The organism is Aquibium sp. ELW1220, assembly GCF_030398385.1.
In the GTDB taxonomy this organism is placed as follows: domain Bacteria; phylum Pseudomonadota; class Alphaproteobacteria; order Rhizobiales; family Rhizobiaceae; genus Aquibium.
On record NZ_JAOAOQ010000040.1, the window covers coordinates 1 to 50,942 of the forward strand.

A 50,942-nucleotide genomic window follows, 5' to 3' on the forward strand; every position below is an offset into this window, starting at 1 on the left:
CCCCCTCCGCCCGGAAATCTGCCCCGGTTACGCAGGAATGTCGCCAAGGCCCGGAAACCCAGTCTTGTTCTTATTGAGACGCTAACATGGAACATCTTGCACGGGCAACGCGTGTCCTGCGCGCGGCAGGGCTATACACTGCTGCGGCATTCCCCCGGCGTCAGGCTTTGCCCATGTCCTCGACCAGCATGTCCGCAAACAGCCGGCAGGGCGGCGACAGGGAGCGGCCCTTCTTCACCACCAGCGCGATCGACCGCGACACGGACGGCTCGACCAGCGGAATGATGGCCAGTTCCGAGCGCGCCTCCATCTCGGCCAACGCGGCGGGGAGGATGGTGACGCCGAGACCGCTCGCCGCCATCCAGGCCGCGGTTGCGAGGAAGCCGACCTCGTGGCGGACCGCCGGTTCGACGCCGTTCTTGAGCAGGGTCTGGTCGATCAGCTGGCGGACGCCGTATCCGGGCCGGAACACGATGAGCGTCTCCGAAGCCAGTTCGTCCCAGCGTACGCTGGCGCGCCGGGCGAAGGGATGGTCGCGGGCGCAGACGAGGTCGATGCGATCCTCGCGGACGATGCGGCTGGTGAACTCGCTGCCGTCGGGCGGCGGCGTGCCGAGGCCGAAATCCACCCGCTCCGCCTCGATGTGCTGCAGGAACTGGTTCGGCGCGCAGTCGATGATGAGCAGGCCGACATTGGCGTAGCGGCGCGCGAAACGCCGCGCCGTCTTCGGCAGGAAGGCCGCCGCGGTCGCGGGCGTCGCGGCGATGCGCACGCGTCCGCGCCCGCCCTCGCTCAGGTCGCGGAAGTTGATCGACAGCGTCTGGACGTCCTGCAGGATGCGCTCGACGACGCCGAAGGCATCCTCGGCGGCCGGCGTGGGCACCAGCGAGCGCGTGGTGCGGTCGAAAAGCCGCGCACCGAGCGTCTCCTCCGCCTGCCGGATCAGGACGCTGACCGCCGACTGGGTCACGCCCAGTTCCTCGGCGGCGGCCGCGAGCTTGCCGCGCCGGTACACCGCCGCGAAGGCCCGGAGCTGCTTCAGGGTGAGCTGGCTCTCGATACTCACTTGAACTCGCTTCATGAATGGTTTCGAATTTTTCGTTTCTATTCACAATCGACTTCCGGTTCAATGCTTCCCCAGGGAGAGCACCGCGGCCGAGATGCAGCGGACAACGAACGGGAGGATTGCAATGAACTGGCGTCATTACGCAGGACTGGCCATGGCCGCCATGATGGGCCTGGGCGTCGCCACGGCCGAGGCGGCCGACCGCTACACGCTCGGCACCAACCCGCAGGGGACGATCTACTACACGATCGGCGGCGGCATCGCCGCGGCCCTCCAGGACAAGCTCGGCAAGCAGGTCACGGTACAGCCCTATACGGGCTCCTCGGTCTACCTGCCGCTGATTGCGGCCGGCGAAGTCTCCATGGGCCTGAACTCCAGCCTCGACCTCGGCGAGGCGCGCTCCGGCGCGTTCGGCGAACAGGCGAAGAACCTGCGCGTGCTGGCACGGCTGTGGCCGCTCAACGTGGCGCTCGTCGCCCGCAACGATTCCGGCGTCAAGACGGTCGCCGACCTCAAGGGCAAGCGCGTCGTGACCGATCTCAGCGCGCTGAAGGCGATGAGCCAGCTCTCAAAGACCATCCTCGAGCTCGGCGGCCTTGCGGTTTCCGACGTCGAGGCCGAGACCGTCGCAGGGCTTGGACCCGGCATGGAACGCCTCACCGAGAACGACCTCGACGCAACGCTGATCGCCGTCGGAATTCCGCTGACCCAGCAGGCGCATGCCTCGATCCCAGGCGGCATCCGCTACGTCAGCATCGAGGGCGAGAACGCCACGACCGAGAAGGCCGACGCCGCCTTCCAGGGCACCTACCTCACCACGCTGAAGCCCAGTCCGCGCCTGCCGGAAGTGACCGAGCCGGTCACGGTCGCGTCCTTCGACGTCTTCCTGACCGTCGGGGCCGACATGGCCGACGCGGATGCGACCGCGATCCTGGAAGCCCTCCACGAGAGCCTGCCGCAGCTGAAGACCGATTATCCGGCACTCGGCGGGGCGTCGCAGGAAAAGTTCTCGGCACCGTCCAACACCGTCCCCTATCATCCCGCGGCGGTGGCCTTCTTCAAGGGCAAGGACATGTGGAGCGAGGCGAACGTCGCTCGCGATGGCGCAATGACGGACTGACGGCCGCAAGGCCGCGCATCGCAAGGCAAAGAGCATGAACAGGCAGGACCTGGCGGTGCCGATCACCGTCATCGGCATCCTTTGGCTTCTGGATGTCCCGCGGCGGCTCGGCTTCGTCATCATCGCCGAGCAGTACCTGGCGCTGATGATCGGCCTTGCCACGCTGGCGGGCCTGCTTCTCGCCCCGCTGCGCGGACGGCTCCAGGTGCTGGACTGGATCGGTGCGGCGGCAGGGCTGGCATCCTGGCTTTGGCTTGCGATCAACTACGAGGACTGGCTGCTCGACGCCGTCAATCGCGGCCCGGAGAAGTGGATTCCGGCCGTGGTTGCCATCGGCTGCACGCTCGAGGCGACGCGCCGCCACTGCGGCATGGTTCTCGCTTCGCTCGCTGCCGGCTTCATCGTCTACGGCCTGTTCGGCACCCACCTGCCCGGCATCCTGTCGGCGGCCGACATCGCCTGGCGGCGCTTCATCCTCTATCTCTACTCCGACACCAACGGCATCCCCGGCCTGGTTCTCGGCGTCGGAGCGACACAGATCCTCGGCTTCATCGTCTTCGGCTCGGTACTCAACGCCGTCGGCGGCAGCCGCATCCTGACCGATCTCGCCATGGCGGCGATGGGCCACCGACGCGGTGGGCCGGCCAAGGTCGCCATCATCGCCTCCAGCCTCTTCGGCACGCTGTCGGGTTCGACGGTCGCAAACGTGATGAGCACCGGCGTCGTCACCATCCCGATGATGAAACGCTCGGGCTTTCCGGCCCGCTATGCCGCCGCGATCGAGGCCGTGGCCTCCAATGGCGGCCAGATCGCCCCGCCGGTGATGGGCGCCACCGCCTTCGTCATCGCCGAGTTCCTGCAGGTCTCCTACGCGACCGTGGTTCTGGCCGCGCTGCTTCCCGCCGTCGCCTATTACGTGATGCTCTACCTCCAGGTCGACCGCTATGCGGCCGTGCACGGGCTCGAAGGCGTCGACCGTTCGGAACTGCCGCCGATCGGACCGGTGCTGGTCAAATCCTGGCCGCTGCTGCTGCCGCTCGGCGTGCTGATGTATTTCCTCTTCGGCCTCGGCTATGCGCCCGGAAAGGCCGCGCTCTATTCGGCCTTCGCCTCCTACGCGCTCCATCTGGTGACCGCGCCGCGCGGCGCCCCACGCTTCGGCCTCATCCTCGGCGTGCTGCGCGATTCCAGTTCGACGCTGATCCCGGTGCTGCTCGTCTGCGCCGTGGCCGGCATCGTCATCGGCACGATCAACGTGTCGGGTCTCGGCTTCGGGCTGACGCTGGCGCTCGGCAAGGTGGCCGAACTGGGCGGCGTCCTGCCGCTGCTGGCCGTCACGGCGCTGATCGCCATCGTGCTCGGGGTCGGCATGCCGACGACGGGCGTCTATGTGGTCGTCTCGGTGCTGCTCGCTCCCGCGCTGGTGAAGGCCGGGATAAACCCGATGGCCGCGCACCTCTTCATCTTCTACTTCGGCCTCCTGTCGATGCTCACCCCGCCCGTCGCCATCGCGTCCTACGCGGCGGCGTCGCTTGCCGGGTCGGACATGTGGCAGACCGGGCTTGCGGGCATGCGGCTGGCGGTCGTGGCCTACCTGATCCCCTTCGTCTTCGCCTTCAACACCGCCCTGCTGCTCGACGGCAGCTGGCTGGCGATTGCGGTCTCCTGCCTGAGCGTCGGCGCGTCGGGCATCATCCTGGCGGAGGTTCTCGCCTGGCGCGGCGCCTATGGCGGCGGGTTGCGCCGGCTTGCCGCGGCTGCCGCAGCTGCCTTCATCGGCGCGAGCACGGCGCTCTTCGATCCCGCCGGACTGCCGGCGATCGGGATCACGATCGCAGCCCTCGCTCTCGTGTTCGCGCTGCGGCGCATGGCGGCCGGCGCAAATCCGGCCCTGCGCTCCGCAACCCCCTGATCCTCTTCACAACCAGCCGAAGGAAGTCGAGATGAACGAGCGCAATCCCAATCCGCCCTACAAGCGCATCGCCGCGGAAGAAGCATGGGCCTCGCCGGAGCTGATTCGGCTCTACCGCAAGGAGATCGAGGAAAAGACGATCGGCGATCCCGGCTTCCACAGCCTTTGGGGCTTCTTCTCGGGCGATTCGCCCAAGGCGAAGGACCACAGCCGGCGCATCCAGGACCTCGACGAGGAGCGCCTGAAGGACATGGACGATTCCGGCATCGACATCGCCGTCCTGTCGCTGACGTCGCCCGGCGTGCAGATCTTCGAGCCGTCGGAAGCCTCGGTGCTGGCGACGCGCTTCAACGACGAACTCGCCGAAGGCATCGCGCGCCATCCCGACCGCTATGTCGGCCTCGCCGCCTTCAGCCCGCTCGATCCGACGAACGCCGCCAAGGAAATCGAACGCGCCGTCACCAAGCTCGGGCTGCGCGGCGGCATCCTGAACTCGCATACGCTCGGCACCTATCTCGACGACGAGCAGTACTGGGAGATCTTCGAGGCGGCGGAGGCGCTGGGCGTGCCGATCTATCTCCACCCGCAGACCCCCCCGGCCGAGATGATCGAGCCCTTCCTGAAGCGCGGCCTCGACGCGGCCGTCTACGGTTTTGCCTGCGAGACCGGGCTGCACGCGCTGCGGCTGGTGGTGTCGGGCCTGTTCGATCGCTTCCCGAAACTGCAGATCGTCCTTGGCCATTGCGGCGAGGCGCTGCCCTACTGGCTGTCGCGCATCGACTACATGCACGGCCACATCTCGGTGTCGAAGCGCTATCCCAACGTCCATCCGCTGAAGCGCAAGGCGAGCGACTACCTGAGGGAGAACTTCTACTACACGAGCAGCGGCGTCAGCTGGGCGCCGCCCGTCATGTTCGTGCGCGAGGTGATCGGAGCCGACCGCATCATGTACGCGATGGACTACCCGTGGCAGTTCGTCCAGTCGGAGATCGGCCTCCTCGAACAGATGCCGATCGGCGAGGCGGGACTGAAGCAGTTCTTCGAAGGCAATGCCCGCAAGGTCTTCAGGATCGGCGCCTGACGGTCGCCTGCACGATAATCCGGCGGCTGCACGGCCGCCGGAGTCCGGCTGCAGTGGCTGCGGGAGCTGAAGCGCCCCTCACCTGCACACCACCTGCCTGAACACCGCCCTCACCCGCTTCGCCGTCTCGCGGATATGCGCTTCCAGCACGGAGATCTCCGGCAGGTCGGTGTTGGCGAGCAGCAGGTCGGCGAGGCCCGGGGGCATGTCCTTGCGGTCGATGTCGCCGGTCAGGCAGAGGCGCGCCACCTGCGTCAGCCCCATGAACAGCCGGTAGGCGGTGACGAGATCATCCCGCGCCTGCGGCTCGCAGAAGGCCGGCGAAAGCCGCCCCAGGGCTTCGGCGGTCGAGGTCGTCCGCGCCTCGCCCTCCAGGTCGCCGAGCAATCCGGCCGTCTGGGCGATGAACTCGAGGTCGATCAGCCCGCCCGGCATCAGCTTCAGGTCCCATCCGTCGCGCGGCGGCTTCTCGGTCTCGATGATGCCGCGCATCTCGCAGGCATCCTTCAGCAGCTTGCCGCGGTCGCGCGGCGCGGCCAGGATCGCGGCGACCTCTTCGGCCACAGACGCGGCAAGCCCTTCGTCGCCCGCCACCACGCGGGCGCGCGTCAGCGCCATGTGCTCCCAGCTCCAGGCATCCGCCTTCTGATACTTGCGGAAGGCCTCGACATGCGTCGCCACCGGCCCCTTGTTGCCGGACGGCCGCAGCCTGAGGTCGATCTCGTAGAGCACGCCTTCCGCCGTCGGCGCCGAGACGGCGGCGATCAGCCGCTGCGTCAGCCGGGCGTAGTACTGCGACGGCGCCAGCGGCTTGTCGCCATCGCTCTCCTCGGCGTCGGGCGCATGGTCGTAGAGCAGGATGACGTCGACGTCGGAGCCCGCCGTCAGCTCGCGACTGCCGAGCTTGCCCATGCCCAGGATCACCGCGCGGCCGCCCGGCACATGGCCGTGGCGGCGGGCGAATTCGGCCAGAACGGCGTCGAAGGCCGCGCCGATGGTCAGGTCGGCCAGATCCGAGAAGGCCTTGCCGGCGCGTCCGGCATCGATCGCACCCGTGAGCAGGCGGATACCGATCAGGAACTTCTGTTCGGCGGCGAAGATCCGCAGCCGGTCGAGCCGCTCCTCGTAGATCTCGGCGGCGCCGAGGAAGCTGTCGAGGCGCGCTGCCAGATAGGCCTTGTTCGGGAGTTCCGACATCCGCTGCGGATCGAGCAGCCCGTCGAAGACGTGCGGCCGGCGGGTGATAATGGAAGCCAGCCGGGGTGCCGCGCCCATGATGTTGGCCATCAGCTTCAACAGCCCAGGGTTGGACTGGAACAGCGAGAACAGCTGGATGCCGGCCGGCAGGCCCGCCAGGAACTCGTCGAAGCGGAGGATCGCCTCGTCGGCGCGGCGCGTGCGGCCGAAGGCGGCGAGCAGCGCCGGCGTCAGTTCGGTCAGCCGCTCGCGCGCCTCGGCGGAGCGCGTCGCGCGGTAACGTCCGAAGTGCCAGGTCCGGATGACGCGGCAGATGTCGCTCGGCCGCTCGAAGCCGAGGCCGGACAAGGTCTGCAGCGTGTCGGGATCGTCGACGTCGCCGGTAAAGACGAGATTGCCGACACCGGCCGACAGCTGCGGTGCGGTCTCGAACAGCGCCGCGTAGTGGCTTTCCACCTCCTTCAGCGACGCCCGGAACGCCTCTGCGAAGGCCTCGGCGGAGGCGAAGCCGCGCATGCGGGCGATCCGCTCCAGCCCTTCGTCGTCCTCGGGAAGGTCGTGCGCCTGTTCGTCGGCCACCATCTGGATGGCGTGCTCGACGTCGCGCAGGAACCAGTACTGCCGCGTCAGCGAGGCGCAGGCTTCCGTATCGATCCAGCCGCGTTCGGTCAGCCGCTCCAGCATCGCCACGGTCTCGCGGCCGCGCAGTTCGGGAAAGCGGCCGCCGGCGATCAGCTGCTGCGTCTGGACGAAGAACTCGATCTCGCGGATGCCGCCGCGGCCGAGCTTCACATTGTGGCCGCGCACCGCGATCTCGCCGTGGCCCTTGTGGGCGTGGATCTGCCGCTTGATCGAGTGCACGTCGGCGATGGCCGCATAGTCCATGTACTTGCGCCAGACGAAGGGCTGCAGTTCCTTCAGCACCGCCATCCCGGCGTCGAAATCGCCCGCCACCGGCCGCGCCTTGATCATCGCGGCACGCTCCCAGTTCTGGCCGCGGCCCTCGTAGTAGTTCAGCGCCGCCTCGACCGGGATCGCGAGCGGCGTCGAGCCGGGGTCCGGCCGCAGGCGCAGGTCCGTGCGGAACACGTAGCCGTGCTCGGTGCGGTCCGACAGGATGCGGATCAGCCGCCGCGCCAGCCGCGAGAACAGGTCGGTGGCGTCGAGCGGATCCTTGATCGCGCGCGCCTCGGCGTCGAAGAACAGGATCAGGTCGATGTCCGAGGAGAAGTTGAGCTCGCCGGCACCGAGCTTGCCCATGCCGAGCACGACAAAGCCGGAGCCCTCGCCGGGCCGGTCACGGTCGGGCAGCGCGAGCTTGCCCCGGTCGTGCGCCTCGCGCAGCAGGAAGTCGATCGCCGCACCCACCGCCGCGTCTGCCATCGCGCTCAGCCGCCGCACGCTCGTTGCCGCATCGGCGACGCCGGCCAGGTCCGCCAGCGCGATCAGCACGTGCGCCTCGGTCTTCAGCCGGCGCAGAGCGGCCATCAGCGACGTCTCGGTCACGCCGTCGAGCGCCCAGGCATTGCGGATATCCTCTATGACGGCCTCCACCCGGACGTCCCACGGCATGTCGAACAGCGGTTCGAGCATTTGCGGGCGGCGGCGAAGCGTGTCGCGGACATAGGTCGAGAGCGACAGGGCACCCGCAAGGAAGGCCGCGATCTGCGGATGCGTCTCCGGCAGGCCGGGGAGCCTTGCACAGCCTGCATCGGCCGCCAGGGCGAGGATATCCTGCAGCTCGGCGGCGGCGCGATCGGGATCGAGAGGTTCGATCGGTCGCGGCGCGCTGGCGAACCATTCGGCGGTCTGACGAGCGGTCACGCCCCGCCCCGCCGGACCGGAACCGTCATGATCACCTTCAGGCCCGGCGCTGCGTCACCCAGCGACAGGCTTCCCTGGTGGAAGCCCATCACCGCCTTGGCCAGGCTGAGCCCCAGGCCGGAGCCGGGCTGCGAGCGGCTCTGCTCCAGGCGCACGAAGCGCTCCGTCGCCCTGCCGCGATCCTCCGGCGCGATGCCGGGGCCATTGTCTGAAATCTCGATACGCACGTCTCCTCCCGCGCGGGTCGCCGTCACGCGCACGAGCGGCGTCTCGGCATGCCCCGCGCAGTACTTGATGGCGTTGTCGACTACGTTTGACAAGGCCTGTGCCAGGAGTTCGCGGTTGCCGTCGACGACGAGGTTGCCGTCGATCCGGGTCTCCAGCGCCACGCCGCTCTCCTCGGCCAGCGGCTCGTAGAGTTCCACCACGTCGGCCACCACCTGCGTCAGGTCCAGCGTCTCGGTCTGTTCGGCCGAATAGCCGGCCTCCAGCCGCGAGATCATCAGGATGGCGTTGAAGGTTCGGATCAGCTGGTCGGATTCCGCGATCGTGGCTTCCAGCGCCGCGCGATAGTCGCTCTCGCCGCGCGCCCTCGACAGGGTCGTCTCGGCGCGGCTGCGCAGGCGCGTCAGCGGCGTCTTCAGGTCGTGGGCGATGTTGTCGGAGACCTGTTTCAGGCCTTCGTTGAGCACCGCGATCCGCGCCAGCATGGTGTTGAGGTTCTCGGACAGGCGGTCGAACTCGTCGCTGGCGCCCGTCACCGGCAGCCGCCCCGTCAGGTCGCCGCCCATGATGCGCCGGCTGGCCTCCGAAACGCTGTCGATCCGACGCAGCGCGGTACGTCCCACGAAATACCAGATGAGAAACGCGCCGAGCCCCATCGTGCCGAGCGCCAGGATCAAGGCGCGCTGCACCACGCTGCGGAAGCGTTCGGGTTCGCCGAGATCGCGGCCGACCAGCATGATCAACTGATTCGGCAAGCGCAGCACCAGGGCCATGGCGGCGTGCGGCGGCTGCGCCCCGGGCGCAGGCGGACCTCCGTCTTCGGCAGGCGGCTGCAGCGGACCGCGTTCGCCGTAGCGCTTGTAGAAGAACGGGCGCGAGGTCCAGCCGACGGTTTCGAGGACGCCCGGCTCCAGGCTCTCGACATTGCCGGACAGGATGCGGCCGTTCGGATCGGCGATGAGGTAGAGGTTGGCGCCCGGCTGGCGCGCGCGCTGCTCGACCACGCGGACCAGAAAGGGCAGGCCCCCGCGTTCGTAGGCGCGAACGAGGCTCATCGATTCCTCGTTGATCGTCTCCTGCGTCTGGGTGACGAGGATGCGCACGGAGACGGAGGTCATGTAGACCACCAGGCCGATCGCGCAGACGCCGAAGAGCAGCAAATAGAGCGCCGACAGCCGCGCGGCCGTGGTCTTCATCAGCGCGGAGAGGCGCGCGGCCGCTCCGCGAATGACCGCCCCGACGGCCAAGTTCAGTCGGCCCTGAGCATGTAGCCGGCGCCACGGATCGTGTGCAGCAGCGGCTTGTCGAAGCCCTTCTCGATCTTGCCGCGCAGGCGCGACACGTGCACGTCGATGACGTTGGTCTGCGGGTCGAAGTGATAGTCCCAGACGTTTTCGAGCAGCATCGTGCGCGTCACCACCCGGCCGGCATGCCGCATCAGGTATTCGAGCAGCTTGAACTCGCGCGGCTGCAGCGGAATGTCGCGGCCGGCGCGACGCACGGTGTGCGACAGCCGGTCGAGTTCCAGGTCGCCGGCGCGGTACATCGTCTCGACATCCTTGCCGCCGGAACGCCGCTTCAGAACCTCGACGCGGGCGAGCAGTTCGCTGAAGGCATAGGGCTTGGTCAGGTAGTCGTCGCCGCCGGCCCTGAGCCCGGTCACCCGGTCGTCCACCTCGCCCAGCGCCGAGAGGATCAGCACCGGGGTTTCCGAACCGCGAGCCCGCAGGCCGGCGATCAGCGACAGTCCGTCGCGGCGCGGCAGCATGCGGTCGACGACCAGCACGTCGTAGTCGCCCTCGTCGGCCAGCGTGAAGCCGGTGTCGCCGTCCGCCGCGACATGCGCCGTGTGGCCAGCCTCGGCGAGCGCCTTCTGCAGATAGTCCGCCGCCTCCCGGTCGTCTTCGATCACAAGTATCTTCATGCCCGCCTTATACGCGATCTCGGGCTCCTGAACTGCCATGATGTCCATTTTTCGCCTCCTGTGGAGGAACGGCAGCGGGATGTCCCGCTGCCGCAGCGCGCGTTCCGAACGGAACCCGCCGTTCTCGATCGCGCCGATGGAGCGCGACGTGCGATCAGCCCTGCTGGACCGGCAGCGCGACGAAGCGGTTGGTATCGTCCCGCTTGATCTGGAACAGAACCGCCTTGCGACCCGACTTGGACGCGTCGCTGACGGCCTTTTCCACCGCCGCCGCATTCGTCACGGCCTGCGCGTTCACCGACGTGATCACGTCGCCGGCCTGGATGCCGCGATCGGCCGCATCGCTGCCCGCCAGTACGTCGGTCACGACCACGCCCTCACCGTCCTCGGACGGCGTCACGGTCAGGCCGAAGCCGTCGAGCACGCTGCCCTCCTCTTCGCTCTGGTCGAGCGAAGCCTGCTGCTCCATGCCGGGCATCTCGCCGAGCTTGACCGTGATGGTCCGCTCCGCACCGTCGCGCAGCACCGTCAGTTCGGCGGAGACGCCGGGCGCCATGCCGCCGATCATCCGGGCCAGTTCGCGCGGCGACTTGATGGCCTTGCCGTCGACCTTGACGATGATGTCGCCGGGCTCGACGCCTGCCTTCATTGCCGGGCTGTCGGTCTGCGGCTGCGACACCAGCGCACCATCGGTGCCTTCGATGCCGAGGGATTCGGCAATCTCGTCGGTCACCGGCTGGATCTGCACGCCGAGCCATGCGCGTTCGACCGTGCCGCTCGTGCGCAGCGACGAGATCACGTCCTTTGCGGTCGAAGCGGGGATGGCGAAGGCGATGCCGACATTGCCGCCGGACGGCGAGAAGATCGCGGTGTTGATGCCCACGACCTCGCCATTGAGGTTGAAGGCGGGGCCGCCCGAATTGCCGCGGTTCACGGCTGCGTCGATCTGGATGAAGTCGTCATAGGGGCCGGCGCCGATGTCGCGGCCGCGCGCCGAGATGATCCCGGCGGTGACGGTGCCGCCAAGGCCGAACGGATTGCCCACGGCCACCACCCAGTCGCCGACGCGCACCTTGGTATCGTCGGCGAAGGTCACGTAGGTGAAGGTGCGCTCCTCCTCGACCTTGAGCAGAGCCAGATCGGTCCGCGGGTCGGACCCCACCAGCGTGGCGTCGATCTCGGTGCCGTCATCCATCACGACGGTGAATTCGGAGCCGCCGTCGATGACGTGGTTGTTGGTGACGAGATAGCCGTCCTCGGAGATGAAGAAGCCGGAGCCCTGCGAGACGGGGCGTGCACGCTCCGGACGGCCGGGACGGTTGCGCTCGGCGCGCGGACCGTTCTCGAAGCCGCGGAATTCGCGGAAGAAGCGCTTCATCGGGTGATCGTCCGGCAGGTTCTCGAAGCCCTGGCCGAACATGCCGTCGGGACCGGCCGCGGCCGGCTGCATCTTCGCCTTCACGCGAACGGAAACGACGGCCGGCGAGACCTTTTCCACGACGTCGGCGAAGCCGGGCTGCTGTTGCGTCTCGATGCGGACGGCCTCCGCGAAAACGGGGGCGGTTCCGCTCGTCACGGCGCCGAGGCCGATCGCCGATGCGATCGCAACCGATGCGGCGGCGGCTGCGAAGCGCTTGCCGGCAGTCGACTTGGGGGAGAATGGAGAGTTCATCGTGTCCTGTCCTTTCGGGTTCGGATGTGTGTGAACATCCTCGGACAGGGATTTAGGCAATCGCACATTACACCGCCATTTCCGGCGCATGAAATGTTCGTAAGGTTTGATGCGAAATGTTTGGAGGCTGGACGGATACTGCACGCTTACGTACGGGAAGCGCCGACCGCTTCGCCGCCCATCGGCGAAGACACGGATGCCTGTCCGCGCGCTAGCGCCCCTTCACCACCGTCTTCACCTTCGAACTGCCTTCCAGGGTCCGGTGCACCGGGCACTTGCCGGCGATCTCCTCGATCTTGTCGGCGAGGTCGGCCGGCAGGTCGCCTTCGACCGAGATCACGCGTTCGAAACGGTCGATGCGCTTGGCCGAGCGGCGCTCCTCGTCGGTGCAGTCGGCGCAGTCCTTCGCGTGCACCTTGGCATGGCTGACGTCGACGCTGATGCGCCCGAGCGGGATCTTCTTGAAGTCGGCATACATGCGCAGCGTCATCGACGTGCATGCGCCGAGCGCGATCGAGAGGAAGTCGTAGGGAGAGGGTCCGGTGTCGAGCCCCCCTGCCGAGACAGGCTCGTCGGCGAACAGCCGGTGCGGGCCTGCCTGCACGGCGTTCTGGAACTTGCCCTCTCCGGTCTCGGTCACCCGCACGTGCTCGATGGCGGATTGGCCCTGCGGCGCGTCCGCTTCCAGGTAGCGCGAGGCCCAGCCGGCGATGACGGAAGCCGCGAAGGCGGCGTCCGCCTCGCGCGTCAGCAGATGGTCGGCCCCGTCGAGCGATACGAAGCTCTTCGGGTGGCGCGCGGCGATGAAGATTGCCGTCGCATTGTCGATGCTCACCGTCTCGTCGCGCGGCGAATGCAGGATCAGCAGCGGCTTGCGCATCGCCTTGATCCGCTCGGCGAGGCGAACGCCGCGCACGTCGTCGACGAACTGCCGGGCGATACGAAAACTGCGCCCGGCGAGCGTCACGTCGGCCTGCCCGTCGCGCTCGATCGTCGCGAGATCCGCATCGAAGTTCGCCAGCACGTGATCGGCGTCGGCCGGCGCGCCGATGGTCACCACGGCGCGCGCTTCCGGAATGTCGGCCGCCACCGCCAGCATGGCCGCGCCGCCCAGGGAATGGCCGATCAGGAGCGCGGGTGCGGCGTGGTTCTCCCGCAGCCAGTCGGCCGCCGCCAGCAGGTCGGCCACGTTGGAGGAGAAATTCGTCGAGGCGAACTCGCCTTCGCTCGAGCCGAGCCCGGTGAAGTCGAAGCGCAGCACGGCGATTCCGGCACGCGCGAGATCGGCCGCGATGCGGCGCACGGCGATCAGGTCCTTGGAGCATGTGAAGCAGTGGGCGAACAGCGCGAAAGCCCGCACCCGTCCGTTGGGCATGTCGAGGCGTGCGGCGAGGCTCGCCCCCGAATGGCCGGGAAAGCTGGCGCGGCTGGTCATGGGCTGCATGGATGGTCCTCTCCGTGGTCGATCCGGGAACGGAGCCTATCAGCCGGGGCGGTCGGCCTCTTCCAGAATCTTGCCGAGCCGCGCCTCCTCGTCGGCCGACAGCCGGTCGCCGGGTCCCGCCCTGCGGCGCCGGCGCGTCAGCAGGAAAACGGCGCCCGCGCCGATCACCACCAGCGGCGTGGCCCAGAGCGCGAGGTTGCGCAGGTTCATGCGCGGCTTCAGCAGCACGAACTCGCCGTAGCGCGAGACGACGAAGTCGATCACTTCCTCGTTGGTGTCGCCCGCCACCAGGCGCTCGCGCACCAGAACGCGCAGGTCGCGCGCCAGTTCGGCGTTCGAATCGTCGATGGACTGGTTCTGGCAGACGAGGCAGCGCAGATGGCTCGACAACTCGCGCGCCCGCTCCTCCAGCGCCGGGTCGTCCAGCACCTCGTCGGGCAGCACCGCGCGGGCGAAGCCGCCCGACATCGCCACCGCCAGCGCGACGAGGAAGGCCGCCAGCAGCGGGCGCAGGACGGCCGTCATGCCGTCGCCTCCGCCGCGGCGAGCCGCTTGCGCCGCTTGGCCGGCGCGCCGATGCGCAGGCGCCGGTCGAGAAGGGACAGGCTGCCGCCGACCATCATCACCACGCAGCCGAGCCAGATCAGCGTCACCAGCGGCTTCCACCAGATGCGCACGACGATGCCGCCCCCGTCGACCGCATCGCCCAGCGCCACATAGACCTGGCTGACGCCGCGTGTGGCGATGCCGGCTTCCGTCGTCGGCATCTGGCGGGCGGGGTAGAAGCGCTTCGCCGAGACGATCTCGGTCAGCGTGCGGCCGCTCGAATCCATGAGCAGGAACCGGCCCTGGTCCTCGGTATAGTTGGGTCCCCGATAGGGCTGCAGCCCCTCGAACCGGATCTCGTAGCCTGCCACCGGGACGCTTTCGCCCGGCTTCATGGTCAGGATGTGCTCGGTTTGCAGCGACATCACGCCGACCACGCCGAGCGTCGTCAGTCCGACGCCGAGATGCGCCAGCGCCGTGCCGTAGGCCGAGCGCGGCAGACCCGCGAAGCGCCGCAGCGCGATCCCCGGAGACACGCTGCCGAGGCCGGACTTGGTGGCGAGGTCGGTGATCGCGCCGAGCACCAGCCAGGTGCCGAGCCCGATGCCGAAGGCCGCCAGCACGGAGGCGCGGTCGACGAAGGAATAGGTCACCAGCATCACCAGCACCGCGCCGCCGAAGGCGAAGACCAGCCGCTGCGAGGCGGCCCACAGGTCCGCGCGCTTCCAGGCGAGCAGCGGCCCGAAGGGCACGGCCAGCAGCAGGGGCACCATCAGCGGCCCGAAGGTCAGGTTGAAGAACGGTTCGCCGACGGAGATCTTTTCCCCGGTGATCGATTCCAGCACCAGCGGATAGAGCGTGCCGACCAGCACCGTCGTCACCGCCGTCGACAGGAACAGGTTGTTCAGCACCAGCGCCCCCTCCCGCGAGATCGGGGCGAAGATGCCGCCCGGCGTCAGCGTCTGCGCCCGCCAGGCAAACAGCATCAGCGCACCGCCGATGAAGAAGACGAGGATCATCAGGATGAAGACGCCGCGCGCCGGATCGGTCGCGAAGGCGTGAACCGAGGTCAGCACGCCCGAGCGCACCAGGAACGTGCCGAGCAGCGACAGCGAGAAGGCCATGATGGCGAGCAAGAGGGTCCAGATCTTCAGGGCCGAGCGCCGTTCCATCACGATCGCCGAATGCAGCAGCGCCGTGCCGGCGAGCCAGGGCATGAAGGAGGCGTTCTCGACCGGATCCCAGAACCAGAAGCCGCCCCAGCCGAGTTCGTAATAGGCCCAGTAGGAGCCCATCGCGATGCCGCCGGTGAGGAAGATCCAGGCGGCCAGCGTCCAGGGCCGCACCCAGCGCGCCCAGGCCGCGTCGATGCGCCCCTCGATCAGCGCCGCTATGGCGAAGGAGAAGCAGACGGAGAAGCCGACATAGCCGAGATAGAGCAGCGGCGGATGGATCGCCAGGCCGACGTCCTGCAGGATCGGGTTGAGGTCCTGGCCCTCGATCGGGGCCGGGCTCACGCGCACGAACGGGTTCGACGTGGCGATGATGAACAGGAAGAAGGCCGATCCGATCAGGCCCTGGATCGCCAGCACGTTGGCCCGCAGCGTCGCGGGCAGGTTGCGTCCGAAGGAGGCCACCAGCGCGCCGAAGAAGGTCAGGATCAGCACCCACAGCAGCATCGAGCCTTCGTGGTTGCCCCAGGTGCCGGTGATCTTGTAGAGCATCGGCTTCTGCGAATGCGAGTTCTCGACCACGTTCAGCACCGAGAAGTCGGACAGCATGTAGGCCACCGTCAGCGCGGCGAACGAGATCGCCGTCATCGCGAAGCCGGTCACAGCCACCGGCCCGGCCGTTGCCATCAGCCGGGCGTCACCGGTCCGAGCCCCCACCAGCGGCAGCACGAACTGCACCAGCGACAGCGCGAAGGCCAGCACGAGCGCGAAATGTCCGGTCTCGACCATGGTCGGCAGTCCTCCCCTTCCGCGCTATTCCGGCTGCCAGACGCCCTGCGCCTTCAGGCTGTCGGCCACTTCCTTCGGCATGTAGGTCTCGTCGTGCTTGGCCAGCACGCTGTCGGCCACGAAGACGCCGTCGCCGCCTAGCGTACCTTCCGTCACCACGCCCTGTCCTTCCCGGAACAGGTCGGGCAGGATGCCATCATACACCACCTTCACCTTGCCGGCGCCATCTTCGACGCCGAAGGCGACGCGGGTGCCGGAGCCGCGTTCGACCGAGCCCTCCTCGACCAGCCCGCCGAGCCGTATGCGCTGGCCCGGCGCGATGCTCGCCGTGGTCAGGTCCGCCGGCATGTAGAAATACGACGATTTCTCGCCGAGCGCATAGAAGGTCAGGCCGGCGGCGGCACCCAGGAAGGTCAGCCCGCCGGCGATGATCGTCAGTCGCTTGCGCTTTCGCTTCATCATGGTTGATCCTCCCCGAGCCCGAGACCGGCGGCGAAGGCCGTCAGACCGCGGGCTTGTTCCGTGTCGGTGCCGAGCGCCGTCACCCCGCGGGCCAGCGCATCGCGTGCATCCGCCCTGCGGTCGAGCACGAGATAGGAGCGGACGAGCCGCTGCCACCCCTCGGCGTCCTGCGGGTTCTCCCTTAGCCGCTCGTCGAGCCGCTCGACCATGACCTGGATCATGTCGGCGCGCTCCGCGTCGGAAAGCTCGGCGGCCGCCTCCATGTCCTCGCTCGACGGGCCGGGAGCGGCTGATGCCGCGCGGCGCTCCGCTTCCGCCGTCGCCTGCGCCAGCGTCTGCTCGACCACGGGCCGCCACGGCGATTCCGCCGCCAGCGTGGACAGCAGCGCGCGCAGGTCCGTCGCCGCCGCAACGAGATCGCCCTCCTGGGCCTTGGCCGTCGCGAGGAAGAATTTCGGCCGCGGATCGGCCGGATCGAGCGCTGCGGCCCGCTCGAAGGCCGCCGCGGCATCGGTCGTCACCACGCCGCCGGAGCCGGCCATCAGCGCTTCGCCCAGGCCCGTCCAGCGCGGCGCGCTGTCGCCGAGCAGCCGGATGGCATTGCGGAAGGCGGTGGCCGCTTCGCCGGCACGGTCGAGCCTGAGATAGATCGGCGCCACCACGTCCCACCCCCGACCGTCCTCGGGATTGGCGCGCAGATGCGCTTCGGCGCGGGCGACGAGTTCGTCGATGGTGGACGAGGCGGGATCCTTGGCGAGCCTTTCGGCCAGCGGCTGGCCGGCCATGTCGGGCGAGCCGATCGCCGAATAGAGGCCCCAGCTCATCACCGGCACGGCCACGACCGCCGCCATGGCAAGCCCGCGCACCAGCGCGTTGTCGCGCGGAACATGTCCGCCGTTCTGGTCGTTCGTGTCGAGCTTGAGGATGCGTCGGCCGATCTCGGCGCGCGCCTGGGCCGCCTCCTCCTTGCCGATCAGGCCGCGCCCGGCGTCGCGCTCGATCTCGGCCAGCTGGTCGCGGTAGACCTCGATGTCGTGTTCGCGCGCGCCCGCCACCTCGCGGCGCGAGCCCGAGAGCGGCAGGATGATGGCGAGGCTCGCGATGACCGTGAGCAGCCCGAGGACGATCCAGAACACCATGCGACCTCACATAGCGATGGTTGGACCGCATTCCAATCGCCTCGCCGTGCGGCTATTTGGCGGCGCCTTTGCAGAAATCGACACGCTGGCACGATGCGCACGCCGCCGCACCGCTTCCGCCCCGTCAGGTGAGCGGCGTCCAGCTGCCGTTGGGGCTGCGGCAGGCGGTGCCGCGGGCGTCGTTCTCGTCCGCGCCGGAACCGACGGAATGGCTGTACTGGCGGCAATCCTGTGAACCGACGCGATACGGCTGGGCTGCGACCACGCGGCCGGTGACGCGGCCATCCTCGCTGCGCCAGGCGACCGGCGTGCCCGGCGCGGTGTATTCGAGCGCACGATACTCCGCCTCCAGCGCCTTGCGGCGGTCGCGGGAGCTGAGGTTGGCGCCCAGAGGCCCGCCGATCAGGCCCCCCTTCATGGCGGCGATTATCGAATCGGCCGTCGCGGGCCGTGACGCGGCCGATCCGGTGAGCGACGTCGTCGTGCAGCCGCCGAGACCGAGGCAGGCGAGTGCCACCACGAGCCGTCCAGTCGTCCTGCGCATTCGCTCTCCTGTCTCGCCTTCGGCCGAAGCGGCCGGATAGGGCTCTTGTATGTCGGAATTTTGGCCCGGGTGAAAGTGAGGCGGCGGGTACCGCGCATCGATCCTGAAGGAACATGAACGACAACTGCTCGGTTCCGTTCCGACCGACGTGCCTCACCGGCATTGTCGTCAGGAGGGGCGATGGATCTCACCCCGGCCCCGGCAGCCGTACCTCGGCCTTCAGCCCGCCGAGGTCGGATCGCGAAAGCTTCAGCTCGCCGCCATATTCGCGCACGAGATCGTTGACGATGGAAAGCCCGAGGCCCGTGCCGGGCTTGCTCTCGTCGAGTCGCTTGCCGCGCCGCAGCACGTCGCGCGCTTTGTCTTCGGGGATGCCCGGCCCGTCGTCCTCGATGGACAGAAGCACCGCGCCCGCCTCCTCGACGAGACCCACGCGGGCGCGGGTCTTCGCCCATTTCATCGCATTCTCGAGCAGGTTGCCGACGATCTCCTCGAAATCCTCGCGCTCGCCGGCGAAGATCACCTCGCGCCCAGGCTCGACGAAATCGAGTTCGATCGTCGCATCGACCTTGCGGAACACGCGCACCAGTCGCTGCAGCGCCTCGCGGGTCGGCGTCCGGTAGACGACGCTGTCGCGCTGGGCGGCGATGCGGGCGCGCTGGAGGTAGTGCTCCACCTGCTGCTGCATGGCCGAGGCCTGCTCGACGATCAGCGCCCCCTTGGCGCCGCCCATGGCGCGGCCTTCGTTCAGGAGCACCGCCACGGGCGTCTTCAGCGAATGCGCGAGGTTGCCCACCTGCGTGCGCGACCGTTCCACGATGCGCCGGTTGTTCTCGATCAGCGCGTTGGTCTCGTTGGCCAGCGGCTCGATCTCGGAAGGGAACTTGCCGTCGAGGCGGCTGGCCGTCCCCTCGCGCACCTGGGAAAGCGCGGTGCGCACCTTGTCCAGCGGCCGCAGGCCGAACAGGATCACCAGCGCGTTGACGGCGATCATCGAGACGCCGAAGACCGAGAGGTAGGAATAGAGCTGCCTCTCGAAGTCCGAGATCTGGAGTTCCAGTTCGCTGCGGTTGCCCATCACGCGAAAGCGGGCGATGCGGTTCTCGGCATCCAGGATGAAGTCGTTCTCCAGCACGTCGACCCGCTCGCCGGTCGGTCCCTGCGCCTGGTAGAGCCGCTGGAACTGGCTGTCGAAGGGAATCTCGGCCACGCCCGGCGCAGGTATCGCGGCCGTCATCGACGGCGAGCGGATCATCCCCGTCACGCCCGCCGACACCGGCTCCACCGCCCAGTACCAGCCGGAGCCGGGTTGCGCGAACTTCAGGTCGTAGAGGTCGGGCGCGCCGTTCAGGGCGCCGTCAGGCGAAATCCCGACGGTCGTCACCAGGCTGTAGAGATGCGCGGTCAGAAGATCGTGGAAGCCGCGTTCGGCCGCGTCGCGGTAAAGTGCGGAGATCAGCGTGGCGATCACCACCAGGGCTGCGACCGCCCACAGCGTCGAGAAGGTCACGACGCGAAACGACAGCGATCTCAGGCCGAACTTCACCCGATCTCTCCCACGGCCGGTGCGCGGGTCCGTTTCAAACCTGCTGCTCGCGGATGCGATAGCCCATGCCGCGCACGGTCTCGATCAGGTCGACGCCCATCTTCTTGCGCAGGCGCCCGACGAAGACCTCCACCGTGTTGGAATCGCGGTCGAAATCCTGGTCGTAGAGGTGTTCCACCAGTTCGGTGCGCGACACCACCTCACCCATGTGATGCATCAGGTAGGCGAGCAGGCGGAACTCGTGCGACGTCAGCTTCAGCGTTTGCCCGCCCACTTCGGCCTTCGAGGCCTTGGTGTCGAGCCTGAGCGGCCCGCAGACCAGTTCGGACGAGGCGTGGCCGGCGGCACGGCGGATCAGCGCGCGCAGGCGGGCGAGCACCTCCTCGATGTGGAAGGGTTTGGCGACGTAGTCGTCGGCGCCGGCATCGATGCCCGCCACCTTGTCGCTCCAGCGGTCGCGCGCCGTCAGCATCAGCACGGGCATCTTGCGCCCCGCCTCGCGCCATTTCTCCACGACCGTGATGCCGTCCATCTCCGGCAGGCCGATGTCCAGCACCACCGCGTCATAAGGCTCGGTGTCGCCGAGGAAGTGGCCTTCCTCACCGTCGAAGGCGCGGTCGACGACGTAGCCGGCCTCCGTCAGCGCCTCGACGATCTGGCGATTCAGGTTCTTGTCGTCCTCGACAACCAGTATGCGCATGATTCCTCTGCCCCGCGGTTCGTCCACGTCTCCTGTGCACGACCGGCGCCTACTTCACAGTGAATTAATTCGCAGGGACCTGCTTGCGCACGACGCGGGGCGGCTGCCCGCCCTTGGCGGGGACGGTGTAGACGATGACGCAGACGGTACGGCCGCCGCGATTTTCGGCGACGGCGCTGCGCACGGTGCCGCCTTCGCCGGCGGCAATCGAGCGGCCGATCGCGCCGCAGTCGGCGGCGGCCGTCTGCACCAGCGAGGGCGCAGCGAGCGGCGCCAGCGGCAGTTGCGCCTGGCCGGGCGTCGTCGCCGCCAGGAGCATGAGCGCGGGCACGAGGCGCCGCAGGGGAGCGAGGAAGGTTTTCATGCCGCCTTGATAGCCCGTCGCCTCTGAACGGGGCATGAATGGTCGGGTCCATTGCTTCGTTTCGGCGCCATCCTGCCCTCCCGCTCCAACCGCCTGCCCGCGGCTATTTGATCCTGCTCGTCGCGACGATCCGGCCCCACAGCGCAACGACGCCCGAAATGGCGGCCGCGACCTGCAGTATCGTATCCGTCACGGCCGAATTGTCGAGCCCGGCCATCGGCAGGCCGAAGACGCCGCCCATCGTGGTCGCGATCGTGACGATCGAGGCCCAGACGGTGCGCGAGAGATACCAGGGCTTCTGTTCGGTCATTGCACGTCTCCTGTCTTGGTTGGAAATCGATGGCGTCCGGATGCGCCGCCGCAGGGCGCGGCGGATCGAGCGCGCGAGCATTGTCATGGCAGGTCGACCGTGAGCGTGGCGGGCAGGCCCGCCGTGCCGCCCGGCCGCTTCCTCTGGCGCACGGACACGACCGCCGATCCGCCGCCGCCGAAATCGGCGGCGATCGCGGCTGCGTCGTAGGTCCAGGCGGGTGCGGTCGTCTCGGCCGAACGCTTCAATGCGCCGCCGGGCGTCCGTATCTCGACGAGATAGGCCTCCGCCTCCTCACCAAGCGGGATTTCGTCGGCGTCCCATCCGTCGGCGCCGATCCGGCCGCGACGGATCCAGGTCACCGCAAGGTCGCCGCCGGTTTCGAACGTCGCGCGCAGGTGCACGGGCGCCAGCGGCAGCGCCGCGCGCAGCCCGCCCGTGGCCGTCTCGACCGCAAAGACGTCGCTCTCCAGATCCGCGCCCGCCGGCCCGACACGCCAGTTGAGCGTGAGCCCGGCTTCCGCTGGCTTAAGCCCCGCCGTCGGCACGGCGCCGTCCAGCAGCACGAAGGGCGCGCCTTCCGCAGCGCCCGCCAGCATGGCGTCCTCGGTTCCGAGCTGCCCGCGCAGCAGGTCGCCCAGCCGCCAGATGTCCGGCGCGATCTCCTCGGCGGTGCGGAACTGCACCACCTCCCAGGCCCCGCTCTGCGACAGGATCGCCGCCGCGTTGCCGCCATTGAGCTGCTGCAGCGCCGATATGCTCTGCAGCGCGCCGCCCGAGAGCGAAACGCCGATCGTCGCGCCCCGGTCGAGCCGCCCCGGTACGCCTGGTCCCAGCGCTCCGGTCAGTTCGCCGAGCCTGGCCGCGTCCGGCAGCGCCGTGCGCTGCTCGAAGCCGGTGTATTCGGGCGACACCTGAACGACCTGGCTGCGCCAGGGCTTTGCCCAGGCGGCAATGCGCAGTTCCCGCCAGGGCTCGTCGATGCCCGATGTCAGCGGCAGGTCGATCAGGTACAGCGCGGGCGCGGCCAGCGCCGGCGCGGTCTCGTGGGTGGCATCGCCCAGCGTGGGTGCAATGCGGGCGGGCGCCAGGCGGTCCACCCGCACGGCCTTCACCTGGCGCACCAGCCCCTCGTCGATCTCGGTCACCACGAGATCGTCCGCGCCGAAGGCGGCCGGCAGCCGCACCAGCGCGCCCGGCCGCACGCGCCGCTCGCCGGCGGGCAGCGAAAACGCCATTTCCTCGCGCTCGCGCCAGTGCCGCTTCAGCCAGTCGGCCGCCAGTGCCTCCGCAACCGGCGGCTCCAGGCAGCCGGAAAAGCCCAGCCGCTCCTGCCCCGGATTGGCCGCCCCGTCGCGGCGGCGCCGGGCCGAACCGGCTTCGTGGTCGTTCAGGGGGTCGCGGAAGGCGACGATCACCTCTCCGGCCAGCGCGTGGTCCGGCGCGCGTACCGCCGTCACCGTGGCGCCCTCCTCCGGCTGCACCAGCGCCTCGAGCGCCAGCGCGGAACCTGATGCGGCACCTCGCCGGCGCGCGGTCACGCGGCCGTCCTCCATCCGCAGCGACAGCCCGAACAGGTCGGCGACGGGTTCGATCGCCGCGCGCGGCGAGGCCGGTTCGGAGATCACGTAGCCGCTCGCCCAGCCGGCCGCGCCGTCCGTCTCGCCCGCGCCCAGGCCGTGGTCTGCGAGGATCGCCGCGACGAGATCGCCGGACGACGGGTTGCCCAGCCGACCGTTCAGCCAGTGGCCGGCGAGCCAGTTGCCGCCGTCGCCCCAGACGTCGCCCGCCAGCGGAAAGGCCGGGAAGGGCCGCGCGTCCCAGGCCCAGAGATAGATCCGCTGCGGGTCGACCATGCGGCCGCCATAGACTGGCGAGAGCGGGTTCGCCTCCGGCGCGAACCCAGGCGCCTCCGGGCCCCAGAAGGAGAGGTGCGTCTCGATGAACCGTCGCTGCGCGAGGTCGTCGCGCCCGCCATGCGAGAAGTGCGGCAGCCCGCTTTCGCTCGATTTCGGATCGGAAAAGACATTCGGCTGGTTCGGCCCCTTGTCGATCGCCGGGCAACCCAGCTCCGTCAGCCAGATCGGCTTGCCGCGCGGCGTCCAGGCCGTCGGGCTTGCCGCCTCCACGCCTCCGGTCCGGTCGACATGGGCGTTCGCCCACCAGTTCCACAGGTCCTTGAAGCGGAACACCCACGGCTTGCCGTAGGCCCCGTCCGCGATCGGTGTGCGGATGCGCGCGCGGCGGTCCTCGTCGTGGGCATAGAACCAGTCGTAGCCTTCGCCGGCACGGAGCGCCGCCCGCAGCGCGGCCGGATCGTTCGGTCCCGCAGCACCGTCCGGATTCGAGCCGTCATGGTCGCCGTCGCGCCAGTCCGACAGCGGCATGTAGGCGTCGATGCCGACCGCGTCGATCGCCTCGTGCGCCCACAGCGGGTCGAGATGGAAAAAGACGCTGCCCGAACCGTCCTGCGGCTGGTGACCGAAATATTCGCTCCAGTCGGCGCCGTAGCTGAGCTTCGTTCCCGCCCCCAGCATCGCCCGCACGTCGGCGGCAAGGGCGCACAACGCCTCGACTGCCGGAAAGCTGTCGTCCGCACCGCGCACCGTCGTCAGGCCGCGCAGTTCCGAGCCGATCAGGAAGGCGTCGACGCCGCCGGCCAGCGCCGCGAGCTTCGCCTGATGCAGCACGAAACGGCGATAGCCCCAGTCGGCCCCGCCGCCGGAGAAGTGCACGTGCCCGCCCGAGATCGAGAAGTCCCCCGGCGCCGCCGCGCCGAAGAAGGCTTCCACCTGCGTGCGCGCCGCAGCCGTCGCGTCGACGCTGCCCGTCCGGCCGGCGGCCGGGTGACAGGTGATGCGGCCGCGCCACGGATAGGCCGCCTGCTCGGCCCCGCCGTGCGGGTCGGGCAGTCCGTTGCCGGCCGGCACATCCATCATCACGAAGGGATAGAGCGTGACCGAAAGTCCCCGCGCCTTCAGTTCGCCGATCGCCGCCACGATCGTGTCGTCCGACGGCGAACCGCCATAGGCCGCGCGCCCGCCGGCCTGCGACACCACCAGCGCCGCATCGCCCGTCACGTCGCCGACACGCCATCTGGCCGCGACGGCCGGCCCGTCCCGATCGGTCACCGCCGGCCGGATACGGCAGTCGCCCGCGCGCAGGTCGTCGCCGAACCAGGCCACCACCAGCGCCACGTGCTCGAGGTTCGGGCACAGCGCCTGCAATTCGTCGAGCGAGGCCGCAAGATCCGTCGCCGCGTGCAGCACGTGCCGGTTGACGATCGTACCCTCGCCCTTGCGGCGCTTGTGACGCACGGGGTCGGGCGCATAGCCGAACTCGGTCGAGCCGGGGATCAGCACCATCGCCGACACCTTGTCGCCCGTCCCGCCCACCGGGCGGATCACCTCGAACTGCAGCTGCGGCAGCCGGTTGCCGAAGGCGTCGAGCGGCAGCCGCTCGAACACCACATAGGCCGTGCCGCGATAGGCCGGCGCGTTGCCGGCGCCCTGCTTCGCCTCGATCAGCGGGTCCGGTGCCTGGTCCTCGGTGCCGCGATGCAGGCGCAACGTCACCTCGTCCAGGTCGAGTTCGCGCCCGTCGGCCCAGATCCGGCGGATGCCCGCAACCGGCCCCTCGCACAGCCCGAAGGCGGCGCTGGCATGGTAGGAATAGCTCGTCACCTTCGGCCCGCCTTTCGAGCCCTGCCGGCTGGTCTCCTTCACTTCCTCGAATCGCGTCGCCCAGATCAGCGTCGCGCCCAGCCGCGCCGTGCCGTAGAGCCTGGGCATCGGCGCGCCGTCCTCGGCCGTCAGCACCTGCGCGGAGCCAAGTCGCGGTCCCTCAATGCGGCGCGTACTGTCGATCAGCGCCCGGTCGATCAGATAGCCGCCGATGGCGCCGGCCGCCGTGCCGATCGCCGCTCCGGTCGCGCCGAGCAGGCCTCCGAGATAGGCGCCCGCCGCCTGCAGGATGATGGTCGCCACGGCTCATTCCTCCGGTCTTTCGGGAAAGGCGAAGGCGCCGGCGATGCGGCGGCGCCATTGCGGCACCAGCGGCGACACCGTCACCGCGTGGCCTTCGTAAGCGTGGACGAACCTTTCCGGCGCGACCAGGATTCCGGCATGCTTGGCCGCGTAGTGCGGCTTCCAGCGAAACACGAGCAGATCGCCCGGGACCATCTCGGCCACGGGTTTCTCGCTGCAGTGGCGCCGCGCCGCCGCGATCAGCGGATCGCCCTTGCCCGCCTCGCTCCAGTCGCGCGCATAGGCGCCGGGATCCTCCGGATAGCGGCCATGGACGGCGCGCCACACCCCGCGCACGAGGCCCAGGCAATCGCAGCCCACGCCCTTGCGCGTGCCCTGGTGGCGGTAGGGCGTACCGACCCAGGCGAGCGCCTCCGCCACGATGGCGTCGTTGATCGGTCGGGTCATGGCCTGCCTCAGGGCACCAGCGGCGCGCCATCGAACACCTGGCCCTCGGTCGCGTAGCCATAGGCCGCGTCGTTGCCGGGCAGGTGCGGAAAGCCGCGGAAGTTCAGGTGGTTGGAAAACTTCGCCTTGCAGGTGGAAAAACGCTTGTCGCAGCCCGCCAGGATCGTGAAGCCGTCGCCCGGCGAAGGCAGGCCCGCGCCGTCGCGCCACAGCACGAGTTCGGTCCCCGCGCCCGAGACCCGATGCGACAGCACCCGAACCGTCGAGCCAGCCACCGCGCCGCTCGTCGCCGTCAGCCGTCCCTCGGCGAACCAGCCGGCCGTGAACGCATCGAGGCCGGTCACGCGGATCGTGTCGGCCGAAACCGCGGCCGCGACGGCTCCCACCGCCTTCAGCGCCGGCTGGTCGAGGTCGACGCCGCAACGCTGGTCGCCCAGCTCGGCATCGCAGGCACGGCGGAACCAGCGCCCGCCGATCCGGTCCAGCGCCGCTTCCGGTCCGTCCAGTTCGGCCACGAAGCGGTTGTCGGCCCGCGTGATCCGCCCCACCGTCTGGGTGCGGATCGCTGCTGCCTGTTCGGGCGCGCGCCAGTTGACCAGCAGCGTCTCCACCGTCGCGCCGTCCCAGCGGCCGGCCGCGATGTCCTCCGCCGTGATCGTCGCCGCGCTGAGCGCGCCTTCGATCTCCACCGTGTCGGCTGCAAGCCCCAGCGTCTCGCGCGCCTCGCTCGCGGTGAACCCGCTCTGCGGTGCAAAGATCGTGGCGTCCGCCGTCAGCGGCCGGTCGTGGTCGGTGAAGCCTGCCACCGTGCCGTCGCGCCGCGTCACGCGCCAGCAATGGCACAAGCTCGTCGCCTCCCGCGCCAGATGCGCGGCCAGCATGTCAAAACCGTCGCTCATGGCAGGATCTCGATCAGCGGTATCGTGGGAATCTGGCCGGCGCGGAAGCCGGCGAGGCTCACCGTCAGCCGGTCGGTGTCGAAGCGCACCGGCACGTCGAAGACGAAGCCTGCGGTCACCGCCGCGCCGTCGGCCGGCAGATGGCCGGGCAGGAAGGTCACGCTGCCGGTCGCGTGATCGACGCTGAACTGCGTTTCGGCCAGCTGCTCGATCCCGCCGACCGCGACACGCACGCTTCCCGCAACCGGCTTTGCGATCGCGCGGCGGTAGGCATCCGCCCCCTCCCCATAGATCTTGGACAACTGGAACACCGCCGTCGTTCCGTCGCCCGTACCGAGCGTCTGGTCGGTCGACGCCGGCGTCTCGTGCGGACGGCACGACTTCATGTCGAAGGGGTCGCGGAAGCGGAAGCCGTGCAGCGAGCCGCGCCGCGCCTCGAAGAAGGCGACGACCTCGTGCACGTCTTCCAGCGATCGCAGTCCGGTGCCGGCGTCGTAGCTGCGCCGTGAACCGGCGAACCTGGCATTGCGGCGCTCGTGCCCGGAGGTCAGGAGCACGATCTCGTTGCGCCGCATCGGCCCGCCTGTCGCCCCGAAGGACACCGCGACCGGGAACAGCACCTCGTGGAAGGCCTCGAACGTGCTCATCGCCCACTCCCCGGTTTCATCACCGCCCGCTGCCTCACAGCGTCCGCGCCCCGCGCGCCACGGCCCGCGCGATCATCCCGGTGATCTGCGCCTCCGACTTTCGGAACGACGGCGCGTCGGGCGTCGAGACGTTGAAGACGACGCTCACCGGCGCGGCCCCGCCCCCCGCTGACACGCCCAGCCGTCCGTCCGGCCCGCGCGACAGCGGCATGATCGCCTCTGCACCCGCCTCGCCCATCAGCCCGATGTTGCGGCCGGCCGGAAAGAAGGTCGGCGTCGACACGATGCCGCCGTCGGCGAAGGGCGTCACCCGACCCGGCACGCCGCCTTTCTCGAAGGGCAGGAGCCCCGCCAGCCCGCCAAGGATTGACGAGACGGCCGATCCCGCCAGGTTGCTCAGCGGCTGCAGCCCCTGGCCCAGCGCCATGCCGGCGAGATTGAGCCCGATGCGGCGCAGCACGTCCTCCAGCGCCTTGCCCTGCACCACCGCGCTCGCCAGTCCCTGCGTCAGCTGCCGGCCGAAGCTGTCGGACAGCGACGACAGGTTGGCCAGGGCCTTGTCGACGGCGCTGGTGTCGATCTCGAACGAGACCTCCGGTCCCTCGGTCATGGTCGTTCCTCGCAATGGTCAGGAAAATCGGGAGCAGGGAAAAGTCAGGCCTGGCCGGGGCGGTCCGGGAAGCGCCGCATCAGCGCTGCGAGGTCGTCGCGCCCCGGTGCGCCTTGCGTCGTCCCTCCGAGCCCGAGCGCCGCCGCCGTTCGCGGGGCGTCATCGCCCAGAAGGCCTGCGGCGATAGCCGCATCGCGCCGAGCCCCGCCGCCATCGCCGCCTCCCAGGGGAAGGGCTCGGGCGCCGGGACGGCGGTGCGCGATGCGGCTAGCGAGGGTTTGCGCCGGCATCTCCGCCGATGGCGTCGCGACCGCGGCCACCGGGGGCGCCTTCGTCGCCGCCGGCCGGCTTCGCCACCCCGAAGGTCGCGGCGAGGAGGTCTGCGACGACGGCCGCAAAACCCGCCGCGCCGCCCGGCGTCGTCATGGCCAGCACGTCCTCGTCGGCCACGGCCGCACCTCCCCCGCGCAGGCCGGCGCCGATCACGCGCGCCATGTCGCGGGCCGACAGTCGGCCGGTGGCAAACCGCGCCACCAGCGCCGACAGGTCCTCGGCGGCGAATGCGCTTTCGAGTTCGGCCAGCGCGCCCAGCGTCAGGCACAGCCGCATCCGCGTCCCGTCCAGTTCGGCCGTGATCTCGCCGCGTCTCGCATTGGCGTGGGTCATGCGGCGAACCCCAGGCTGCCTGCCGATTCCAGCGCGATCTCGAAGGTCACCTCGCCGTCATGCGCGCCGGAATATTCGAGCGCGGTGATCTGGAACGGTCCTTCGACGGTGCCGAAATCCGGGATCACGAACTGCCAGGCGGCGATCTCGGAGCCGAAGAAGCGCGTGCGGATCGCCGCGTCCGACGCTGCATCCTTGAAGATGCCGGCGCCCGACACCGAGGCCCGCTGCACCCCCGACCCGGCCAGCAGCTCGCGCCAGCGCCCGGCCGAGTCCGCGTCGGTCACGTCCACCGTCTCGGCATTGAAGGCCAGCCGCTTCGATCGCAGCCCCGCCACGGTGACGAACCCGCCCGCGCCCGTCGTGTCGAGCTTCAGCAACAGATCCTTGCCCTTCTGCGCAACCATGCGCGGACTCCTTTCGTGGTGATGGTGGATGATGGGGGAAATGGCGGTAACCGAGGGGGCACGTCCCCTTCTCCCCGTCCCGCAGGGAGAAGGTCCCGGAAGGGGTATGAGGGGCTGCGGGGGGCTGCGCGGGGACCGATAGCAGTCGCCATCGGCACCAGTTCCCAAGGATGGCCCAAGCCCGTGGCCCGCCGCGCGTGGCGCAGCGGCGTCGGACCAGCCGACGCGCCGCAGCGGGCAGGCCGGATTCGATCTCGGTCGCAACTTCAGGTGCCGGCGGCTAACGGGATTGATCAGCGGCCGACGCCTGCGGACCGGGTGATCCGCGACCTGCCACCGCCGCGGCACCCGCGGCAGCCCCGTCGCCGGTTACGTCAGTGCCAGGACGCCGTCGCCCGCCATCGCGCCTTCCGCGGCGAGGAGCTTCCTGGACCGGGCCCGGATCCGTCTTGCCGGCGATCCGGCATAGACGCCCCAGGGGTCGAGGCTCCGGTTCACCAGGGACAGTGCGCCCACCGCGCTGCCGTCGCCGATGCTGCAACCTGGCAGCACCACGGATCCCGAACCGACGATCACGTGGCGGCCGATGCGGATGCAACCTGCCTTCGGCACGAGAAACCCGCGCGGCACCGTCGGGTTGGTCAGGCACGCGCCGGAATAGTCATCGGAGACCGAGTATATCCGGACGCCCTGAGACAATCCCGCGAAATCTTCCAGCACGACACCCGCACCGGCATAGATATCGGCATGCGAAGCGAGGTGAACGTAGCTTCCGATTCTGAGGCTTCCACCTGCCGCGCTCAGCACGCAAAATGCGTCGATGCGAACATTGGAGCCGAATTCGATCCTCTCGACGTCCACAAGAATAGCCTTCTCGTGTACGCGGACGTTTTCGCCGATGGATCGAATCCCGAGATCGAGTAGTTCTTCCCTCTGCAGGTACCCGCCACCATAGATCTTCATCACGTGCGCCCCTCCACACGTGATGAACATAGCGATCAACCTGAGGATGCGCAAGATACTTCAATGAAAAGCATATCGTGTTGCAATCAAGGGATGCGCGGAGAGCCAGCATCCCGTGCGATGACACAACCCGGCGTGGCGCCTGTCCTCCGTTCCATCATCGATGGAGGGCGGCCATCATCGGGCACGGAGCGTGCTCCCTGAACGTCACCTACCGGCTCGTCCACCCGCCATACCCATAGATTTCGTTCGGATCGTTCGCGGCACAGAATCGTGCGGTTCGATCGAATTCGGAAAGGTGATCCTGGATTCGTCCGGCTTCGGCCGTCACGAACAAGAGGGCCTGGGTCATCGACCAGTGCATCTCTTCCATTCCCAGCTGGGTGAAGTGTCTCCACACGTCACCTTTCGTCTCGCAGACGATCGTTCTGGACAGCCACGCTGCCGCCTTCTTCAGATGTGCGTTCTCTTCAGCCTCGGCAGAGCCGGCGACCATGCCGAACATTGCTCCAACGGCGACGGCGATCTGAAGATGCTTCATGTCTGCGTTCCCCTCTGATCGACGCATGCCGCTTGCGAAGCCGCCCACGCTGCGGCGCGCAACGGCAAGATAGAGTCACTGCGCGATGCGGACCACCCCTCACGCCCCCGGAATGCAAACCCCCTCATACCCCCGCCCCGTCGTCCGGCCCATCCGCGACGGGCGATCGGGCGGGCGGCAGGCGACGACGGTCAGGCCGCCGGGGTTGCTGGGCAGCGACGACAGCGAGGCATCGCCCGGATCGAAGGTCGCGCTCTCGCCGGGGCCGATCGTGAAGCTCTGCGCGCAGGGCGCGGGGTTCACCTCGCCCGGCATGCACAGGCCCACGGTGATCGGCTCGTTGCAGATGTTGGTGGCCGCGCGCGGTTGCACCTGCCCCTTCATGCCGCGCGTGCAATGGTCGACGTCGTCGCGCAGCGAGGTCCGCTGGTAGGTCCCCGTCAACCCGTCGATCAAAGGCGGAAACAGCGCGGCCACCGCCACGCCGATCAGCAGCCCGGCCCAGAGCGGCACGCGCTTCGGCCTGGCGGTACTGTTGGCCACGAACAGCACGGCGAATGCGGCCCAGGTCCCGAGAAACAACTGCCCCGACGTGACCACCGGCAGTGCGGGCAGTGCAGGCGTCGCCCGCCAGGCCTGCGCCAGATAGGCCAGCGCCGGCGTGACGAGATAGGCCCCCGCGACGCCGATCAGCAGCAGCCTGAAGAAAGACAGGCGCGGCTTGCCGGCCTGGAAGCGCAGCACGACGGCCGAGAGGGCCGTCGCGATGCCGATCAGGACGGCATTGGGAAGAAGCTCCGGCATGGCGCACCCTCGCTGACCGGGCACGATGCTGCACCCGGTCAAGACCTGCCACAGGATGGCGCCACGCTCAACACGAGGCTGCGACGCATGAGACCCGTTGAGCGCCCCGAGTGGCGTCGCGAAGTTTCGACCGCGAAAAGAAACGCGTCAGCGGACCGGTTTGCCTAAACCACCTCCACCAGCGCCCGGAACCGCGCCAGCCCGTGGTGCACGGCCAGGTCCTCGTCGTAGCGAACCTCGGTGAACTCGAGCCGCATCGACACGAGCGCATGGCCGTCGAGCGGCAGCGGCTGGTCGTCGAGCAGGGCGGCGATGCGCTCCAGGATCGCGAGCGTCTCGGCCTTGCCCTGCGCCTTCGACCAGACGTGCAGCGTGAACAACTGCTCGACGCCGCTCTCGGTGCCGGTGCTCCAGTCGTAGAGGCTGGTGCGGCCGAAGGTGACGTAGGGAAACGGCGTGTGCGCCGGAACACGGTCGAAGACGCGCGCTCCGCCTGTCAGCGCCGACAGTTCCGCATCCTGCGACAGCGCGGCGAAGACCGCCTTCTGCAGTTCAAGCGCCGTTCCGCCCATCGCTCCCTCCCTTGCGGCGACGGCGGCGCCTGCGCACCACCAGCCGCCGAACCGCTGCCTTGCGATCGCGCGGCTGCTGCAGGCCGGGGTCGAACGTCTCCAGGCGGTCATGCGCCAGCGCCATCAGCGTACGCGAAAGCCCTTCCATCGTCACGCGAAACCCGATCCTCATCGTCCCTCCTCCCGGACCCGGCAGACGAGGAATCGTCCCGTCTCGTCCGGATCGTGAACCGTCTCGATCGCAAGCACCCGGCCGCCGGCCGCAAACCGCATGCCGCTCCTCACGTCGGGGCGGGCGCGCAGCGTCACCACGTGCGTCACGGTCGGCAGCGCCTGGTCGGCGCCGAAGCGCGGCACCGCCGCCACCGGTTCCAGCGCCGCGTGCAGCGTCGCGATGGCCGTCCAGTTCGGCGTGAAGCCGCCTGCGCCATCGGGCTCGGGCGTCACTGCCTCCAGTGTCAGGAGCCGGCGCAGCCGTCCGGGGTCGATCCGCCGGGCGCGCATCACAGCCGCCTCGCCCGCCAGCCGTCGGTCAGCCGGCGGAACCCGTCGGGGACCGACACCGGGCGGTCGTCCGGCCCCCAGGCGGCACGGAACTCGTACCAGTGCGCCACCAGAAGCAGCATGGCGCGCTTGAGCAGGTCCGGCACGTCGGTCCCCGCCTCGCCGAAACCGGCGCGGAAGTCGATCTCGATGCCATTGAGCGGCGCACCCGGGGCCGGACGGGTCTCGACCCACAGCCGCGCCGGCCGCGACAGGCCGTCGAGCCGGTAACCGGACGGGTCCATCGCCGCCGCCTCGCCGTCGGCGCCGTGGAGCGTCACCGACAGCACCTGTTTCACCGGATGACGCGCGAGCGTCACGATTCCGCCCGCCGGCCAGGCGTCGAGCGCCAGCCGCCAGTCCTGGTCGATCATGGCGACGCCGGTCTGCATCTCCACCTCCTCGCGCGCCGCACGGATCAGACCGGAGAGCAGTTCGTCCTCGCTCTCGTGCGCAATCCGCAGATGCGCCTTGCAGTCGGCGAGCGTCAGCGGTTCCGCGCCGGGCGGAACGGTTCGAAAGAGCGCCATCGCGGCCACCTCTGGCTTGGTTGGGGAACGGAGCGGACGGCTCCGTCATGTCGCGGACCGTTCTCGCCGGAAACGAGGATGACGGCCCCCCGCACGGGTCTTGCCCGCGGCGGGGGGCCGCCTTCGCCGCCGGTGTGGAGGGAGCACCGACGGCGGATGGTCTCGGCGCCTCGCGGCGCCGCAGGCCTCACGCCACGCCGAACTTCAGCAGCTTGATCGCGTCGAAGTCCTGCACCCCGCCGCCGACCCGCTTGGTCGTGTAGAACAGCACGTAGGGCTTGGACGAGTAAGGGTCGCGCAGCACGCGCACGCCGGTGCGGTCCACCACCAGATAGCCGCGCGCGAAGTCGCCGAAGGCGATCGGCGTGGCGTCGGCGGCGATATCGGGCATGTCCTCGGCCTCGACGACCGGGAAGCCCATCAGCATGGCCTTGCCGCCCGGCTGGGCCGGCGGCTGCCAGAGGTAGTTGCCGTCGGCATCCTTCAGCTTGCGCAGCGTCGCCTGCGTCCGGCGGTTCATCACGAAGGCCGCGTTCTGGCGGTAGCCGGCCTTCAGCGCATAGACGAGGTCGACCAGGACGTCGGACGGATCGGATGCCGGCAGCGCACCGGACACGCCGGTCCCGATGGTACCGATCTTGGCCCATTCCCAACTCGCCTCGGCCACCTTCGGATAGTGCAGGAATCCCGTCGGCTTGTTGGTGCCGTCGCCGTTGACGAAGGCAGCGCCCTCCTGGACGGCGAAGGCGGTCTCGATCTCGGCGGAGATCCACTGGTCGAGGTCGACGGCCGCATCCTCCAGCAGCGCGGCGGTCGCGGCCGGCATGGCGTAGAGTTCGGCGGTCTGGAACTGCAGTTCCGAGAGCGTCCCGCTCGCCGTCTGCGGCCGCAACGCCGTCTCGGCCACCCAGCCCGTCGCCGGGCCGGCCACCGCGAAGGGCTTCTTCAGCACCGCGCCCGAGACCTGCCGCACCGAGGCGATGCCGCGGACGGGCGAGATCTGCGCCAGACGCCTGCCGATCGCCGCCTCCAGCTCGTCGGGCACCAGATAGCCGCCGTCCTGGCCGGAGCCGTAGGACATCGCCTTGGCCTCCAGGCCGCGCAGATGGCGGTCGTCGCCCGAGCGGACATAGGCCTCGAAGGCCGACGCATGGTCGGATTTCGTCGTCACTCCGTTCGCCAGGCCGAGGATCGGCCGGTTGAGGCGCAGGATCGCCTGGTCCATCGCGTGCTTGTGCTCGTCCAGCGAACGCGCGATGCGGTCGACCTTTTCCGACGTCACCACGTCGGGGCCGGCCTTGCGCTCCATTTCGGCAAGCCTCTGGTCGTTCGCCTCCTTGAAGGCCTCGAACGCCGTCCACACCTCGGAAAAGGCGGCGTTCAGCGCGCCGCCGCCCGGCACGGCCTTGTTTTCCAGTCCTTCATTCCACTGATCCATGGGTCGGTCTTCCCGTTTCTGCCTGAGTTTCAGTTGCGCGACGCGGCGAAGGCCGCGGCGCGGGTGGTTCCGTCCATCGCCGCGGGCGCAGGCCCGGGTCCCTGCAGTGCCGAAAGGCGCGCGCCCGTCAGCATCGGGAAGGTGACGATGGAGATTTCCCAGAGGTCAGCCTCCAGGATGTGCCTCAGCCGCGTGTGCGGATCGGTCCGGGCCCGGATGGTGCGGAAACCGATCGACAACCCGTCGACCGCTCCGTCGACGATCAGCGCGGCGAGCGTGCCGGCCGCGCCGACCGTCAGGCGGCCCTGGACGGCGAGGCCGCGCGCATCCTCGCGCAGGCTGGTCCACACCCCCACCGGCCGCGCCGGATCGTGCTGGAACAGCATGCGGATGCCGCCGGCGCCGCGTTTGGCCAGCGCCGCCGCGAAGGCTCCCGCCTCCACCACGTCGCGCGACAGGTCGGCCACGCCGAACAGGCTCGCATAGCCGGCAATCCGCAGGCCTTCGCCCGGTGGAGATGCCGCTGCCGGCCCGCGCGCGGCCACCGCCGCGTCGTCCGCGAACATGCGCTTGCGCGCGAAGGACATCGCCTCCGTCGTCATTGATCCTGCTCCCTTGGAAATCGTCGGCGAGGCGGCGCCCGCATTCTTCCGGCCGGCTTCGGGACGGCAGGGCGGAAGCGGTTCCGCGGCCAGCGTCGCGCGGCGCGCCGGGGCAAAACCCGCTCCGCAGGCCGATGCCGCTGCGTCACCTCCGAAAGTCCTGTGCGCGCCGCCGCCTCGGCGGCTTGCACAGCATTGTTGGCAAGGAAATGATATGATATCGATTGTTTGGTGTATCAGTGGCCCCGGCAACCGAGGCGAGAAAGCAATATCGAATGAGCTACCGTGACTGGTCTGCCGGGTGGCGTCACTCACGCATGAGCGGTGCTTCGTCCATCGGGACCGGAGCGATCGCCAGGCGTTTGCGTCTCGACGTCGAGCAGATCCGTCCGGCCCATGTCCGCATCGCCGCCGTCGGCATCAGCCTGCTGCTATGGGTCCTGCTGATCGGCCTGGTCGTCTGGCTCTGGTGAGCCGCGGCGCCGGACGGCCCGCCCCACCGCCCGGCCCGTGCATCCGCAGAGCCGCCGCGTGAATTCGCCGCCGGACAGCCGCCCGCACCGCGGGCCGCGTCACCTCAGCCGCCGTCGCGCACCCGGCTGCCGCGCCTGAACGCCCGCATCACGAAGCCCAGCGCCCACCAGGCGGTGAGGCTTGCCGCCGCCGCGCCGAGCAGCATGGTCTCAGCCGGCCCGATCGCCCCTGCGATGCCGAGTTCGGCGACGATCTTCAGCCCCGCCGCGCCGCCGAACACCAGCCCGCAGGCCGTGCCCACCGCAAAGCGGATCGCCGCTTCGCGCCGCCCGCGCGGCAGGATGTAGGCCAGCGAGATCGCGGAACCTGCAACAGCCCCCGCTCCCTTCGCAGCCCATATCCAGGCGGCCTCTGAAAACTCGGTCATGGACATGGTTCCGTTGCCCCTGGTTGACTGGGCGCGGCGCCCGAACGCCCCGCCCCTATTCCCTATCCACCACTCGCCATTCGCCATTCGCTATTCGCTACTCCCTCCCCCATACCCCACCGCCTCCCGCTTCTCGTCGTCGGTCAGGAACCCCGCCGCGCTCACGCGCTGCCACAGCGCCTCGCGTTCGGGGGCCAGCGCGCCGATGGCGTCGAGGTCGTACCAGAGCTTCAGCCGGCCCGACCGGTCGAGCAGGCGGGACAGGGCGGCAAGCGTGCGGCCGGCCATCGGCAGCACGGTCAGGCGGAAGAAGGAGCGGTTGGCTTCGGCGTAGTTGGCGTAGGTCGCATCGCCGGGGATGCCGAGCAGCATGGGCGGCACGCCGAGCGCCAGCGCGATGTCGCGGGCGGCGCCGTTGCGGGCCTCGGTGAAGTCCATGTCGCGCGGCGTCAGGCCCATCGCCTTCCAGTCCAGGCCGCCGTCGAGCAGCAGCGGACGGCCGGCGCGGGATGCGCCCGAATTCCGGTCCAGCTCGGTCTTCAGCCGGTCGAACTGCTCTTCGGTCAGGCTGCCGCCGTCCTTGGGCGCATAGATCAGGGCGCCGGACGGCCGGGCCGAATTGTCGAGCAGCGCCTTGTTCCAGCATGCGGCGGCGTTGTGGGTGTCGAGCGCGGCCATCGCCGCCTCCAGCGGCGGGAAGCCGCGATGCTCGTCGAGCGGATGGAACAGCGCCAGATGCAGCGCCGCTCCATCGGCGCCGAGCGGGATGCGGCGGCGGGTACCGGCGGCCTGGTAGTCCAGCGCCTGCGGCCAGCCGGCGCCGTCGCAGGCCACCGTCACCTGGTCCGGGCGCAGGAGATGCATCTCGGTCGATCCGTGCAGCCCCGAACTCATCTCGACATAGGCGTTGCCGGCAATCAGCAGATGGCCGTGCAGCGTCTCCAGGAACTCCGCGCCCGACTGGCGCGCGTTCGGCCGCGCCATCAGCGCCAGCGCCGGATGATCGGCGCGCTCCTGTCCGTCCTCGTAGGCCAGCAGCTGCAGGCCGGCCACGGCCTCCGCCACCAGCTTGACGGCCCGATGGGCGACGGGATTGCTCATGTAGCCCTCGCGGGCGAGGCCGGCATAGTCGCGCCGCGTCCAGCGCGCCTCGCCGGCCATGTGCAGCGCCACGAAGCCGGCCGTCTGCTTGTGCTCCGGAGCACCGGCGCGCGGGGTCGTTCGCGGGCGCGGCCACGGCCAGGTCAATCGCATGGAGGTCTCCATCCTGTCGGGTTGGTTCGGCTGCTTCAGATCGTCCGCACGCGGGGCTCGCCGCCGCCGCGCAGCATCAGCTCGCTGATCGCCCACACCAGCGCGTCGAGCCGGTCGGGCGAGCGGCCCGACGACAGCCCGTCCGGGCCGAAGTCGCACATCTCGTCCTCCAGCGCCGGAAAGCGCGCGGCGTGTCGGACGCGGCCCTGCTCGTAGAGAGCGGCCACGGGCTCTGCGCGCACCCATTTGCTGCGGCTCGCCCGCACGCTGCGCACCGGCACCGTCGCATCGACGCTGCGGATCACCGCCGCCACCATGTCACCGCCCTGGTTCACCTCGGCGACGATGCAGTCGGCCTCCAGCTGGTGGAACAGCGCCACGGCGCACGCAGCCCAGCCTTGCGGCGTCAGCCCCTGCACCGTCGCATCCGCCAGCACCAGCGCCAGGTCGGGCCTGGCCAGGCCCGCCGCCACGATGCCGCAGGCATCCGAACTGCGCCGCGAGCCGGCCGGAGGGTCCACCGCCACGACGATGCGCGACAGCGGGCGGCGGGCCAGGTCCGGCGCCAGCGCCGCTTCCACCCGCGCACGCGCCCACAAGGCATCGGAACGGTCCTCGATCAGCTCGCCCTGGAGTTCCTGCCGGCCGAGGCTCGTGCCGGCATAGCGCGCCTCGACGGCGGCGATGAAATCGGCAGCGAGGTTCCTGGCATTGTCGCGCGTGGTCATGCGCGTCAGCTCGAAGGCCGGGTCGGCCATCAGCCGGCGCACCAGCTCGACCGGCCTCGGCGTCGTGGTGATGAGCTGCAGCGGCCGCCGTCCCAGCCGCAGGCCGAACTGCAGCATGTCGAAGGTCGCGTCCATGTGCGTCCACTTGGCCAGTTCGTCGCACCAGGCGGCGGCGAATTGCGGGCCGCGCAGGCTGTCGGGATCCTCGGCCGAGAACATCTGCGCCACCGCGCCGGAGCGGTCCCACACCAGCCGCCTCCGCGATGCCTCGAAGCGGGGACGGTCCTGTCTTGCAATCGTGCGGATGCCGGACGGTCCCTCGATCATCACCTCGCGCACGTCCGACAGCGTCTCGCCCACCAGGGCGATCGAGCCATGCGTCTCATGCGCGTAGGGCGACAGGCCGCAGGCCACGCCGTGCACCCATTCGGCGCCCAGCCGCGTCTTGCCGGCGCCGCGGCCGCCGATCACCATCCAGCCGGCGCGCGCGTGCGGCAGAAGCCGCCACAGCGGATACTGCGCGTGCCTGGCCTGCCCGGCCCAGCTCTCGAGGTAGCGCCTAGGCGTCGTCCTGCGGGCGAAAACCGGCGGCGAGGAGCCGGCGAGCTTCGAGCGCAGCCAGGTGGACGATGCGCTCATTGACGTCGCGGACGTATCGGGCGAGATCTTCGTCACTCGTGGTCTCTTCTTCCTGCACCCGATCCAGCGCGCGGGCTTCCCAGCGTTCCAACATGCCGGCGAAGGCCGAGAGGCCGTCGATCTCCTTCTTGTCCAGGCCTGTGTCGCTGCATTCGGCGCGCTCGATCAGCGCCGCCATCTGGCTGATCACGAAGGCGCTTGCGCCGGCCAGCACGGACGCCGCGTCGACTGCATCGCGCGGCGGCCGGTCCGGACCCGCCGCGCCGGCCTGCCACGCCGACGTCACGGCGGCCGGCCCGTCCGGTCCCTGATCCGTCGGGGCAAATTCGATGCGTCCGACGGCGCCGTCGGTCCGATCCGCCCCCGCGTCGCAGGCCGCCGCGTCCGGCCCGGGCGGCACCGGTCCGGCGCGCTCGTGCTGCGCCTCTCTTGCGGCGCTGGCGGCGATGATCTGGCGCAGCAGCGCCTGCACCTGCGAAAGGCTCCAGTCGATGCACTGCCAGTCCTCGGCGACCGACCGCGCAAGGACCGCGCCGGCGTCGACACCCATCAGCGCCGCGACCCGCCCCACCGTCGAAGGCGCGCCTTCGCAGAGCGCGCGCGCCGCCATCCACTGCAGCACCGTTCCGCGCGGCATGGCCTCTCCTCGACATGGTCCTGATGGATCCGCCGGCAGCCAGCCGGGCCACCCTGGCCTTCCGGCCCGGGCAGCGCTCTTCAGGCGCAATTTTCCGACGATAGCGAAACCCTACAGGATCACCGTCACGCCGTCAAGGACTATTTTCCTATTTTCCTGCACCAGGCCGCGATGAGGCACGGGCGCGGAAGAAGCCGGGAGACCGGTCGGGCAGTCCGGCAGAACGGTGCTTGCCGAAAAAGGCCAGGCGCCGCTTTCGCGTGGTCCCGAGAACTGGCCCGCGGCAATGACCGCCGGATGTCCTCGCAGCCGAAGGAATGGCGCGGCACGGCTCCGGCAATGCGGCCTCTCCGTGCCGGTCGATACTCTCTGCGCAAGCGCTCTCTGCTAGCGTTGCGGAAACTGAACGGGAGCGAGATGGCGTTATGGACCCTCTGGACCTGGGCGTGCTGGATTTCTGCAAGACCATCGGCCTGGCCGAGGCGGAGATCGCCGACGACGAACTGCTGCTCGTCGTTCAGGACCATCTGATCACGCTCGCGCTCGACCGGGTCAGGGGCAGCGTGGTGATGTTTGCGGCCGCCGGCGAGGTCGGGTCGTCCGAGACGTCGCTGCGACGGGTGCTCGAGCTCAACCATCTCGGGCAGTCGACCGACGGGTTCTGCCTCGGCCTGGAGCCGGGTGGCGACCTCGTCGTGCTGTCGCACCGGCTCGACACGGAGGCCTTGCGCAGCGGCCGGCTGCACTCCGATTTCGACCGGTTCGTCACCGTCCTCGAACGCTTTCGCGCGGGTTTCGACACGGCGCCGGAGCCCGAGGCCGGGGCGCACCAGGCGCCAAGCGAGGACTGGATCAAGATCTGACGAATCGCGCCAAGCGCGGATGAGAGGGATTCACCATGAAGATCGAGAATTTCACGCGACTCGTGCAGGAAGCCTCCCGTGACGCCCGCGTCACCACCGGCGTGAACAAATATGGCGACGTCGAGCCCAAGGCCGGGCTGACGAGCGGCGGCCGTTTCGTCGAATGGGTCAAGAACCGCAAGGAATACGTCGCCCAGAACCAGACTGCGCGCAACGAACTCGCCAAGTCGCTGACGGAGACCTATGGCGAGGGTTTCGACGTGAAACGCCTGAAAATGGCTCCGGGCCGCGCGCTGACCGTCGGCGATGTCGCCGTCTGGATCAAGCGGGCCGAGACCTACACCGCGAGGGTCGGCAAGCAGAACGAGACCATGGCCAAGGCGACGGTGCGGGACTTCGACGCCACCGTGAAACAGGTCGCGCTCGAAAAGAAGTTCACGGCGCCGATCCATCCCAAGCTCCTCGAAGCGACCAGGGTCCTCGTCGAGCAGACCATCGCCAGGCGACCGCCCAACCTTCCGCCGATCGGGGGCGAGAGCGCGAAAGAAGTCATGTCCGACCTGATCGGCGGGCTGATCGACGGATTGCGCAAGCACGAGCAGAACGTCGACGGATCGCTGCGCTTCAAGGATCGTCCGCTGCTTGAGCGGGTCATCGGCTTCGCCCACAAGACGAGCCTGACCGGCGTCGATTTCTCCCGCGTCCTCAAGGAGGTCGCCACCGCTCCCGTGGACCGGAACGACAAAACCCTGCCGGAAGTGTACAACCGTGCCGTGGATTCGTCCGCTCGCGTGGTCGACTTTCTGCGCACCACCGATCTCGGCGACGCCGACAGCCTCTGCGGCAACATCAAGGAGCTGATGCACTCCATCGGTCTGGAGATGGAGGAAGCCTCGATCCTCAGTGAATTCACCTTGAAGATGAAAAAGCTCGATCCCGACCAGACCACGTCCTACATCAGCACCGCGATCGCAACCGGCATCCTGCGCCTTGACGATCATGAGGTTGCCAAGCTCTCGAAGACGCTGAAATCGCAGGAGGTTCGCGATCTGTTGGGCCTGCTCAGCGGCATCGGCGCGGGATTCCCGCAGGACGCGCGCGGCATGACGTTCTACGCCTACGCTGGCGAGACGAACATCATCGCCAAGAAGACCGAGACTGTTTTGCAATCGATCATCACGGCCGTCGCCAATCATCCCATGTCGGGCAGCTTCACGAGCGGCTCGGTCCAGAAGACGGAGTTCAGGAAGCCGGACGACGTTCCCGAGAACATCATGCAGGCGGTCAAGAACCACCAGGGCTTCGAAGACGGTGTCCTGATGACCAACTAAGTTAGACATCCGACCCGATCGAGCCGGAGCGGCGACCGTGGCCGCTGTCGCTATCGGCGGGTCGAGTTGCGGTCGAGGCGCCCGTCTGGACGGATTGCCGCTGTCGAAGCGCGGTCCTCTCTCCTCGCACGCCGCGGGTCCGGCCGCTCAGCCCGCCACCACGCCATGCGTCAGCGCACCCAGCGGCGCGGAGAAGGTCAGCACCAGTCCCTGCTCCGCATAGGTGCTCGACACCTCGCCGATCGCGCCGAGGCTGGCCTTGATCAGCCGCGTGCCGAAGCCTGCGCTGCCGGCGCCGGCAACCGGTTTGCCGGTCGTCTCCTTCCAGCGGAAATCGAAGCGCGGCTCGCCGCCGTCGCGCGCCACGCACCAGGCGATGTCGATCGCACCGCCTGGATGGCTGAGCGCGCCGTATTTCATCGCGTTGGTAGCCAGTTCGTGCACCACCAGCGCGAAGGTCAGCGCGGCCTGCGGCGAGAAGTCGACGTCCGGCCCCTCGATGCGCATGCGGCCCTCTTCCACGAGGTGCACCGACAGCGTCGCGTCGAGCAGCAGGCGGAAGTCGGAGCGCTGGAAGTCCGTCGACAGCAGGAGGTCGTGCGCGCGGGCCAGGGCCGAGAAGCGTTCGAGCAGCAGCCGCTCGACCTCCTCCAGCCCGCCGGCACGGCGCAGCGTCTGCGAGGCGATCGACTGCAGCACGGCGATGGTGTTCTTCACCCGGTGCGCGAGTTCGCGCGTCATCAGGCGCTGGCGGTCCGCGGCCGCCTCCAGCTCCACGAGATGGTCACGCACCTGGTATTGCCGGCGCCGCCCGTTCAGCGCCCAGCGCACCGCACTGACGAGGCTTTGCGAACTCATCGGCCGTTCCAGCGTGATCATGTTGACGATCTCGACCGGCATCATGCGCCGTAGCTGCATCTGCTCCGACATCGACTGCCTGCGGCTGACGATGAAGATGAAGGGATAGGCCGACCAGGCGGGCTGCGCCTCGATGGCCGAAACGAGGCCGCCCCAGTCGCCGCGCGCGGCTGCCTCCTCGGTCATCAGGATCGCGCCGGTGTCGTCGCACAGCGCCGCCGCCAGTTCTGCCAGAGTGCCGATGGGAAGGCCGGTCAGCCCGTGCGCGGCCAGCGTGGCGCGGATGTTCTCGGCGTCCCGGCCCGCGGGTGCCAGGATGTGCACCGTCTCACTCTGCGGCTGCATCCGACCGGTGTTCCATCAGCCTGTCCTCGTCGCCGACATAGTGCGGCGTGCCGGTGAGAACGCCGTTGAAGTCGGTCAGCCCGTTGCCGACCCGGATGCCGCCACCGTCGATCAGCAGTTCGCGGATGACGTCCTCGTGCGCGCCGCCGCGGTTCTTCAGAACCGACATCGCCTTGCGGATGCGGCCCCTGGCCTCGAAGAAGCGGAACAGCATCACCACGTCGGCGATGTAGGAGATGTTCACGTGGCTGCTCGTCATCGAGCCCACCAGCCCCGATTGCGGGTTGATCAGCAGCGTCAGCACGCCTTCCTGGCTGAGATAGGACAGGAGTTCGTGCAGCTGCAGCAGGAGCTGCTTTTCCTGCGGCATGGAGGTCAGGTATCCGTTCATGCTGTCGAGCACGATCACGCGCACGCCGCGCGTCTCCACCTCCTGGCGGACCATCCAGGCGAAGTGGCCGGGCGTGATGTCGGCCGGGTCCACCTGCACGATCTTCAGGAGCCCGCTGTCCAGATAGGGCTGCGGATCCTGGTTCATCGCCCGGGCGCGCGCCATCAGCGTGCCGATCCGCTCGTCGAATTCGTAGACCGTCGCCGGCTCGCCGCGGGCGCAGGCCGCCAGCGCGTAGCTGAAGGCCACCGTCGTCTTGCCGCTGCCGGCGGGGCCGGTCAGGAGCACGCTCGTCCCGCGCATCGGGCCGCCCTCCATCAGCCCGTCCAGCGTGGCGATGCCGCTGCCCACCCGTTCGCCGGAAAAGGGCCTGCCGTGCTGCGACGCGATCAGGCTTGGAAACACCCGCAGCTTGCCGGTCTCGATGGTCATGTCGTGATAGCCGGCCGAGAAGCGGATGCCGCGCATCTTCTGCACCTGGCAGCGCCGGCGCGCCGCGCCGAAGTCCAGCGTGTCGCGCTCCAGCGTCACCACGCCATGGGCGATCGAGTGCAGGTGGTTGTCGCGCCCGCCGGCGCTGGTGGTCATGTCGTCGACCAAAAGCACGGTGATCGCCTTGCCCGAGAAATACTGTTTCAGGCCCAGCACCTGGCGGCGGTAGCGCAGCGAATCCTGCGCCAGCAGCCGCAGTTCGGACAGGCTGTCGAAGACCAGCCGCGTCGGCCGCACCGCCTCCACCCGTTCCATGATCATGTCGACGGTCGCCGACAGCTCCACCTCCCAGGGGTGCAGGATCGTCTGTTCCCGCCCGTCGCCCAGGATCTCCTGCACCGCCGACAGCTCGAACAGTTCGATGCTGTCGAGATCCCAGCCATGCGACATCGCGATCGCCGACAGCTCGTCGCGGGTTTCCGACAGGGTGATGTACAGGCAGCGCTCGCCGCGCGCGGCACCTTCGAACAGGAACTGCAGCGCCAGCGTCGTCTTGCCGGATCCGGGCGCGCCTTCGACGAGATAGACCCGGGCCGGCGTCAGCCCGCCGCCCAGGACGATGTCCAGGCCTTCGGTGCCGGTGGAGATCCGCGGATCATGCGGGTTCACGGCCTCGGGAACATCGGGCTTCGGCATGTGTTGGGACGGCGTGATGAGGGCGGCTCCATGCTGTCCGGTCCGGCCGTCGGTGCGACGGTCCGGTCCGCTGGGTTGGTTTCGGCCGGCCGGTCATTGTCTGGTCCGGGTCGGCCTTCCTTCCGATCCGACGGCGCCAGCACCGTCCGATCCGTCCCATAATGCCGCCGCCCGCCCCGGGTTCCCTTGCCCGGCGGCGCCCGGGCGAGCGCGCAGCCGGCGGCTGCGGGCGTCCCCTGCACGGCGCATCATCCCGCGCCGGCCGCCGTCCCCGCGGTCCGGCCACGGGACGGTCTAGCGGCGATGTGAACGTCCCCCGTCGCCCCTCGATGCGCGAGGAGCGGTCGTCGGGCCGGGTCGTTCAGCTGAAGCGGCAGCGCTGGAGGAAGGGCAGCAGCACGCGCAGCACCTCGTCGGGCGCGCGTTCTGGCATCAGATGTCCGCCGCCGACGGAAGCGCCGGATACGTCGTCGGCCCAGGCGCGCCATGCCGCGAGCGGATCGCCGCCGTCGGCGCCCGCCGGCCAGCAGTACAGGACCGGGCATGCGATCCTGCGTCCGGCCGCCCGGTCGGCGCGTTCGTGCTCGACATCGATGCCGAGCCCGACGCCGTAGTCGGCAAACATCGCGCTGCGCCGGCCGGAACGAGCGATGGCGGCGTGGTAATCCGCCACCGCGCGGGCATCGAGCAGGCCTTGTCCACCCGCCAACTGCCCGAGCATATGGTCGAGATAGGCGCCCGGATCGGGGCCGAGCAGGCGCTCCAGCAGGTCGGGCGGCTGCGTGAAGAAGAACCAGTGCGGCCCGCGCAGTCCCCGCTGTCCGTCGATACCGTCCCAGATGTCGAGTGTCGGCACGACGGTCAGCGAGGCGTATCCCGCGACGCGCTGCGGGACATCGAGCGCCAGCCGGTATCCCGCCCGCGCGCCGCGATCATGCCCGACGACCGCGTATCGCGCGTGCCCCAGACTGTCCATGAGCGCGTCGATGCAGGCGGCGATGGTCCGGCGCGGCGGTTCCCGCGCCACGTCGGCGCCCGCAGCCGGCTCGCTCTGGCCGTAGCCGGGCAGGTCCGGCACGACGACCCGGTAGCCCGAGGCGGCGAGCACCGGTGCGATGCGGTGCCAGGCGGCGAGCGTCTGCGGCCAGCCATGCAGCAACACCACCGCCGGCCCCTGCCCTCCCTGGAGGACCCGCAGCAGCGTGCCGTCCGGCAGGCGCAGGCGCTGCTCGGCAAAGCCCGCAAACAGGGCCTCCATGTCGGTGAGCGGCGGCTGCATGGCTAGCCCCGCCAGAGGATCGGCCGCGAGCCGCCTGCCGCCTCATCGCGGCGGTCGGGACCGGTCGGGCCGGGCCGGGCCGCCTGCGTGACGTCGCTCATTGCTGCCACTCCATGGCCCGCTTCACTCGCGGCCCAGCTTGTCCCATATCTCGACCGCGCTCAAGGTACACTCGCCACCGAAGCACGATCCCGCCCACGCGCGCCCCGCCATGTGTCCACCGACACAGCGATTTCAATCCCGGCAAGCTCGGAGACGACGTGTTGATTTCGGCGCTTCTCAGGGCGGTGGATGGCGTTCCCTCCGGCGTCGGGACTTTCCTCTTCAAGGACGTGGCGCCAGGACCGGCGAGCCCTCGCAGCGGCCTGGCGATCTCCGCGGCTCACGCCCGCATCGAGAGAGCGGCCGAGCGGCTGGCGCGGCAACGCAGGCAGAAAGTACATCGCGTTTCGCTCGAGGAGCATCGTGGTAAAGTACACGTGCGGGTGCAGCTTTCCTGAGAATTCCCCTTTCCCGGCTCGATCCCTGCGATGCATTGACGAGGCGATGTAACTGTCCTCTCCTGTCTCCCCCCTTGCCCGCGCCCCCGGTCCGGTGCATGAATGGCGGCCGCCCGAAATTCGCCCGCATCCCGGCACAGAACCCGTTTCCAGGGACGTCGAACCGCCACAGGCCATGGAAAACCCGTTCGAACCGAAAGACCCGCGGACGCCGCGTGCCGCCAGGCTGCTCGAGATCGATGCCTGGCTCGATTCCACCCTCTATGACGCCGGCTTCTTCCTGCGCGACCGCTGGGAGCGCATCACCGTGTTCTTCCGCCGCTTCCGCGTCTACGGCCTGCAGCGGGCGGTGGTGGAAGTGGCTTCGGAGGGGCTGACGCTGGGGGCCGCCGGATCGGTGGTGCTGCTGGCGCTCGCCATGCCGGCCTTCGAGGAGACGGCCGGCGACTGGCGCGCTCAGGCCGATTTCGCCGTCACCTTCCTCGACCGCAACGGCACCGAGATCGGCCAGCGCGGGCTGATCCAGCGCGATTCGGTGCCGGTGGACGAGATGCCGGACGTGGTGATCAAGTCGGTGCTGGCCACCGAGGACCGGCGCTTCTTTGCACACTGGGGCATCGACTTCCTCGGCCTCGCCCGCGCCATGACCGAGAACGTCCGGGCCAATTCCGTCGTCCAGGGCGGCTCCACCATCACCCAGCAGCTGGCCAAGAACCTGTTTTTGACCAACGAGCGCACGCTGGAGCGCAAGGTCAAGGAGGCGTTCCTGGCCGTCTGGCTGGAGATGAACCTCTCCAAGAAGGAGATCCTCCAGCTCTATCTCGACCGCGCCTACATGGGCGGCGGCACCTTCGGCATCACGGCCGCCACCGACTTCTATTTCGGCAAGGGCATCAAGGACGTGACGCTGGCCGAGGCGGCGATGCTCGCCGGCCTGTTCAAGGCGCCGGCGCGCTATGCGCCGCACATCGACCTGCCGGCGGCGCGCGCCCGCGCCAACCAGGTTTTGACCAACATGGTCGAGGCGGGCTTCCTCACCGAGGGGCAGGTGCTGGCCGCGCGGCGGCAGCCGGCCGCCGTGGTCGACCGCGACGGCGCCAAGAATCCCGACTATTTCCTCGACTGGGCCTTCGAGGAGGTCAAGCGCATCGCCCAGCGCATGCCTGGCCACTCGCTGGTGGCGCGCACGACGCTCGACCTCGGCATCCAGGCGGCGGCGGAGGAGGCGCTCGAATTCCACCTGCGCCAGCACGGCAAGGAATACGGCGTCAAGCAGGGCGCCATCGTGGTCCTCGACAGCGAGGGTTCGGTGCGGGCGCTGGTGGGCGGGCGCGACTACGGGCTGTCGCAGTTCAACCGCGCCACCTCGGCGCAGCGGCAGACCGGCTCGTCCTTCAAGCCCTATGTCTACGCCACCGCCATGGAGAAAGGGTTCACGCCCGACAGCGTCATCTCCGACGCGCCGATCACCTGGGGCGCTTGGTCGCCGAAGAACTACACGCGCGGCTATTCGGGCCGCATGACCCTGTCGACGGCGCTGATCAAGTCGATCAACACCGTGCCGGTGCGTCTCGCCAAGGAGCATCTGTCGATCCCGCCGATCAAGAAGCTGACCGAGGAGATGGGCGTGGAGAGCCCGGTGTTCTCCGACAAGACGATGGTGCTCGGCACCTCGGGCATGACGGTGATGGACCAGGCGACGGGCTACAGCGTCTTCGCCAATGGCGGCTATGCCGGCACCCGGCACGGCATCGTGCAGCTCGTCACCCATGCAGGCGACGTGGTGTGGGACTGGCGCCGCGACGCACCGCCGCCGAAGCGCGTGCTGTCGGAGCAGGCGGTCGCCTCCATGAACCAGATCCTCGTCCAGATTCCCGAAATCGGCACCGCCCGCCGCGCCGCGCTGCAGGGCATCCGCAGCGCCGGCAAGACCGGGACGACGCAGGCCTACAAGGATGCGTGGTATGTCGGTTTCACCGGCAACTACACCGGCGCCGTCTGGCTCGGAAACGACGAATTCACGCCCACCCGCAACATGACCGGCGGCTCGCTGCCGGCCATGACCTGGCAGCGCCTGATGACCGCCGCCCACCAGGGCGTCGAGCTGAAGCCGATCCCCTACATCGAAAAGCCGTTCCTCGACGAGAACGGCAAGCAGACGGATGCGCCCGTCGTCGCCGAGGGCGCGTCGGAGGGCGACGAGGCCGGCGAACGCGTGCCGGTGCTGTCGGCGCGGACGGCCGCGCTGCTGCGCGCCATGTCGGACCTCTTCCGCGATTCGCCGAAGCTCTCGGCGGCCGGCGAGAGCGAAACCCTTTCCTCGCTTTGACCGGCAGGCCGTCGATGCGCAGTGCACCCGCCGGGCGAGCCGAACGATGATGCGACTGGTGTCGTCCGTCGGCCTCGTCTTCATCCTCGCCATCGGCGGTGGCGCTGCGTCGGTGCATGTCGCGCTCGATCGTCTCGCCGGCTTCGACGGCCTGACGGTCGGCCCGTGGATCGCCTTCCCGAACCGCGGCACGCCGGGCGCGGACCCCTATTCCAAGGCGCGTTTCTCGCGCAATGCCGAACTGCCGCTGGGCAAGGCCGAGGGCCTGGCCTTCCTGGCGGCTGCCGATTCGGCCGGCGAGCCGCTGCGGCGGGCCTGCAGCTACCGGATCGAGGGCCGGCTGCCCGCGGCACGGTTCTGGACGCTCTATCCGTCGGACGCGCAGGCCAGGCCGCTGCCGGCGCAGAAGCTGCGCTGGCCGGGGCTGCATTCGATGCAGGTCCTGCGCCGGGCCGACAATTCCTTCGAGATCGTGGCCAGCCCCGCACCGCATCCGGGCAACTGGCTGTCCACCGGCGGCGCCGGCACGATGAACCTCGTCCTCACGCTCTACGATGCGCCCGCACTCGGCAATCCGGATGCCGCCGAGGTGGAACTGCCCCTGATCTACCGGACCGGCTGCGAATGACGCGGGCCTTCCACATCCTCGTCCTCGGCGTCGTCGGCGCGGCCATCGTCCACATCGCCATCCTGATGCTGCTGCCGGTCCTGTCGGAGCGCGACGCCTGGGCGCGGCTGGCCTCGCAGGGCGACCTGCGCCAGCCGGTCAGGCTCGAGCCGTCCGTCGAGGGATCGCCGGTGCCGCTGGCCGATCCGTTCTTCCTGGGCGGCGGGTGCCGCTTCGACCTGCACCAGCACGGCGTCCTGCATGTCACCGCCGGCGCCGGCGCGCCGTTCTGGTCGGTGTCGGTCTACGACCGGCGCGGCTACAACCTCTACTCCTTCAACGACCGCACGGCCGCGGGCGGGCGGCTCGATCTCGCCGTCGCCACCTCCGCCCAGCTGACCGAGCTGCGCCGCGAGCTTCCCGATGCGCTGGCGCGGTCGATCTTCGTGGAGGTGGACAATCCGCAGGGCATCGTCGTCGTGCGCGCCTTCCGGCCCGATCCGACCTTCGAACCCGTCGTGGAGCGCTTCCTCGGGTCGATAGCCTGCGAGGCGGTGTGACGGACGATAAACCGTCTTTCGTTGCGAAACGGCACAGGACGCTGTATAGACGGCGCGATTTCCCATTATTCGGTGGCTCAATCCACCGCCCGCGCAGGGATGCGCGGCGAACGAAGAGGAGTATCTTCAGTCATGGCCAACCAGCTCTTGATGCCCAAGGCGACCGCCGTGTGGCTGGTCGACAATACCGCCATGTCCTTCGAGCAGATCGCCTTCTTCTGCCACCTCCATCCGCTGGAGGTGCGCGCCATAGCCGACGGCGAGGCGGCGCAGGGCATCAAGGGCCAGGATCCGGTAATGACCGGCCAGCTGTCGCGCGAGGAGATCGCCAAGGCCGAGGCCGACCCGAACTACCGGCCGCGGCTGTCGGAGCCGAAGGTCCGCATCCCCGAATCGAAGCGCAAGGGGCCGCGCTACACGCCGCTGTCGAAGCGCCAGGACCGGCCGAACGCCATCCTGTGGCTGGTGCGCAACCACCCCGAGCTGAAGGACGCGCAGATCTCGCGCCTCGTCGGCACCACCAAGTCGACCATCGAGCAGATCCGCGAGCGCAAGCACTGGAACTCGGCCAACCTCGCGCCGATGGATCCGGTGACGCTCGGGCTCTGCTCGCAGATCGATCTCGATCTCGAGGTGCAGCGCGCCTCGCGCGGGCTCCCGCCGCAGGCGGCTTCCGGCGACACGCTCCTGCCCGCCTCGATGACCGAGACGCTGGAGGTGCGCCGTCCCGCCGAGCCGGAGGGCGAGAAGGAACTCGACGCCAGCGCCGTCTTCGCCAAGCTCACCTCGCTGAAGCGCACCCGCACCGACGACGAAGACGAGGACTGATCGTCTCGTCGGCGCCCTCGCGTTCAGCGAGGCTCGGCCGTGCCCTTGCGCGCGGCCGCCCGCCTGCCCTGCGGCGTTCCGCGCGTGGGCGGGGGCGGGGTGACGCGCTCGTAGCGTACGCCGGGGAAGATGACGATGGCGGCCGGCTCGTCCGGCCGCGGGCGCGCGGCGCGCGATGCCGCGCTGGCCGGCGTGAAGATCAGGATGTTGGTCATGGCTCCGGCGATCCCTGGTCGATGCACGCGGGTACGCTTACGAACGATGTGCCGACACACTGCCGCCCACAGGGTTAACAGCTCGCTAACACATTGCCGCTAATGCTGTCGGATGGAAGCGCCGGAGGGGAAGAGACGGCATGCCGTCTCGCCCGACCGCCGGCGCAGCGTTCGTGTCAGGCGTCAGGCGTAGCAGTGTCATCGGTTTTCCGGGAGATCGCGATTCGCACCGAGAGCGGCAAGTCGGACCGGCTGTTCCGCGCTGCGGTTTCGGCCTTTACCTCGCTGACGCGGCCGTCGCGACGCGAGATCGCCCAGCTCGCCCAGCTCACGCTGCCCCTCATTGATCGCACCTCCGTCGAGGCGCGCCGCTTCGCCTGCGCCGTCCTGTCGGACTCGCGCCACGCGCCCGCCGATCTCGTCCAGCGCCTGTGCGAGGAGCCGGTCGAGACCTGCGCGCCGCTCCTGATCCGCTCGCCGCTCCTGTCCAATGCCGACCTCGTGCGCATCATCGGCGCGAAGGGCGCCGCGCATGCCCGGGTGATTGCCCGCCGCGGCGACCTGCACCCGGCGATCGCCGCGCTCACCCATGCGCTGGTGCGTGCCGCCGAGCAGGGGCAGGACGCGCTGCATGCACCCGTCGCGCCTGCCGCCCCGACGGGTACCGCCGGCACCGGCCTTCCGCCCCGCGTTTTTGCCAGCGCCACCGCTCCGGTTCCGCCGGCATCGCCCGCCCGCCCCGCCGTCCCGGCCGCCGCAGCCCGCCCCGCGGCCGCGGCCGCTTTCGCCGGTCCTGCCACGGCCGCCGTCACCCGTCCCGCCATGCCCGCCGCCGCGACACCGGTCGCGCCGGCATC

49 protein-coding genes and 2 pseudogenes are annotated in these 50,942 nt (G+C 69.4%); 11 read left to right on the top strand and 40 right to left on the bottom strand.

Annotated features, from left to right (window positions below):
- Positions 1-160: 160 nt before the first annotated feature.
- Entirely contained in the window at positions 161-1,081 is a 921-nt protein-coding gene (locus N1F91_RS24975) for a LysR family transcriptional regulator (RefSeq protein WP_289996213.1), read from the bottom strand.
- A gap of 109 nt (positions 1,082-1,190) precedes the next feature.
- Between N1F91_RS24975 and N1F91_RS24980 the strand changes: the two genes are divergently transcribed.
- From N1F91_RS24980 to N1F91_RS24990, 3 genes are read left to right on the top strand one after another with little or no spacing between them, the layout of a single operon-like run.
- Entirely contained in the window at positions 1,191-2,186 is a 996-nt protein-coding gene (locus N1F91_RS24980) for a TAXI family TRAP transporter solute-binding subunit (RefSeq protein WP_289996214.1), read from the top strand.
- Positions 2,187-2,220: 34 nt separating this feature from the next.
- The gene (locus tag N1F91_RS24985) at positions 2,221-4,098 is read left to right on the top strand and encodes a TRAP transporter fused permease subunit (protein WP_289996215.1); all 1,878 of its coding nucleotides are present in this window, start codon (positions 2,221-2,223) and stop codon (positions 4,096-4,098) included.
- Positions 4,099-4,129: 31 nt separating this feature from the next.
- On the top strand, positions 4,130-5,179 hold the full coding sequence (locus N1F91_RS24990) for an amidohydrolase family protein (protein ID WP_289996216.1): 1,050 nt from the start codon (positions 4,130-4,132) through the stop codon (positions 5,177-5,179).
- A gap of 78 nt (positions 5,180-5,257) precedes the next feature.
- Here the strand turns inward: N1F91_RS24990 and N1F91_RS24995 are convergent, their stop codons facing one another.
- From N1F91_RS24995 to N1F91_RS25145, 31 genes are all read right to left on the bottom strand, one after another.
- Positions 5,258-8,200 carry a bifunctional [glutamine synthetase] adenylyltransferase/[glutamine synthetase]-adenylyl-L-tyrosine phosphorylase gene (locus N1F91_RS24995; RefSeq protein ID WP_289996218.1) on the bottom strand — a complete coding sequence of 981 codons (2,943 nt, stop codon included), beginning with the start codon at positions 8,198-8,200 and terminating at the stop codon, positions 5,258-5,260.
- Positions 8,197-9,621: a HAMP domain-containing sensor histidine kinase gene (locus tag N1F91_RS25000; protein WP_289996262.1), complete on the bottom strand. Its 1,425-nt coding sequence runs from the start codon at positions 9,619-9,621 to the stop codon at positions 8,197-8,199. The genes N1F91_RS24995 and N1F91_RS25000 overlap by 4 nt, the downstream gene beginning before the upstream one ends.
- A gap of 53 nt (positions 9,622-9,674) precedes the next feature.
- Positions 9,675-10,349, bottom strand: coding sequence for a response regulator transcription factor (locus N1F91_RS25005; protein WP_289996264.1), 675 nt, complete (start codon positions 10,347-10,349; stop codon positions 9,675-9,677).
- Positions 10,350-10,503: 154 nt separating this feature from the next.
- A complete protein-coding gene (locus N1F91_RS25010) occupies positions 10,504-12,021 on the bottom strand; it encodes a DegQ family serine endoprotease (RefSeq protein ID WP_289996219.1) in 1,518 nt (505 codons plus the stop codon).
- Between the two features lie 211 nt (positions 12,022-12,232).
- Complete coding sequence (locus tag N1F91_RS25015; protein WP_289996220.1) at positions 12,233-13,465, bottom strand: bifunctional alpha/beta hydrolase/OsmC family protein; 1,233 nt, start codon at positions 13,463-13,465, stop codon at positions 12,233-12,235.
- A gap of 39 nt (positions 13,466-13,504) precedes the next feature.
- Positions 13,505-13,990 carry a cytochrome c-type biogenesis protein gene (locus N1F91_RS25020; protein WP_289996221.1) on the bottom strand — a complete coding sequence of 162 codons (486 nt, stop codon included), beginning with the start codon at positions 13,988-13,990 and terminating at the stop codon, positions 13,505-13,507.
- Complete coding sequence (locus tag N1F91_RS25025; protein WP_289996222.1) at positions 13,987-15,972, bottom strand: heme lyase CcmF/NrfE family subunit; 1,986 nt, start codon at positions 15,970-15,972, stop codon at positions 13,987-13,989. Before N1F91_RS25025 ends, N1F91_RS25020 begins: the two co-directional genes overlap by 4 nt.
- 24 nt (positions 15,973-15,996) lie before the next feature.
- On the bottom strand, positions 15,997-16,431 hold the full coding sequence (gene ccmE, locus N1F91_RS25030; RefSeq protein ID WP_289996265.1) for a cytochrome c maturation protein CcmE: 435 nt from the start codon (positions 16,429-16,431) through the stop codon (positions 15,997-15,999).
- On the bottom strand, positions 16,431-17,573 hold the full coding sequence (ccmI, locus tag N1F91_RS25035; RefSeq protein WP_289996223.1) for a c-type cytochrome biogenesis protein CcmI: 1,143 nt from the start codon (positions 17,571-17,573) through the stop codon (positions 16,431-16,433). The genes ccmE and ccmI overlap by 1 nt, the downstream gene beginning before the upstream one ends.
- A gap of 124 nt (positions 17,574-17,697) precedes the next feature.
- Positions 17,698-18,117 (bottom strand): hypothetical protein, encoded by a 420-nt coding sequence (locus tag N1F91_RS25040; protein WP_289996224.1) that lies wholly within the window; start codon positions 18,115-18,117, stop codon positions 17,698-17,700.
- A gap of 187 nt (positions 18,118-18,304) precedes the next feature.
- A complete protein-coding gene (locus N1F91_RS25045) occupies positions 18,305-19,663 on the bottom strand; it encodes an ATP-binding protein (protein ID WP_289996225.1) in 1,359 nt (452 codons plus the stop codon).
- A 34-nt stretch (positions 19,664-19,697) separates the two neighbouring features.
- The gene (locus N1F91_RS25050) at positions 19,698-20,363 is read right to left on the bottom strand and encodes a response regulator transcription factor (RefSeq protein ID WP_289996226.1); all 666 of its coding nucleotides are present in this window, start codon (positions 20,361-20,363) and stop codon (positions 19,698-19,700) included.
- Positions 20,364-20,427: 64 nt separating this feature from the next.
- Entirely contained in the window at positions 20,428-20,727 is a 300-nt protein-coding gene (locus tag N1F91_RS25055; RefSeq protein ID WP_289996227.1) for a hypothetical protein, read from the bottom strand.
- 103 nt (positions 20,728-20,830) lie between these two features.
- Positions 20,831-21,037, bottom strand: coding sequence for a hypothetical protein (locus N1F91_RS25060; RefSeq protein ID WP_289996228.1), 207 nt, complete (start codon positions 21,035-21,037; stop codon positions 20,831-20,833).
- Between the two features lie 83 nt (positions 21,038-21,120).
- Positions 21,121-25,023: a glycoside hydrolase/phage tail family protein gene (locus N1F91_RS25065; RefSeq protein ID WP_289996229.1), complete on the bottom strand. Its 3,903-nt coding sequence runs from the start codon at positions 25,021-25,023 to the stop codon at positions 21,121-21,123.
- 3 nt (positions 25,024-25,026) lie between these two features.
- Positions 25,027-25,470 carry an NlpC/P60 family protein gene (locus N1F91_RS25070; RefSeq protein ID WP_289996230.1) on the bottom strand — a complete coding sequence of 148 codons (444 nt, stop codon included), beginning with the start codon at positions 25,468-25,470 and terminating at the stop codon, positions 25,027-25,029.
- An 8-nt stretch (positions 25,471-25,478) separates the two neighbouring features.
- Positions 25,479-26,369 (bottom strand): DUF2163 domain-containing protein, encoded by an 891-nt coding sequence (locus tag N1F91_RS25075; RefSeq protein ID WP_289996231.1) that lies wholly within the window; start codon positions 26,367-26,369, stop codon positions 25,479-25,481.
- Positions 26,366-27,016, bottom strand: a complete 651-nt coding sequence (locus tag N1F91_RS25080; RefSeq protein WP_289996232.1) for a DUF2460 domain-containing protein — start codon at positions 27,014-27,016, stop codon at positions 26,366-26,368. The genes N1F91_RS25075 and N1F91_RS25080 overlap by 4 nt, the downstream gene beginning before the upstream one ends.
- A gap of 34 nt (positions 27,017-27,050) precedes the next feature.
- Positions 27,051-27,626, bottom strand: coding sequence for a phage tail tape measure protein (locus N1F91_RS25085; protein ID WP_289996233.1), 576 nt, complete (start codon positions 27,624-27,626; stop codon positions 27,051-27,053).
- A gap of 79 nt (positions 27,627-27,705) precedes the next feature.
- The gene (locus N1F91_RS25090) at positions 27,706-27,840 is read right to left on the bottom strand and encodes a phage tail assembly chaperone (RefSeq protein WP_354670561.1); all 135 of its coding nucleotides are present in this window, start codon (positions 27,838-27,840) and stop codon (positions 27,706-27,708) included.
- A 53-nt stretch (positions 27,841-27,893) separates the two neighbouring features.
- Complete coding sequence (locus N1F91_RS25095) at positions 27,894-28,292, bottom strand: gene transfer agent family protein (protein ID WP_289996234.1); 399 nt, start codon at positions 28,290-28,292, stop codon at positions 27,894-27,896.
- Positions 28,289-28,699, bottom strand: a complete 411-nt coding sequence (locus N1F91_RS25100; protein ID WP_126701754.1) for a phage major tail protein, TP901-1 family — start codon at positions 28,697-28,699, stop codon at positions 28,289-28,291. The genes N1F91_RS25095 and N1F91_RS25100 overlap by 4 nt, the downstream gene beginning before the upstream one ends.
- A 369-nt stretch (positions 28,700-29,068) precedes the next feature.
- Positions 29,069-29,662: an acyltransferase gene (locus N1F91_RS25105; RefSeq protein WP_289996266.1), complete on the bottom strand. Its 594-nt coding sequence runs from the start codon at positions 29,660-29,662 to the stop codon at positions 29,069-29,071.
- Positions 29,663-29,873: 211 nt separating this feature from the next.
- Positions 29,874-30,203: a hypothetical protein gene (locus N1F91_RS25110; RefSeq protein ID WP_289996236.1), complete on the bottom strand. Its 330-nt coding sequence runs from the start codon at positions 30,201-30,203 to the stop codon at positions 29,874-29,876.
- Between the two features lie 99 nt (positions 30,204-30,302).
- Positions 30,303-31,007: a hypothetical protein gene (locus N1F91_RS25115; protein WP_289996238.1), complete on the bottom strand. Its 705-nt coding sequence runs from the start codon at positions 31,005-31,007 to the stop codon at positions 30,303-30,305.
- Positions 31,008-31,171: 164 nt separating this feature from the next.
- Positions 31,172-31,579: a DUF3168 domain-containing protein gene (locus tag N1F91_RS25120; protein WP_289996239.1), complete on the bottom strand. Its 408-nt coding sequence runs from the start codon at positions 31,577-31,579 to the stop codon at positions 31,172-31,174.
- A complete protein-coding gene (locus tag N1F91_RS25125) occupies positions 31,560-31,751 on the bottom strand; it encodes a hypothetical protein (protein ID WP_289996240.1) in 192 nt (63 codons plus the stop codon). Before N1F91_RS25125 ends, N1F91_RS25120 begins: the two co-directional genes overlap by 20 nt.
- On the bottom strand, positions 31,748-32,083 hold the full coding sequence (locus tag N1F91_RS25130; protein WP_289996241.1) for a phage head closure protein: 336 nt from the start codon (positions 32,081-32,083) through the stop codon (positions 31,748-31,750). Before N1F91_RS25130 ends, N1F91_RS25125 begins: the two co-directional genes overlap by 4 nt.
- On the bottom strand, positions 32,083-32,652 hold the full coding sequence (locus N1F91_RS25135; protein ID WP_289996242.1) for a head-tail connector protein: 570 nt from the start codon (positions 32,650-32,652) through the stop codon (positions 32,083-32,085). The genes N1F91_RS25130 and N1F91_RS25135 overlap by 1 nt, the downstream gene beginning before the upstream one ends.
- 187 nt (positions 32,653-32,839) lie before the next feature.
- The gene (locus N1F91_RS25140) at positions 32,840-34,090 is read right to left on the bottom strand and encodes a phage major capsid protein (RefSeq protein WP_289996243.1); all 1,251 of its coding nucleotides are present in this window, start codon (positions 34,088-34,090) and stop codon (positions 32,840-32,842) included.
- Positions 34,091-34,119: 29 nt separating this feature from the next.
- On the bottom strand, positions 34,120-34,692 hold the full coding sequence (locus N1F91_RS25145) for an HK97 family phage prohead protease (protein ID WP_289996244.1): 573 nt from the start codon (positions 34,690-34,692) through the stop codon (positions 34,120-34,122).
- A gap of 317 nt (positions 34,693-35,009) precedes the next feature.
- Here N1F91_RS25145 and N1F91_RS25150 point away from each other — a divergent pair, with 317 nt between their 5' ends.
- A complete protein-coding gene (locus N1F91_RS25150; RefSeq protein WP_289996245.1) occupies positions 35,010-35,165 on the top strand; it encodes a hypothetical protein in 156 nt (51 codons plus the stop codon).
- A gap of 104 nt (positions 35,166-35,269) precedes the next feature.
- Here N1F91_RS25150 and N1F91_RS25155 read toward each other — a convergent pair whose 3' ends face one another.
- The 4 genes and pseudogenes from N1F91_RS25155 to N1F91_RS25170 all read right to left on the bottom strand — a co-directional run bounded on the left by N1F91_RS25155 (position 35,270) and on the right by N1F91_RS25170 (position 38,851).
- Positions 35,270-35,593 (bottom strand): DUF6107 family protein, encoded by a 324-nt coding sequence (locus N1F91_RS25155; protein ID WP_289996246.1) that lies wholly within the window; start codon positions 35,591-35,593, stop codon positions 35,270-35,272.
- A gap of 90 nt (positions 35,594-35,683) precedes the next feature.
- Positions 35,684-36,772 (bottom strand): annotated as a pseudogene (locus tag N1F91_RS25160) (phage portal protein); the annotation flags it as partial.
- A gap of 110 nt (positions 36,773-36,882) precedes the next feature.
- Complete coding sequence (locus tag N1F91_RS25165; protein ID WP_289996249.1) at positions 36,883-38,214, bottom strand: terminase family protein; 1,332 nt, start codon at positions 38,212-38,214, stop codon at positions 36,883-36,885.
- Positions 38,135-38,851, bottom strand: a complete 717-nt coding sequence (locus N1F91_RS25170) for a hypothetical protein (protein WP_289996250.1) — start codon at positions 38,849-38,851, stop codon at positions 38,135-38,137. Before N1F91_RS25170 ends, N1F91_RS25165 begins: the two co-directional genes overlap by 80 nt.
- Before the next feature lie 425 nt (positions 38,852-39,276).
- Here N1F91_RS25170 and N1F91_RS25175 point away from each other — a divergent pair, with 425 nt between their 5' ends.
- Both N1F91_RS25175 and N1F91_RS25180 read left to right on the top strand, forming a co-directional pair.
- Positions 39,277-39,714, top strand: coding sequence for a type III secretion system chaperone (locus N1F91_RS25175; protein ID WP_289996251.1), 438 nt, complete (start codon positions 39,277-39,279; stop codon positions 39,712-39,714).
- Positions 39,715-39,749: 35 nt separating this feature from the next.
- Positions 39,750-41,045, top strand: a complete 1,296-nt coding sequence (locus N1F91_RS25180) for a hypothetical protein (protein WP_289996252.1) — start codon at positions 39,750-39,752, stop codon at positions 41,043-41,045.
- Between the two features lie 147 nt (positions 41,046-41,192).
- Here N1F91_RS25180 and N1F91_RS25185 read toward each other — a convergent pair whose 3' ends face one another.
- The 3 genes from N1F91_RS25185 to N1F91_RS25195 all read right to left on the bottom strand — a co-directional run bounded on the left by N1F91_RS25185 (position 41,193) and on the right by N1F91_RS25195 (position 45,046).
- Entirely contained in the window at positions 41,193-42,248 is a 1,056-nt protein-coding gene (locus N1F91_RS25185) for a sensor histidine kinase (protein ID WP_289996253.1), read from the bottom strand.
- Entirely contained in the window at positions 42,232-43,767 is a 1,536-nt protein-coding gene (locus tag N1F91_RS25190) for an ATPase domain-containing protein (protein ID WP_289996254.1), read from the bottom strand. Before N1F91_RS25190 ends, N1F91_RS25185 begins: the two co-directional genes overlap by 17 nt.
- A 361-nt stretch (positions 43,768-44,128) precedes the next feature.
- Positions 44,129-45,046: an alpha/beta hydrolase gene (locus tag N1F91_RS25195; protein WP_289996256.1), complete on the bottom strand. Its 918-nt coding sequence runs from the start codon at positions 45,044-45,046 to the stop codon at positions 44,129-44,131.
- Between the two features lie 675 nt (positions 45,047-45,721).
- Between N1F91_RS25195 and N1F91_RS25200 the strand changes: the two genes are divergently transcribed.
- From N1F91_RS25200 to N1F91_RS25215, 4 genes are all read left to right on the top strand, one after another.
- Positions 45,722-47,875: a PBP1A family penicillin-binding protein gene (locus tag N1F91_RS25200; protein WP_289996257.1), complete on the top strand. Its 2,154-nt coding sequence runs from the start codon at positions 45,722-45,724 to the stop codon at positions 47,873-47,875.
- Positions 47,876-47,921: 46 nt separating this feature from the next.
- On the top strand, positions 47,922-48,503 hold the full coding sequence (locus N1F91_RS25205) for a DUF1214 domain-containing protein (RefSeq protein ID WP_289996258.1): 582 nt from the start codon (positions 47,922-47,924) through the stop codon (positions 48,501-48,503).
- The gene (locus N1F91_RS25210; protein WP_289996259.1) at positions 48,500-49,042 is read left to right on the top strand and encodes a DUF1254 domain-containing protein; all 543 of its coding nucleotides are present in this window, start codon (positions 48,500-48,502) and stop codon (positions 49,040-49,042) included. Before N1F91_RS25205 ends, N1F91_RS25210 begins: the two co-directional genes overlap by 4 nt.
- 132 nt (positions 49,043-49,174) lie before the next feature.
- Positions 49,175-49,870 (top strand): DUF1013 domain-containing protein, encoded by a 696-nt coding sequence (locus tag N1F91_RS25215; protein WP_289996260.1) that lies wholly within the window; start codon positions 49,175-49,177, stop codon positions 49,868-49,870.
- A 23-nt stretch (positions 49,871-49,893) separates the two neighbouring features.
- Here N1F91_RS25215 and N1F91_RS25220 read toward each other — a convergent pair whose 3' ends face one another.
- Entirely contained in the window at positions 49,894-50,085 is a 192-nt protein-coding gene (locus tag N1F91_RS25220) for a hypothetical protein (RefSeq protein ID WP_289996261.1), read from the bottom strand.
- A gap of 195 nt (positions 50,086-50,280) precedes the next feature.
- On the opposite strand from N1F91_RS25220, the pseudogene N1F91_RS25225 reads away from it, so the two are divergent.
- Positions 50,281-50,942, top strand: a pseudogene (locus N1F91_RS25225) (hypothetical protein); the annotation flags it as partial.

Coding starts and splice junctions, on each gene's coding strand:
- N1F91_RS25080 (WP_289996232.1), bottom strand. CDS start 27,016: ATGAGCACGTTCGAGGCCTTCCACGAGGTGCTGTTCCCGGTCGCGGTG.
- N1F91_RS25150 (WP_289996245.1), top strand. CDS start 35,010: ATGAGCGGTGCTTCGTCCATCGGGACCGGAGCGATCGCCAGGCGTTTG.
- ccmI (WP_289996223.1), bottom strand. CDS start 17,573: ATGGTGTTCTGGATCGTCCTCGGGCTGCTCACGGTCATCGCGAGCCTC.
- N1F91_RS25155 (WP_289996246.1), bottom strand. CDS start 35,593: ATGACCGAGTTTTCAGAGGCCGCCTGGATATGGGCTGCGAAGGGAGCG.
- N1F91_RS25025 (WP_289996222.1), bottom strand. CDS start 15,972: ATGGTCGAGACCGGACATTTCGCGCTCGTGCTGGCCTTCGCGCTGTCG.
- N1F91_RS25175 (WP_289996251.1), top strand. CDS start 39,277: ATGGACCCTCTGGACCTGGGCGTGCTGGATTTCTGCAAGACCATCGGC.
- N1F91_RS25015 (WP_289996220.1), bottom strand. CDS start 13,465: ATGCAGCCCATGACCAGCCGCGCCAGCTTTCCCGGCCATTCGGGGGCG.
- N1F91_RS25110 (WP_289996236.1), bottom strand. CDS start 30,203: ATGAAGCATCTTCAGATCGCCGTCGCCGTTGGAGCAATGTTCGGCATG.
- N1F91_RS25215 (WP_289996260.1), top strand. CDS start 49,175: ATGGCCAACCAGCTCTTGATGCCCAAGGCGACCGCCGTGTGGCTGGTC.
- N1F91_RS25075 (WP_289996231.1), bottom strand. CDS start 26,369: ATGAGCGACGGTTTTGACATGCTGGCCGCGCATCTGGCGCGGGAGGCG.
- N1F91_RS25165 (WP_289996249.1), bottom strand. CDS start 38,214: ATGAGCGCATCGTCCACCTGGCTGCGCTCGAAGCTCGCCGGCTCCTCG.
- N1F91_RS25130 (WP_289996241.1), bottom strand. CDS start 32,083: ATGCGCGCCCGGCGGATCGACCCCGGACGGCTGCGCCGGCTCCTGACA.
- N1F91_RS25220 (WP_289996261.1), bottom strand. CDS start 50,085: ATGACCAACATCCTGATCTTCACGCCGGCCAGCGCGGCATCGCGCGCC.
- N1F91_RS24990 (WP_289996216.1), top strand. CDS start 4,130: ATGAACGAGCGCAATCCCAATCCGCCCTACAAGCGCATCGCCGCGGAA.
- N1F91_RS25210 (WP_289996259.1), top strand. CDS start 48,500: ATGACGCGGGCCTTCCACATCCTCGTCCTCGGCGTCGTCGGCGCGGCC.
- N1F91_RS25180 (WP_289996252.1), top strand. CDS start 39,750: ATGAAGATCGAGAATTTCACGCGACTCGTGCAGGAAGCCTCCCGTGAC.
- N1F91_RS25000 (WP_289996262.1), bottom strand. CDS start 9,621: ATGAAGACCACGGCCGCGCGGCTGTCGGCGCTCTATTTGCTGCTCTTC.
- N1F91_RS24975 (WP_289996213.1), bottom strand. CDS start 1,081: ATGAAGCGAGTTCAAGTGAGTATCGAGAGCCAGCTCACCCTGAAGCAG.
- N1F91_RS24985 (WP_289996215.1), top strand. CDS start 2,221: ATGAACAGGCAGGACCTGGCGGTGCCGATCACCGTCATCGGCATCCTT.
- N1F91_RS25205 (WP_289996258.1), top strand. CDS start 47,922: ATGATGCGACTGGTGTCGTCCGTCGGCCTCGTCTTCATCCTCGCCATC.
- ccmE (WP_289996265.1), bottom strand. CDS start 16,431: ATGAAGCGAAAGCGCAAGCGACTGACGATCATCGCCGGCGGGCTGACC.
- N1F91_RS25070 (WP_289996230.1), bottom strand. CDS start 25,470: ATGACCCGACCGATCAACGACGCCATCGTGGCGGAGGCGCTCGCCTGG.
- N1F91_RS25100 (WP_126701754.1), bottom strand. CDS start 28,699: ATGGTTGCGCAGAAGGGCAAGGATCTGTTGCTGAAGCTCGACACGACG.
- N1F91_RS25095 (WP_289996234.1), bottom strand. CDS start 28,292: ATGACCCACGCCAATGCGAGACGCGGCGAGATCACGGCCGAACTGGAC.
- N1F91_RS25115 (WP_289996238.1), bottom strand. CDS start 31,007: ATGCCGGAGCTTCTTCCCAATGCCGTCCTGATCGGCATCGCGACGGCC.
- N1F91_RS25145 (WP_289996244.1), bottom strand. CDS start 34,692: ATGACGACGGAGGCGATGTCCTTCGCGCGCAAGCGCATGTTCGCGGAC.
- N1F91_RS24980 (WP_289996214.1), top strand. CDS start 1,191: ATGAACTGGCGTCATTACGCAGGACTGGCCATGGCCGCCATGATGGGC.
- N1F91_RS25040 (WP_289996224.1), bottom strand. CDS start 18,117: ATGCGCAGGACGACTGGACGGCTCGTGGTGGCACTCGCCTGCCTCGGT.
- N1F91_RS25120 (WP_289996239.1), bottom strand. CDS start 31,579: ATGGGCGGAACGGCGCTTGAACTGCAGAAGGCGGTCTTCGCCGCGCTG.
- N1F91_RS25085 (WP_289996233.1), bottom strand. CDS start 27,626: ATGACCGAGGGACCGGAGGTCTCGTTCGAGATCGACACCAGCGCCGTC.
- N1F91_RS25050 (WP_289996226.1), bottom strand. CDS start 20,363: ATGCGCATACTGGTTGTCGAGGACGACAAGAACCTGAATCGCCAGATC.
- N1F91_RS25190 (WP_289996254.1), bottom strand. CDS start 43,767: ATGCCGAAGCCCGATGTTCCCGAGGCCGTGAACCCGCATGATCCGCGG.
- N1F91_RS25090 (WP_354670561.1), bottom strand. CDS start 27,840: ATGGCGGCGGGGCTCGGCGCGATGCGGCTATCGCCGCAGGCCTTCTGG.
- N1F91_RS25010 (WP_289996219.1), bottom strand. CDS start 12,021: ATGAACTCTCCATTCTCCCCCAAGTCGACTGCCGGCAAGCGCTTCGCA.
- N1F91_RS25195 (WP_289996256.1), bottom strand. CDS start 45,046: ATGCAGCCGCCGCTCACCGACATGGAGGCCCTGTTTGCGGGCTTTGCC.
- N1F91_RS25060 (WP_289996228.1), bottom strand. CDS start 21,037: ATGACCGAACAGAAGCCCTGGTATCTCTCGCGCACCGTCTGGGCCTCG.
- N1F91_RS25125 (WP_289996240.1), bottom strand. CDS start 31,751: ATGAGGATCGGGTTTCGCGTGACGATGGAAGGGCTTTCGCGTACGCTG.
- N1F91_RS25055 (WP_289996227.1), bottom strand. CDS start 20,727: ATGAAAACCTTCCTCGCTCCCCTGCGGCGCCTCGTGCCCGCGCTCATG.
- N1F91_RS25020 (WP_289996221.1), bottom strand. CDS start 13,990: ATGACGGCCGTCCTGCGCCCGCTGCTGGCGGCCTTCCTCGTCGCGCTG.
- N1F91_RS25005 (WP_289996264.1), bottom strand. CDS start 10,349: ATGAAGATACTTGTGATCGAAGACGACCGGGAGGCGGCGGACTATCTG.
- N1F91_RS25185 (WP_289996253.1), bottom strand. CDS start 42,248: ATGCAGCCGCAGAGTGAGACGGTGCACATCCTGGCACCCGCGGGCCGG.
- N1F91_RS25105 (WP_289996266.1), bottom strand. CDS start 29,662: ATGAAGATCTATGGTGGCGGGTACCTGCAGAGGGAAGAACTACTCGAT.
- N1F91_RS25140 (WP_289996243.1), bottom strand. CDS start 34,090: ATGGATCAGTGGAATGAAGGACTGGAAAACAAGGCCGTGCCGGGCGGC.
- N1F91_RS25170 (WP_289996250.1), bottom strand. CDS start 38,851: ATGCCGCGCGGAACGGTGCTGCAGTGGATGGCGGCGCGCGCGCTCTGC.
- N1F91_RS25135 (WP_289996242.1), bottom strand. CDS start 32,652: ATGGCGCTCTTTCGAACCGTTCCGCCCGGCGCGGAACCGCTGACGCTC.
- N1F91_RS25200 (WP_289996257.1), top strand. CDS start 45,722: ATGGAAAACCCGTTCGAACCGAAAGACCCGCGGACGCCGCGTGCCGCC.